Below are 57,671 nucleotides of genomic sequence, written 5' to 3' on the forward strand. Positions count from 1 at the left end.
CGCATACAATGTCTACAGCTTGTTCCGAGGCAGTCTTGAGTACTGCCGTTTACAAAAGACCTTCCTCCTTTTTCGACGGTCACATGGGCATTTTCCGGACAATCTTCATTACAGTGCTTGCAGTGAAGCAAACTACCACAGGAACTTTAGGGATAATTCCTGTATCTTCTACTACCTCTACCGGGGCATTGCCTGACCGCGCTTGCTGAAATTATGGGCTGGAGTAGAATAATGGGCACAAAAGATATCCAACCTTCGGTTTTAACTCACGCCTTCCCAAACCGCTCTGAAAGTCTAAGGATTTCAGAGAACCTGCTCGAAAAGGGAAAAATCCCTGCTTTCTTGAAAGCAACCGAAATCCTGAAAGCCCATGCAGGTAACGGAACCGAGGGTGAAGATCCTCTTATTACAGGCGCGGAGAATCGGCTGAGGAATGATATTTCCTTCAGTGCTGGAAAATGTGTCAAACCCCGATAACAGGTTCTGCAAGAAAGTAAAAGGCCCGAGAATCCTTCATATCTGCGGCGATACTGGAGATTTTCTGAAAATCCGTTCAGAGTACAGTTTCGATGCTATTAGTGTTGAAGAAAAAGTGAGCATAAAAGCTGCAAAAGCATCAATCAAAGAAGGGCAAAGTTCATTGGAGACATTTCTCCCTTACAAACTCTGCTCTTCGGAACTCCCGCTTCCGTAAAAGCCGAAGCAAAACAATGCCTTTCCGAGGGAGTGGAGATTCTTGCTCCGGGCTGCAGGATTGCTCCAAGAACTCCTCTTGCAAATCTAAGAGCGCTGGTGGAAGCCAGGGACGAGAAGTATAGAGTAGAATAATTGATAGATCAGTCAATTGACAGGCGAGTAAATAGAATGTCGGTTAATTGAAGTCCCGGCTAATTAATACGCCAGTTGATTGATATATCTATTACTTGATAAATAGGTTAATTGGAAGACCGATTCATCCCTGCTACTGCAGGGAACTATATTTTTTCAATTACAGATACCCCTTTCCATTAGCTCCTGTTGTCCGATATTGTCTTCTCCCCATTTTTGTTTAACCGCGTCGCTCCACTGGAGTTTACACTCTCCGATCATGGACTTTGGAATTGCAAATACATCTGCTCTCGTGATTCTGGAAACCCCGGTCCTAAATGCGCTCAGTATCTCGGAAAATGTGCAGTCTACCTGGTCCGGTTCTTCATCGGTCTCTTTTCCTCGCCTTCGTTTCCTCTTTTCTATTTCAATTTCCTCTTTTCTTATGTCTTCCAGATACCATAAGCTTCTGTCAACTTCACTTTTAAACACAATCATATGCCATTTAAGGGACAGCGAATACGATTTTCTTAAAAGTTCATGCAATTCGGTAATCAGATCATAATCATCTGTCGTGCTTTCGATCTCTTCCATTACCTTTTTCATTCGGGCCAGATTTGCCTTCTGTCTTTCCTGACTTGTTGCCATAACTACCAACATACTAAGTTTAATTAGACTGTTATATACAAAAAGAATATTTTAAACCTTCGTTAGTAGAGAATACAGAGAAAAACTAGTCTAAAAATAGACGGAGCATTTGACAGATGTTAAAATAAATGTGCATGAATTGATATAATCTACAAAATTACCTAATCCGCAAATTTATATAATATTCAATATATAATGTGGAATAATATATTATTGGCTTGCCTGAGATTGAGAGAGCCAGGATGCCTCATGTGTGGCAGCATATGCATCAGCAGCCAGCAGTTACCTGTCTCTCTTCCGGTCTGCGCCAGACCCAACCCTTAGTACGGTCAAGCCCGTATGTTATTTTCAAACCCTGCTGGCTGCATATACTACTTACTGAATTCAACTGCCAGACGCTAAAAGTTCCGGTTCAGGCATAACAAAGATTTTTTTCAAACGTGTATATATTTTCGGTAATGCCCAATATCGAATCAAGGACTCAGATGTCGCTAAGAAAAGCCCTGGAGGCAAATATATGGAACAGGCAACTGCAAAATCCTATGCTGCGGGGTATGAAGGATTCCCGATTCCCTGGTGGCTGGTCGTACTTGAGGGAATTTTTGACATAATCATAGGCGTATTTCTGTTATCTTCGCCTGTAGAAACCACTATAACGCTTTTACAGATACTGGGAATTTTCTGGCTTTTAGGTGGGATTCTTTCCATTGTTTCGCTACTGGTGGACAGAGAGAACCCGGGATGGAAAATCCTCTCAGGTGTCACGGGTATCCTTATTGGGACACTGGTGTTCGTATATCCGTTCAGCCCTTTTGTAGTACTGACATTTCTTGTAGTAATACTGGGGGTAGGTAGCATTGTTTATGGTGTGATCAGACTTGCCTGGGCGTTTAAGGGAGGGGGTATAGGAATGGCTATTCTAGGGCTCCTGACAATTGCTGTTGGCATACTCCTGTTGATTAATCCGCTTGCCGGTGCCATTATCCTGCCCTGGATATACGGCTTTTCGCTGGTTGCAGGTGGAGTTGCAGCATTAATAGGAGGGCTGAGGATGAGGTCTGGGAAATCTCATTAATATTTGGGATAAAGGTCCAAAAATAAGTCGATAACATTTCAAGCGCTGAAAAACCCGTGCCCTGAAATAGACTTAAAGCCTCATCATACTTTCGATTCTCCACTAGCATACTTTCAGATTTCCGCCATCATACTCTTTCCGACAGCACATTTTCCAGTCTCCCCTTTTTAAATAATTGAAAAGTCTTAACAACTTATATGCGTAAAACTACAGCCGTAATTACAGTACTGATAATCTTTTCTTTTATAGTTTCGATCTATTTTTACCCGAAAGTGCCTGAAACGATGGCAACTCACTGGAACTTCCGGGGAGAAGTAGACGGTTATATGTCGAAGCTCTGGGGACTCTTTTTCATGCCCCTGCTGATCACAGGGCTTGCAATATTCTTCCTGGCAATTCCCGGAATCGATCCGAAGAGAGAAAATATAGCTAAATTCAGGAGTTATTATGACGGATTTGTGATCCTTTTGATTCTTTTTATGCTTGCCGTCCATTTTCAGGTACTGCTCTGGAACACAGGCATCCGAATTAGCCCGAATTCCGTTTTTCCCGTGGGAATAGGGTTTCTGTTCTATTACATAGGAATTCTTATGGAAAATGCTGAGAGAAACTGGTTCATAGGCATAAGGACTCCCTGGACCCTCAGCAGCGACAGGGTCTGGAAGAAAACTAACCGGCTAGGAGGAAAGCTGTTCAGGATTGCAGGGATAGCTGCTGTGCTGGGAGCCTTTTTCCCTGATCTTGCGTTCTTTTTAATTCTGGGGCCCGCACTATTTATTGCGGGGTTTACGGCTGTTTACTCATATCTTGAATATCAAAAAGAACTGAAAGAAACTGAATCCAAAATTAAAACCTGAAAGAGAAAGCTTCAGGAATTCCTGTATTTCCCGCTCCTGAAATTCCTGTTTAACCGATATTTGACTTTTATTTTATCAGCACGTTTATCTAGCATGTTCTCGTTTGTTTTATTGATTCTTATGGCCGAGGATATAACAAAAGATACCAGCAAAAGAGTTGATAACGGGGATACTATCTCAGTTGATTATGTAGGAAGACTTGAAGATGGCACAATTTTCGATACTTCCGTAAAGGAAGCAGCTCTCGAGGCAGGCATATACAATCAAATGAGGGACTATAAACCCCTTACATTTACGGTCGGTGCAGGCCAGATGATAAAAGGGTTTGATGAAGGCGTTGTCGGAATGAGAGCAGGGGAAGAAAAGACCCTTACAATCCCACCGGAAGAAGCATACGGGGAATACAATGAGGAATTAGCCAGAGAACTGCCGATTGACGCTGTTGATTTTACTCCGGAAGTCGGAATGCGGCTTGTTACGGACAATGGTCTTACAGGCACTATCACAGAGGTCAGTGAAAGCAACTTTGTTGTAGACTTCAACCATGAACTTGCAGGAAAGACCCTTATTTTCTTAGTCAGGATAGTTTCTGTGGAGGAACGAAAGGGATGAAGACCGGGAAAGGAGCAGTTTTTTTCATAGCGATACTGCTCCTGGTAAGCACGATTCTTGCCAGCGGATGTACGGATAACGGGACTGGGGGAGGAGACAGCAGAACAGTAAAATCCGGCGATACGGTCCAGGTCGACTATACCGGGAAGCTTGAGGACGGCACGGTTTTTGACACTTCAAGAGAAGACGTTGCAAAACAAGCAGGCTTATACGTTGAAGGGAAGGAATATGCTCCTCTGACCTTTACGGTTGGCTCGGGCCAGCTGATCCCGGGCTTTGATGAAGGCGTGGTCGGAATGAAAGTTGGGGAAGAAAAAACCCTCGAAATTCCTCCGGAAGAAGCTTATGGGGAATATGATGAGGCGAGGGTTCAGGTTATTCCTATTGAAGATTTAAATTTAACAAATCGATCCGAACTTCCTGAGGCCGGACAGACTTATATGGATACGTACGGGAGACCGTTCAAAGTAACGGCTGTAAACGACACGTATATTACTGTTGATACCAATCATGAGCTTGCTGGAAAAACCTTGATTTTTGATATAAAGCTCGTCTCAATAGAATAAATTTAAGTTCCTGGAACTCAAATTGAGAATTATAGTATTTCTTCAAAGTGTGCAACCTTTCGATATCCAGGGAGATTTTGAGATGACAGGATACCGAAAGGAAAATGCACAGGAGAAAGGGATAATGGAAAATTCTCGCACTGTAAAAAGGGGAGATTACCTTCTTATTGATTACACTGGAAAATTTGAGGATGGAACGGTCTTCGATACAACCTTGAAGGAAAAAGCCCTCGAAGCAGGCATTTATGACAAGGAAAAGGAGTACAGGCCTTTATTTTTCAGAGCGGATATAGGCCAGGTTATAAAAGGTATCGATAGGGGCGTGCTTGGAATGAAAGAGGGGGAAGAAAAAACTCTTATAATCCCACCATTGGACGCTTACGGAGAATATAAGGATTACCTTGTCCAAGAGATCCCCCTCTCAAGGCTTGAACTCAAGACTTCTCCTGAGCCGGGAAAGAAAATCATAACACCCGGCGGGAGAGAGGTTAAAGTGCTCAATTCCACGGAAACTTCTGCCACCCTGGACTTTAACGACGAATTTGCAGGCAGAACCCTGATCCTTGAAATAAAAATTGTCTCGATTGTAAAGTGATTCCAGGCTCTGGAAAAGCAGGAGGTAAAGTATGGAAAAAGAAGAAAAAGTCATGGTACTGCTGCTATTTATGACATTAACTTCTCTTATGACAGCTTATCTTTGCTTTGGATCGGAATTTACAGCTTCTGGACAGGAGACAGGAGGAGAAGCCAGGCAGTACACCCGGGAATCCGCTGAAGGGGATAAGGTATTCCTTGAAGCCGAAATTCTGAGCAAACGGTTCACCTATACAGGCGGGCACCTGCTTTTACAGGTAAACTGCAACTCCGAAGTCCTGAGTGTTTTTATTCCAAAAACAGCAGGCTCCGACGCCCTGAATATGTCAATCCGGGAAGGAGATTTTATCGGTTTAACAGGCACCGTCTCGGAGTATGAAGGGAAAAGGGAAATCAAAGTGGAAAGAAAAGAAGATATTCTTTTGAGTAATAATCATTCTTCGGACTGATTATATTTTTTTATGTACTATTATCGTTCTTTTGAGTGATAGTATTCTTTTGAGTGAAAATCATTCTTCAGAGTAATCATTATCAATAACCTTTCATAATCTGTTGCCTGAATAGACGGATATGCTCACTTTTTTGTAGTTCTATACCGATTTCCTGGGCTGCTGTGCTATCTTGGCAGGCAAAAGGGAACAAGACTCAGGCTTTAATCTGGCACTAAGGCAAAAACTTTGCTTGAACTCAAATTTTGTAGATTATTAAACTCTAATTCGTAATCCCCTGTAGCTATATACGTTGTATTAACAATGATCATGTATTTCCCAGAATTACTAACTTCACCAGATAAAATATCATTCTCTTGAATCATTGACTCATTAGGTTTCAGGATTAGAGATGAAACCTCTTTAAATCTTCCAGAATCGTATTTTGAAAGGGTTACAAGCAAACCATTATTTAGTCCTTCAATTTCGACCGGGACATAGAAATTCTTACCTGTTGAGTATTCATCATTCATCTCGGCATTTATATTACCATCTAATGAATAAATATTATATAAACGAGGTGATGAGGAGGACAATATAGAAGGTAAATATAGAACGCTAACGGATAGAAATATCAAGATTAAGAAACCCAAAAAAAGCTTTAAAACGTATATTTCTTCTTCTTCCAGATTCCAACATGTTAACGAACGGTATCGCTCTGGTGAACCATTATCTGTGATGGAACGATGAATTTCTTGAAGGTGTAGTATAAATATTGAATCTCCATCGTAGGTTGATATAGCTATACTTAATTCAATTATTAAAAATAAAAGAAACATCCAACTAATAAAAAGAAGACATGTAGCGAGAAGATATGGAATCGCATCTTCAAACGATAAAGAGAAGCCCAAATACCAGTAGATGCCCGTCAATATCGTATAAATAGAAATAAATATTAAAAAGTTTATGAAAATGGAACTTGTGTATACTCCAAGTATAAAGGAAGTAAATAAAATTACAGAGAATATTACTAATAGCAAGCTTATATTACAAAGATAGAAATATAAATATTCTGAGATTGAATTTTCTCGTATAGAAACTACGATGGTATATATTAGAACCGCACAGAATAAAATTAAGCTTATAGGTCTATTAATGTCAAAATTTGGAAATTCCATTATACTCTTCTGTTATAGAAATTTTTTAGGTAGATAAGTTTTCCGATTTTGTTTGATGAAGTAGTTCTATCGACTTCCGGAAAGACTGCAACGTTTTATAACTTTTCTGCTCTCAGTAACCTGTTTTTGCCATATCTACATCGAATCCCGGAGAAAGTGTGTGACGAGGAAAGCCTCTACCTGGCGATGCAGGATTTCGAAGGTGAAAAATTAGTGGGATTATATCATATTGTTCAGCTAATACTTTGTCAGATACTCCACACTCTATCGATTTCCAGATCTTTTTGTATCGCTTTTTGCTTTCTTTTCTTGAATTAGCTAAATTTCTAAAATTGCAAATACATACGCAATTAAAAATAAATGTTTAAAAACAATTAACAAATTATTAACTTAAAAGAGATTTATTTATATTAATTCAGGAAGAGGTGTGTTCGCATTGAGGAAATTGATTTGTTTAGTTGTCATTATTTTTATTGCTTTGGGAATGGGTTGTATCAGTAGCTCTGAAACAACAGATAAGCCAGCAATATCAGCCGAAATGAGTATCAGTGAAACCCCTGATGAGAAACCTTTGGTTGAATATTCAGTTGCCGCTCCATATTCCGAGGATATGGACGAGTGGATGAAGGAATATGCCCTGGATCACCGGACTGGTGACGGAGAAGAGCTACATCTTTTTACTTTCTCAGATGGGAAGCAATTTGAGTATTGGATGAATGCTGCAAGTGCAAGTGAAAAAGGGTACTTATATCCATCTAGCTGGACAGAAGAACCGGATGAGTCATTAACCCCTATTAAGACAAGTGAAGAACAATGCATAGAAAACCTTGAAGCTTTTTTAAGCAAATGGGATGGTGCATACTTTGAGATGCAGCCTGATGATAATTTTGGTGAAAAATTATATGTGTACACCGGTCAACCTTTATCTGGACTAAGACCCAGTGATGCAGCGGTAATTCTGAAGAATTACATTGATTATAACCCAGACAGGGACACATACTGTGTTGTAATTCAAGCCACTACAGCAAACGGGCGAGGCACTATATTCAATACCTATGGATATGAACCAAAAAAGAAGATATTATTTAAATCTGAAATTATAGAGTCAGTCCCTGCAAGCAATACAATGTGGACTGATGCAACATACACGAGTATTGTAAATGCCATCGAAACAAACACTTTTACAAACCACCCAGGAAAGATGGGATATCCAGAGAGTTAAATGGAAGTGGGAGATAACCCTCCCTTTTTTCTTTAGGCACTTTAACTTTTATCTCTATTTTACTTCCTATTTGTCCGACTCCCCGGAATAAGGGACAAAAACAAGAGTATCTTTTGTTCTATTTATAAACTAATTTTCATCTAGGTTAATTTAGTCCTATATTAGCGTAATGTAGGACAAAGAAAACAAGACGTTCAGATTCACTGAGCAAGGCATGGAAAATAGGACTTATTATACTTGATTTTGTGTTAATGTTCCTGAGTCATATATGAATGCCATACTTTAGTTCCATATATTGTTCTGTATAGATACACAAATTTGTAATGTTGTCTATAGTTTCATCACTGAAACCCAACTTTGATAAAAATTCCTCAAGAGAATTAGTTTGAGTAAACACTGGATAGATATCTCCCTCGTTGAGATTAACCCCATATGCGTTAGCTCGTTCCATTATCAGACCAGGAAAAATATGATTATAAAAGTTTTTCTTTTTGGTGTCCTCAATACTCTTAGATGCAGCCTCAATAATATCATGAAAGCCTTCAGGTTTCAGCTCTTTCATTAATGATTCAGTATAGGTTCTCAAAGCTTCCGAAACCTGTGATAATTCATCAATTTTTGAGGAAATACTTAACAAGATTTTTTGGTCTTGACGTTGTTTAAGATACTCCGCAAATAGTCCAGCCCATTGATCTCTTAACCAGTTAGATATATCTTCAAATTTATCAAATTCATGTATTTGAGTACCTATTTTTTGAGAGTAAATTTGATCAATGAACTCAAAAATTTTTACATTGTTAACATGAACGTAATTAACGTTTCCACCAATATTTGCCTTGTAAGTTTGGTATTCAGAAGATACATTTTTTTCAATAAAAACAAATGTTGGAACATTTTTATCTCTGGCTGTTTTGTACTCCTTTATTGTAATAGATTCTGGATTATAATTATCATTGTCTTCTATACTCTCAGACGAAAGACTGCCATAACATCCACCTATTATTAAAACCAACATATGACATCTTGTAACTTCTAAATAGCAAGATTGATCAAGCGACAGTAAATGATCGTAAGGAATATCTCCATCTTCAAAAAGAACTGCCTCATATCCCAAATCTTCGATGAAGTTTTTAAGACTGTTTCGAATATGTTTTAGATCATAATAAGTAGAACTTACAAAAACTCTTGGTTTTACCATTTGCACCGCCAAGAAATCCGTATTTTAAACTGTTATAGATGAGCCAAATATTGAGAATCACTTAATAAATAACTCTTTAATTAATAACTTTCTACATATGAAATAAATCTTATCTTTTTCTTATACTAATTAACATCTTTGATTTTGGTTATTTAGTATCAGAGGTAGACTCTGAAAAATAACACTTGTTACAGGACTTTTCAGTGAATATCTATTTTGTTTACATTATTGGTTAAAATGTAAGCTTGGTGGCTAATTTTTTAATCTTATCTCAAATGTCTCTAAAAGCACACTGTAAAAGCAGTAGTGTTTTAAATTTTCTCTTCTTGTTTTCCATTCATTTCCATTTTTCTTATTATGGGTTAAAGAACCTAATTGTTCCATTATCAGGTTTTACCTTAAAACCTGATAGCTTTCCGAGATTTTCTCATTTTAGTGCTTATTTTGGCTGCATTCACGACCTAAACACAAGATTTTAATAAAAGCTGATAGTTATACTATGTTCGGTGAGTGGATATGCCATCCAAGAAAAATAGTCATACAAAAACGACAGAGTTGAACAAATATCCCGTTTTACAATTAAGACGAGATCCTGAGTCAATCCACCATTACTTGAATGGAGAAATCAGGGTTTTAACTCCTGGGGAATATCAGCGGATCAAGAATGTAATCCCACAGAAGCGCCACCGAGCCCTTTTTGACACCCTCATAATTACAGGAATGCGGTATGTTGAAGTTCAAAGGCTCTGGGATCATAGAGAGTGGTATCTTAGAAAAGAGAACATGATCCACCTTTCAGCAGAAGCCCAGAAAAAACATAAGAGAAGCCAGCAAGAAAGGACAATTCATCCCTTACCAGGGATGTTTGAGCTTCTATTAGACGACTTTTTTGAAGCTCGTAAACCGCCTGCAGAAAGCAACTGGAATAGGGATCTACGTAAATGGGCAGAGGATGCAGGCATTAATCCCTATGGGATCTCTGCCAAGAGCACGAGGAAAACCATAGAGAGCTGGATGATAAAGGCAGGGATAATGGAATCTACGGTGTGCCTGCGCCAGGGACATGACTCTTTAACATCAATGCGTCATTATCAGGGACTTGCATTCACTGAGGATGAAATAAGAGACATTAAAAAACAGTTAACGGCTTGGGGTATTTTGAAATGAATAAGGAAATTGAAAACTTAATTCAAGAAATTAGAGATACATTCCCACTTACACCCGAAGAAAGAATTAATTACATCTTGAAAAGTGAACAATGTTTTGAGTTAATATATAATCTTGAACCGGAAGAACTTAATAATCTTCTGAAATTTAGCGAGATGGATATAATTAAAGCAATTATAGGTCGTGAATATTGTTCACAAGTCAATAATTCAAAAGTGGAGCATATTAGGAATTTATATCATAACAAATGCGCTGTCTGCAAATTTCCACTAAAGGAAGTTTTAGACGCTCACCATATAATACCTAAACACCTTTGCGGAAAAAATGATACATCTAATTTAATTGCTCTTTGTCCTACATGCCATAGGATATTTCATATTATAGAGAAGTCAGGAGAAGTTAATGAAACTTTGAAAGAATACTTAAGTGAAAAAGGATTTCTTGAAACTGTAAACGAATATACAAAACATTTACTGAAACGACTATAAATTTTTAAGCAGTCCTTTGACTGCCTGATAGAAAATCACGGAGGAATCTATCAAGCAGGAATCCGGAAATAGATCTTTATGGACGGCAGGGTCACGATCCTGTGACATCCCTGAAACACTATCAGAGCCTCTCTTTTACGGACTACGAGCTTAGGGACATAAATAAACGGCTGACTGAATGGGGAATTTTAAGGTAGTAAACACGACTGTACAATATAATTTAAATATTATTAAGACTGATAATCGTGAAGACCCAATCAGCTGGGGTCTGCCTCAAGCCTGGGCGGGTTCGGCTGCCCGCCCTTCGTGTCTTCATAACATTTTCTAACTTTCAACAACGAAAAGCTTAAAACATTTCGTGGCTTGAGTTGCGCTGTTTGAGCGAAATTTTATATTGCTTAGTGTTGTACATTCATTAATGCATAGCGTTTTTGAGCTTCCTATATTTAAAAGAACTATCCAATTATTAGGCTTATTTAGTTATAGAATGGTCTAGAAAATGACATAAGGTTACAGAATAAACTATAACTTTCAGATAAAGATAACAGATCGTTAATAATATATTCATATAAGAACATCTGGGAAAAATATGAAAGCATGTATCATGTGCGGAGGGGCAGGGACAAGACTCAGGCCGCTGACTTTCAAGCACCCTAAACCGAGCATACCGATCCTTAATAAGCCGTCAGTCCGGCACCTGATAGAGCATCTTTCAAGAGAAGGGTTCAATGAAATAGTCATAACCCTCGGGTATATGGGAGAACTCATCGAGGAGCAGCTCGGGGACGGGCATATGTTTGGAGTACATATCGATTATGTGTATGAGAGAGAAAAGCTCGGAACAGCAGGCGGGGTAAAAAATGCAGAGGAGTTCCTGAAAGACGAGCCATTTATCGTGCTTGGGGGAGATCATGTCCTTAACCTTGACCTGAGAGAGATGTACCGTTTCCATGAATCGAATAATGCCCCGATAACGATAGGGCTTCTTTCGATTGACGATCCGAGAGAATTCGGAATTGCGGATATGGATATTAACAACCGGATCCACCGTTTTCTGGAAAAACCAAAAGCGGGGCAGATATTCAGCAACCTTGCAAGCACAGGAATTTACGTTTGCGATCCTTCGATTTTTGAATGGATCCCTAGACATAGAAAATACGACTTTGCAAAAGACCTCTTTCCCTTCATGCTTGAAGCTGACAAAAAAATCAACGGCGTGCTTGTGCGGGGAAAATGGACTGACGTGGGAAGTTCGGCAGCTTACAGACAGGCGCAGCGCTGGATGCTTGATGCCCTTCCCGGAACGACAATCGAAGGGAATTTCACAACCCGGAACGCAAGAATAAAAGGCCCCCTGTCCATAGGAAACAATGTATGCATAGGTTCGAATTCTGCCCTTGTAGGGCCAATAGTTATAGGGGAAAACACAACTATAGGCGATAATGTTCTTATCGGGCCTTACAGCGTGATAGGCTCAAACTGTACTATAGAGGATAATGCAAAGATTCTTTCATCCTACCTTTTCAATGATGTGTCCATAGGAAAGGATTCCAATATCTCAGGCGGGGTAGTATCAGACGAAACCATCATCGGAGAACACTGCTCCCTTGAAAATGGAACCGTTATCGGGCATAGAGTAACTATAGGAAACAATTCAACAATACATTCCGGAGTTAAAATCTGGCCTGAAGTAGTAATAAAGGAAAACTCAAGCATAGGGGAAACAGTGGTCAACTCCGATTATGACGCTGCACACGAAGGCTCGTGAAAGCCGGGTTTCAAAGGACAGAATCCAGTATGAATAAATCAACTGGATTCCTGAATCCAAATTTTTCAGGTAAGATTAACTTACCGAAACCAGGACCTGGAGTTCTCATTTTCCTGCCGTTTTTTTCCTGATCTTTTGCAGCTTATTTTTTTATACGCCTTTTGACAGATATCTGAAATATTCGGAAGAGGCACCAAAAGGATACACAGCAATAAGCATTAACAGAAACAGATATAACTTTATACTACATCCTCACAGAATCTTTTTGCCATGCCGTCCAGAGAGTTTGTCCTGGAAATCCTGAGAAAAAGTGTACATCTGGTCTCAATCCTTATCGTGCTTATCTACGAATTTTTAGGAAAAGAAGCCGTGCTTTGGGTGCTCATGTTGTTTCTTGTAACTGTTCTCGTTCTTGACTACTTCCGGCTTGAGCACGGCATGAAAATACCTTTTTTCTATATCATGTACCGTGAGCATGAAGCCGATCGCCTGGGAGGCCATATATTCTTTGCGCTCGGAGCAATTTCAGTAATAGCCCTGTTCAGCCAAGAAATCGCATACGCAGCCATCCTTATGACCACCTTTGGAGACCTGGCCGCAGCACTTATAGGAAAATTCTACGGAAAGAGGCGGGTTTTCCAAAAAATCTTTAAAAATGATAAATCAATTGAAGGCTCGGCTTCGGAACTTATTGTTGATTTGTTTATCGGGATGCTTATTCTCGGAAATCCTATTGTTTCCCTCGTAATGGCTTTTCTTGCAACGCTTACGGAAACCGCAGTCAATAAAATTGATGATAACCTTATAGTACCGGTTTTCGCAGGTTTTTTCGGGCAGGTAACCCTGATTCTTCTAGCGTATTTATAACAATTTTCAAAAAACGGTTTTTCAAAAAATATTTTTAAAGATTTTCCTCTGATTTAAAGGATCTTCAAAGATTAATGTGTGACCGGAAGGATTTTTAATAGAGTGCTATGTGACCTGAGGATTTTTCAAGGGGTACTCTGTGAAGGAATTTCCTGAATGTTTAAAAGAGCCCTTAAGGGCTCTTTATGCTCCGGCTTCTACCTCAACCTGCGCATTTTTGAGCTTTCTCATCTCCTTTATGCGCCTGGCAATGATTTCACTCAGATAAAGCACAAGCGCTGCAAGAAGCACGTATACTTTCAGGCTCACGTGCTCGTCAGATTGCCTTTCCGAGTTCTGCCGCGCATCTTTAAGGAGAAGGGCTCTGGCATCCTTCTCGGTATAAATATTCCCTCCGGTTGCAAGGATAAGAGACTCTATATCCTCATTGAGCCCCACATCCCGGTACTCAAGCTGGTAATTTACCGCAAGCGGGTAACCTGAGAGGTCATGAATTCCGATGGTTTCGGGATTTACGCTTGCCTCGTAGGTGTTCCTTCCGGTAAGGGCAAGATCGATGGGGCTTCCGTCCAGTTTCAGCTGCGGAATTCCCTCATCGTACATTGTAAGAGCCAGATCTGAAGGCGTGCCGAGCCAGGTGTCCGGGCCGTCCAGGACAGCCCCTTCTTCAGCTCTCGGGTTGCCTATTGCCCAGTTCGTAGTGCCTGAAATAAGCCTTGCACTTGAGCCGTTATAAAGGTTAGTCGCCCAGCGAGAGCCTTCTCCCTCTCCGTTATCCGTGGTAAAGGCTGCAACCCTACCAAGCCCGAAACGCCACGTGGTAAGTACAGGCTTTCCCGTAACAGTAATAACCAGGCGCTCAGCCCCGGCTTTTGGAGTCACATCATTATATCCTGTAATACTGGAATTTGTAAGGTTCACATTTTTCGTAATGAAATGGTCAGGGGAATATTCAAGCAGAGGGTAAGCATCAAGTTCGACTTCCTCTTCTTCTCCCTCTTCAGCAGGTTCTTTCGGCGGCTCAAAGCCTATGTTTGCCCTTTCACTCGTATTAATATGGAAATAGTTATTTTCAAGCCCAAGTTCTCTCATCAGGTTCTCAGCGTAATAATTTCGGGTTTTATCAGTCTGAGAAGGGGCTACCGAGCGAATATGGATGAAATACAGATTTACACCGAGTTCCTGAAGTTCTTTTGCAGCCTGAAGGCTTGGCTCGTAGGAATCCTCGATTGCTCCGTCTGAGATAATAATAGCATCAAGTTCGCCGTCGCTACCTGCAAGCATATCTTTTGCGGTTTTGAGCCCCTCATTTAAGGAAGTCTCGCTTTTCTCGTCAGGGGTTAGCCGCGAAATTTTATCTTTCAGGATCTCCTGGTTCTGGGCAAGTCCCAGGAACACAAACCCTCCGGAAACGTCATATCCCTCGCTTCCGAATGCGATAACCCCGGCATTCGCATCTCTAAGGTTTTCGTTCTGGATAATATAGATAGCATTTGCCAGGATATCCCCCTGGGTTTTGTGGGCAGCAGTGCTCGGAGAGACGTCAAGTATCAGGACAATGTTCCTCCCCCCCTTATATTCGGAAGGCTTCGAAAGTACAGGCAGGATCTCTTCAAGTGAGGAATTAAGGTAGTTTCCGTAATTGTAAGCCTCTTCTCCCCCCAGGACAAACAGCCCTCCTCCGTTGCTGACATAATTTTTGATTTCTTTCATCTGGGCTTCGGAAAAGGAACCCATGAGCTGGTTGTCAAGCACGAGAACCTTGCTATCCTCGAGAGCCGCGGCTCCGGGATATGAGCTGACAGCCGAAACATTGTAAAGATTGCCCAGAATCCTGCCGAGAGGAGCATCGGGCTCACTCGTAACAAGGGTAAGCTTCGGTTTTGGAATTACATACACGGACTTGAAGAATTCATTGTTAGCCTCATTGAGATCCTCCCCCTGCGGAGTGATCTTTACCCTGAGATTATGGGCGCCGAGCGTGGTAAAAGCCTGATTAATCGGAATGGGATTCTCGCTATTGTTCCTACCCTCCAGAATAAAGTCCCTGCTCTGCGAAAGCTGCCCATCCACAAATACCTCAAGGAAATAGCTCACACTTTGGTTTGAAGCCTGGCGGACAACTATCCCGAATTCATTCTGGTTATCCACAACAACGGTCTTATCCCCAACCATCTCGACACTGAGGTCATTCGCCTGCAGTTCAGGCTGGACAAAATAGACGGGTGTATCGGTTTCTTTTGCAAACTCCAGAGCCTCGGAAAGATCCTTGCCTGCATTACTGTTCCCGTCGCTGACCAGGACTATCTGGTTGCCGCTTCCCGCAGATTGCGTAACGGCATCTCCAAGCGAGGTTTTATCCCCGGTTAGCTGGACTAAGGTTGTCGGGGTACTGGCTACAAGGGCTTTGTACAGTTCGGTCCCTGCTTCTTCAGGAAAGACACCCATGCTTGAAGTCTGATCCTGAACCAGCACAAGCGAAGGGTCTTCTTCGCTAATGGTCTGTGTAACCGTAGTAAAGGGAGAAGCCAGAGCAAGCACAAGCAGGAAAGCGACAAGCATTCTCCATTCTACAAGCTTGGTTTTTGTCTTCCGCAGGAGATAAAATCCCACAATAAGCACCGGGATTACCAGGAAGAGCATTTCGGGATGTTCAAGCGAGATCATAATTCACCCCGCTGGCGTACTATAAGGATTTCAAGCAGTATGAGCAGGAACAAAACTCCTATCAGGTAATTAGTAATGTCGTTTTTGGCGGTGTAGGTATCAGCCCTCACCAGTCTGGGCTCATCTTCCGAAACCGCCCTCTCGATTAATTCCGAAGCATCGACTGTAGTATTCGATTCCCTGTCATCGTAGAGATTGACTGCGATTCTCTTCCCTGCAAGCTCGTATATCCCGGCCTCGTCAAAGAGAATACGGTTTGAGGTAAAAGTTTTTGAGGGCGTACGGATTTCCTCGGTTTTCGAAAGGGAAGTCAATGCACCGGTTTCCAGGTTGTATTCCGAGATATCGCCTGCCCCTCCGAGCCACTGGACAAGTTTTATCCAGAAAACCGGATACTCGGGCAGATTGTGGAAGTTATTCCAGGAATTTTCCCCGAGCTCATCGCTCAGCCCCATATAGAAAACCGTTCCCCTGCCTACCTGCCAGTAACTCAGTACAGGGACACCGTTTTCAAGCGTCACGAGGGTTGTCGAGCCGGTCCTTTCAGTTGCATTCAGGTATCTTCGGACCGAGATTTCGTCGCTTCTTATATCCTTCGTAATACTGCTCTTCAGGACTTCTTCGACCCCAAGCCCGTTTTCTGCGTCCTCAAGCCTCAACGGTTTCACAGGCAGGATCTTGATAAGGTCAACCCCGGTTTTTTCGGGAATCAGGGCTCCGCTTACAATAAAGACCGCATTGCCTCCGTTCCTGACATAGCTTTCGATTCTTTCGACCGAACTGTTCCCTATAGGGGTCTCCTTCTGTGCAAGCACGACAAGAGTGTAATTGTCAAGCTCGGAAGGTACGGATTTTGAGACCGTCAGCTCACTGTTCGGAAGCAGGGAGAGCGCCGTTTTCGAAGGCAGCTTCCCATTATCAGTAACATAAAGTATACGCTGGTTTGAGGTATCCGGAATGGAAATGTAGGCCTTATTGTCAACAGGCAGGCTATCTTCCACATTGAGCCGGACTGTTGTTATGCCTGGCCCAAGGTTTCCGAGAGTGAACTGGTTTGTCTCGCCTGCAGGAACATCAAGGGTAAAAGACGTTGAGGCATTTCCTGAAGTTCCTCTACCAGTCTCGATTTCAACGCTCTGGTTCTGATTCCTGTAGTTCTTGATTACACCTGTATAGCCATAATTTCCATCCGTGGCTTCGATCCAGCCGTTGATAATTCCCAGATTATCGGCAGGCTTTCCTACTTTTACGAAATTCACCTCAATCCCGTAAGATTCAGCCAGGTTCTTGGAAGCAACGGGATCATCGCCTTTAGAATTCGTGAAATCCGAAATGACGATAATTCTTCCCCCTTCCGTTGAAAGAGACCGCATGCCTGTGGTAATTGCTGCAGACAGGTCGGCAGTGCCTGCGCCTGGCCTGACCTTGCTGAAAATATCGTGGGCAGCCGAGGCACCTCCTCCTTCAAGCGCAAGCAAAGGCATATCCGAAGCCAGGATTATGCTGTTTTTCTTACTCACATAGCCGTCAGCAATCCCAACCGCATCCTCAAAACGGGAATCAACCTGCATGCTTGCAGAGGTATCAAGGATAAGCACGGTATGCTCTCCGCTCAGGGGCTCTTCTGAGTTGTAATAATAGCCTGCTGCCGCAATGGAAAGAAGGATCAGCATCAGGAGCTGGATCAGGAAAAGCGGGTCCTGCACGATTTTGGTGATCGAGGCATAAACCCGCTTTCTTTCCCTCTCAAGCTTAAGAACAAACATAAGTGAGGGAATTGAAAGTACCGCCGGCTTCGGGCGGAGCATGTAAAGAATGATAAGCGGAATGACACTCAGGAGAGCGGCAAGAGCAAGGGGATTTTCAAAAGGCATTTTTAGCGTCTCCTTCTCCTGATGGTATGGTAAAAAGCGTCAAAGATAGGGGTGTCGGTTGTAAAGCTATAGAATTCGGCGCCTGCCTTCATACAGGCTTTTTTAATCCTTGCGCCGTGGTCGTCAAGCTTTTCGAGGTATCGTTCTTTGAACCTTTCACTGACATAAGTCCTGATCTCCTCTCCGGTTTCAAGGTCTACGAGTTTGCTGTTACCCTGGATAGGGAGCACTTTTTCCCTGGGGTCGAGCACCTGGATAAGGATCAGGTCGTGGTCAGATAGCCTGGAAACTGCGGTTTCTATTGCCTCGGGTTCCTGAAGAAAGTCCGAGATAAGGATTACAAGGGATCTGGACTTGATTTCCCGGCTGTACTTTGTAATAGCTTCCCCGATTGAAGTCCCTCCGGACAGCTCAAGCTCTGCCAGTCTGTCAATTGTCCGAAGAAGATTTTTTCGTCCACGTCTGGGTTTGCTTATATCGATTTCCCGTGTAAAGGTTGAGATCGCAAACCTATCATTATATTTTGTTACCATGTAGGCATAGCCTGCAGCGAGCATGGAAGCATATTCGAATTTTGAAGTCCCTTTTTCAGGGAAATCCATACTTTTGCTGGCGTCCAGAAGGATATGGGTCGTAAGAGTCTTCTCTTCCTCAAACTGTCGCACATAAAGTTTTTCAGTCCTCGCATAGGCTTTCCAGTCGATATCTTTCAGGCTGTCGTTAAAGTCGTATTCCCTGAACCCTATGGTATCGATGCCCCGTCCGCTTCGGGTAGACGGGCGGTTTCCTGCATAAACGGTCGATACCCTTTTCCGGACAGAGAAGGTAAAGCGGTCAAGCTGCCTGAAAAAGTCCGTTTCGATGTTTTGTTTTGTGCGAGTCATTCTGGATCGTCAATAAAAAAGCCCGGTTTATTCCGGACTCGGGAAAACCCTTCAGGGGTTATTCAAACTTATTCAACTTATTTTGCAGTCCTTTTCCTGCCTGGAAATCGGCCAGGGGTCAGGCTTTACTTCTTAACTTTACTTTATTTTCCGGATAATATCCTCAATAGCCTGATCAGGGGTTATCCCGCTTCTTTCGGCTTCAAAGGTCAGGATGAGCCTGTGGCGGAGGACAGGGTACGCCATGTAATCAATATCCTCTTTACTTACGAAGTTCCTGCCCTCTATAAAGGCCCTGGCTTTTGCGGCAAGGATAAGGCCGATGGATGCCCTCGGAGAAGCCCCGTACTCGATATGTTCTTTGTCTTTTCTTGTCATGCCCACGATAGAAAGAACGCGCTGCTTGAGTTCCTCTGAAATCGGAACCTGCCTGCTGAGTTTCTGCAAATCAAGGAGTGTCGATTTATCCAGGCCTCTGGAAATCTTCGGAACTTCGGATTTCGTATACCGGTTTATTATTTCCATCTCCTCTTCATAGGAGGGATAATCTACAAGGACCTTTAAGAGAAAACGGTCGAGCTGGGCCTCAGGCAGGGGATATGTGCCTTCCATCTCTATGGGGTTCTGGGTGGCAAGAATGAAAAAGGGGCGGTCCAGCAGGAAGGTATCATTTCCGACGGTTACCTGTTTTTCCTGCATAGCTTCCAGCAGGGCTGACTGGGTCTTCGGGGACGCCCTGTTAATCTCATCCGCAAGCACAACGTTTGCAAAAACCGGCCCAGGCTGGAACCTGAACTCTTTTTTGTTGTCTTTCTCTTCAATAACATTTGTTCCTGTAATGTCAGAAGGCATGAGGTCAGGAGTACACTGAATCCTGCTGAATTTCAGGTTCATTGCCTGTGACACTGTAGAAATCATAAGTGTTTTTCCAAGCCCTGGATTACTCTCAACAAGGGCATGCCCTTCACAGAGTATTGCAATTATGATCTGCTCCACTACTCTATTCTGGCCTACGACAACGTTTCCGATCTCTTCAAAAAAACTTTTAAAAATTCGGCCTGCGTTCTGATAGGTCGTGGCAGCCTGCCCGGAATCGGTATTATTCTCACTCATATCTGCTTCACCCGTTATGTTTCTGTTTTTGCAGGCTTAAAGCCCGCCTTTTTCGGACGTTACCTGCTCCTGTGACAGTGAACCTCCAGAACACTGCCTGTTATTCAAAAACTGCTTTCAGACAACCTTCGATAAAACTGAGTGCAGGTAAATCCGGCTTTAGACAAATTCTCCAAATTATTCTTCTGCAAGTCCTTCGAAATAACTCTGGATAACGTTCCTGTATCCTTCAGGTAAATTCTCATAATAAGCCTGGGAAGCAGCTGCTTCAGGGTTTACCAGGCCTGACTGGATAAACGATTCGTTCATAGGTTCCCCTGCTTCCTGGCTTGTAAAGCCCTGCCCTGCGCCCGGAGGAATCTTCAGATCAACTTCTTTGCCTTCCACCACAATAACCGCAGGCTCCCCGAAGAGATTTTCCTGGCTCTCGTTATTCGAGGTTCCGCCATTTTCCTCCACAGGGAAAAGCTCACTATCCGAATCCGAAACAAAAGGAATGTTTTCGATTACTCCGCTAAGGTCGGTGGGACTGAGCGTTGTCTGGTATCCGGTTCCGGCAACGTACGCGAGAATGGAGACCGCAAACACTATTACGAACAGATCTTTTGCAAGCTTTCTCCTGTTAAAGAAGGACGAGGACTTTACGGGTTTTGAGTCGATTATAACCCCGCCTATAAGGTCCCGGACAATAATGTTGTCCGTGTTGCGGTTATCGTATGCAGTCCTCAATCTCTCCTTAAGTACAGGGTATGTCTCTTCTATAAGGGAAATCGCATCTTTCTTTTCAGCCCTGTAATGCCTGACGGCTGCTGTGAGGATAAGGGAGAGAGCAAAAGCCAGGAAAATAAGCCCCAGAGTTTCAAAAATAACCCCGAAGCCCAGAATATTGTACTTTGCACCGGTGTAAGGTTCGAAGGTGCTAAACATTAGAAATAAATCTCGCATATTGAAAAGCACGAAAAGGAGATAAAGGACAAGAAAAGTTGCAAACAGGTCTGCAAAGGCATAGAGTCCTCTATATTTTTTCAGGACCGATTCGTGTTTGTTTACTATTTCTTCAATACTCAGAGCCATCTCGCTCCTTTTTGCAGCCTGGAAAACCGGCTGTGATCATGAATACTCATAAGTAAAGATTGTGCACGAAACATGCAAATATACTGTAAGAAGATTTTCTAGAAAGATAGTATAGAAAGATAGTATATAAAAGTACACGTTCCGGAATATGCATTTTTCAGATTCGCATATCAATCCGATTTTTACCGGATTCTGTCGTTAAATTCACATATTTGAACATTGGGTCTTATCATTGATTTCTGCCATTGTTCGCAGGATTCGGCCCTGGCCTTTTACGGTCTTATAAAAAGGTAATTACAGACTTTTAAAACTGAATAACTGCGAATTTTTAAAGCTGAATAATTAAAGTATTTTAAAAGCGGGGTAGGAACCCAGTACTTTTAGGGTATCGGTTTTATCCCTTATGTCTTTTAAAGCTTGTTTTATAAGTGCATCGCTGGCGTGCCCTTCAAAATCGATATAGAAGTAATAGTCCCCAAGTTCCTTTTTAGAAGGCCTGGACTCAATCCTTGTAAGGTTAATCTTATTTTTTGCAAAAGCCCCGAGGATTTCGTATAATGCCCCTGGCCTGTCTTTTTCCAGATATACTATAATGGAGGTCTTGCAGGCTGAAAGGCTGGAATTCAGAGGCCCGATTTCACCTTCAGGCAGGAATTCATACCCTGATTCCTTTTCCGGGCCGGATTGTGATTTTGTTTTATCCGGTTTATTTTCTGCGGCACAAAGGATCTGCTCAGACTGGGGGTTTTCTGCAGCCCGCAAAGCAATAAAGCGGGTGTAGTTTTCCTTCCGGTCCTGGACGTTTGAGAGAAGGACTTTTAACCCATAGCATTCTGCAGCCTCGGGGGAAGCTATTGCTGCCATTTCTTCAAATTCTCCTGCAAGCCTTGCTGCATGGGAAGTGCTGCCCGTACTCCTCAGTTCAGCCTCAGGGAAATTCTCTTTCAGGAAATGCCTGCACTGGGCAAGCCCCTGAGGATGCGAAAGTATGACTTTGATCTTCTCAGGCCCGCCTTTCGAAAGCAGGCAATGCTCGACTTTGACAACAATCTCCCCGATTATTTCAGCCCCGTTCTCAAGAAGCAGATCAAGAGTAACCCCTACCGAGCCCTCAATAGAGTTTTCTATCGGAATAACCGAAAAATCGGATTTCCCCTGCACCACCGCCAGAAACGCATCCTCTATGTCTGCAAAATACCGGATTTCCGCACCTTCCAGCCCTTGTTTGAGAATCCATAATTTTGCAGCCTTTTCCGAGTACGAGCCTTCGGGCCCCATTGCACCTATAATCATCTGAGGAGATAATTGCAGACATGGTAATAATATTTTTTGCCCAGCAGAGTTGCGGCTCTGCAGTGCGCTGCCCTTTTCGCACCCGAATTGCGCCTCGGGAGTACGCTGCCCTTTTCGCTCCGCTCAAGAGGGCTAATTTATGACACAGAAATTCTACGTATTTTTGCCAGAGTCCCGCAAACTTTTTAGAAAAAAGTTTGATCAAAAACGCAAACCTTTTCAGAAAAGGCTTGAGCAAAAACGACGTAATGGCGTGACGGCGTGATCAAGCAAAATAAGCGAAAAGATTTATTTACGAATTAGCATTTATGAATTAGCGTTTTTCCGTTTTTTTCCGTTTTTCCATGGTTATAGGCTCTTGATTAGATTTTCTGTGGGCATAGGGAGTTATAGAGTTCTGGCTGAGAGTTTATTGCGGTTTCCGAGTTAGTAACCGCGTTCTACAGTGTAAGATACCTTTTTTGAACCGTCAGCTGGCACGGTTATTTCCCATTCGGCGGTAAAGGCGTCTTTTTTCTCGTATGGGTCAGAGGTGGTTGTTATTTCCCAGTCGCCGTAGAAGTGTTCTACAATTTTTACTTTCTGGGGCTGAGATTTGTGGTTTTTGATTTCGGTCTCATAGCTCTCCTTCCAGATATACGAGCTTATCCTGTTGTAGCTGGTCTGGGTTCTTGTGCCTGTTACATCAAAGGCATTTCCGATAGTGACCTTTACCTCTTCATCTTTTGGGGTGTGCTCTATGCTGTCTTCCCCGAGGAACTGGAGCTGGCCCTGGGAATCGGCTTTGTAGACTCTTAGGGTTCCGGCAGGAAGAGGCATTCCAAGACCTTTTTCTTTTGAATTGTTCAGGCTCAGGGCGACCTGCACATCACTGCTTTTTGAGGCATCGAAAACGAGTTCCTTTTCTACAGGCACGGAATCGGCAGACAGGAGGGATAGCTGTTTTACCTGGTTATTCTTTAGCGTAGCCGGCCTTTCAAGGGTATAAAGGTGATATTCAAAGAGGGATTCCTCAACAAAGCTGTCTTTTGCCCCTGAATACCCTCCTTCTGCGTCTTCCGCAACTTCTTCTTCATACCGGGGAGGGCTGGGCGCGACTACGCGGTGGACTTCCCCTGCGACCAGCTTCAGCCTGGCATCCTCATAAGTTGTTCCTGCGGCGTTATCGACGCTGACCCAGCCCTGGATATCGGCTTTTTTATCATCTGCACTTGCTTTCACGATATAGTCGGCCTTCCAGCTCATGCCTGCCGTAAGGTAGGAAGTAAGGACATCACGCTTGCCTGCCGCAGGCGAGTAGACCTGCCAGACCAGGGTAGGTTTTGTAAGCAGGTCTGCGGAATCAGGGAATTCGACCTTCGAGACTTCGGAAATCGTTACGACTTTGCCGTCACCCAGCCTGAGCACTACCCCACCGTCGTGGCTCAATAGAGTGCCTGTGTATGTGTCCCCCTCTTTTTCGGTTACGGTGATTTCCTTGTCCAGGAATTTCTCCAGCAGTTTCTTGCCGCTTACAAGATCGTATTCGTAATTCTGCTCCAGCACGGCAGTATCTTTACTCTTTGTGTCTTCAAACATTACCGATGTCGGGTCAATAAGGGCAGCAACATCAGTATATTCGACCCTGTTGACACCGGAATCGAACTCAAGTGCCCTTCTTTCCTTTACAAGGGCAAGATTATTGTTATAAACCGTAACCTCAGTACTCGAATCAGTTGCTGCGGCATTTGCCTTAAGAATCTCCAGAGGGTTCGAATATTGTACCTTAGTAACAATGCTCGAACTGGATTCGATCCCGTTAACTGCAGTTTCATACCTATCTGCCTGAGCAGTGTTTTCCCTGGAATCAGGGTGCAGGGTAAAACCCGGATACACGAAAGCTGCAGATGCGGTTAAAATCAAGCTTGACGCCAGAATAATCCAGACGTAACTTTTCTTTAATTTCATAGAAGAAGAATAGGCAACTGTTTTATTTATATTTGGCTTTAGCTGCAAATATAGTTGAAGTTATCTATTCAATTTTCTATACGGACTCTTATAAGATTTAGTACATGTTTCCTGTTTTAGCCCTTAATCTAATTTACTATCCGGTCTTCTATCAGGTTTTTTATCTGACTTTCAATCTGGACTCCTATCGGGTTTTCTATTGGAGTTCCTATTTCTTTGAAGTCAACAGGCGTTGAAGATTCATTTTTGAGGATCAGAATACCAGGGCAGGATACAGTTATAATAATATACACGAAGACATAATTAATAATTTTAAGTAGTGTTCGAAAAAATCTGAAATATCGTTAAAATAACAGGAAATGAGCTGGAAAAAGATAACAGGAAATGAGCCGGAAAAAAATAGATGAACAGAATAGCTAAAAATGAATCCGGTAACAGAAAAATATCTGGAAAATAATTAAGGAACCACTCTTATGAATTTTATCAAGGCCTTCAGGACTAAAAGCCGGATTAAGCTCTCAGGCTTTATTTCAAGTTTCGTTCTTATTTTTCTACTGGCCTGGACAACCCTTCCTGCCTCAGCCGCAGGGATAGAAGCAAGCAGGGAGGTCTCTGCCGAAACGGTTTATCCGGGAGAAAGTTTTACAGTAGCCGTACATATAAAGGCAGACCAGAATGTTGAAGCCCTGATGCTCGATGAAAATCTCCCTGGCGGGTGGCAGGTAAGTCAGTCGGAAAATAACGGGGCTGCGTTCCAGGAAATCAGTATATTCAAAGCGTCCACTCTGGAGTGGATCTGGGTTGAAAACCTCTCAGCAGGGGAAGAAAAGACAGTAGTGTACAATGTGACCGTGCCTTCGAATTTCGAGCCTGGAAATTTTACAATCTCGGGCACGATTTCCGGCTATTCTGTTCCTCCTGCCCCTGTGGGAGGTTTTTCAAAAGTAATACTTGCTTATCCACCTCCTGAAGTTGATTTTTCTGCAAATCCTCTCCTCGGGATTGCACCCCTTGTTATCCAGTTCACGGATTTATCCTCCTCCAATCTTGACTCCTGGGAATGGGACTTTGACGGAAACGGGAACATTGAATCAAAAGAAAAGAATCCGGTTTACACATATGAAAACCCTGGAACCTACACTGTCACCCTAAAGGCGACTAACAATACTTACGGAAATAACACCCGGATAAAAACAGGATATATAACCGTGACCGAAAAGCCTTCCATTTCAGGAGGAAGTGGAGGAAGTGGAGGCGGGGGAGGTGCAGGCTCTCCAGAGTCAACCAGGAATATTGAACTGAAGGAAATTTCAAATGAGCAGGTTTTCAAAGGCACTCACACGTGTTTTACATTTAAAGGCGGGAAGAATGAAATCATGACTGTGGAGTTCGACCCCAAAAAGAACTTCGGAAAAACAACCGCTATTGTAGAGATGCTGAAAAACACATCTTCAATTGTTAAGGATCCTGCTCCCGGAACGGTTTACAGGAACGTAAATGTCTGGGTAGGGAACAGCGGCATTTCAAGCCCTCAGAACCTTGAAAATGCCAGGATAAATTTCAGGGTGAAAAGGACCTGGGTTACCGAAGAGGAAGTCAGTAAAGATACGGTGACCCTGTACCGGTACAGTGAAGGTTCATGGAATCCACTGCCTACAGCCCTCAGTAGAGAAGATGAAATTTACTTATATTTTACCGCAGAAACTCCGGGCTTTTCTCCCTTTGCAATATCAGGCACTAAAAAGGAAATTCAATCGGTTGATATTTCTCCAGTCAGGACAGGAGAGAACCTGACCCTTAACGAGGAGAAAACTTCTGGAGAGGAAAAACAGGAAATTCCTGCTTCAAACGTTGAGAAAGAAGAAAAGAGAAGTTCTCCAGGGCTTGAAGCAGCCTTTGCAGCGGCTGAACTACTGGTTTTGTATGGTGTATTAAATAAAAAAAGATAATTCGAGGAGAAGAGAGATAACTTGGCCAGAGATTGGGCTAACAGGGCTTTTTGGTAAAAGCCTTCTTTTCCAGATTTTGGTTCTCTCTCAACCTTCTTTCTCAACCTTCTTTCTCAACCTTTTCTCTCAACCTTTTTTCTCAGCCCGTACTGCCTGAAGCAAAAGTTTACATTCCTTTAATTTGCCTTTTGCTCTCAAACATATCCACACTGCTCAAGCCAGGTAAGAGACCTTATCCATTCCCCTTTTGGCTCCCTTGAAGTACCCACGACAAGCCGCTTGATATCTCCGACCTCTTCGACAATACCCCGAGCTTCTATAAGCTCTCCGGGAAGCGCCTGGCCTGCGTAGGTATGTGTATAAGAGAGCACATGATCTATTTCGTCGTGATCGACCTTGTAATAAGCAGGGCTGTCAAAAGCGAAGTCGGCATTTTCTACCCGGGCTTCGATTTTCATCTTAACGGTATCTTTTCCACGCAGAAGAGGCTCTTTTATCTGGTCCCATTCCCTTACGAAAAGAAGGTCAAAATAAGTGCCCTCGACCATCCCCCGGTTGCCTTTCCTGGATTCGTGCAGCATGAATTCGTCAAATGAAATATCGGGAATTCTCTTCCTGTAGATTCTCTGCCACATCTCCTCATCGATTTCTTCAATTGGGCCTTCCTGCTGTTTTGCGGCGGTTATGGCATCTCTTGCCCTGAACCACAGAGGGCCGTACACAACAAAGTCAATATCCGAGCTCTCGTTCTGGATGCCTGCGAGCATCGAGCCCGTAACTCCCATGCTTGTCCTCGGAATTCCTGCCAGATCAAGCGTCTTTACGATTGCCCTTACTCGGTTGTCAGAGTTTACAAGCTCAGGAATCACGTCGGAGGGGCGAAGCACCTCTTTTACCTCGGCTTCGGGAACCACATGAACATCCTGCACCCATTCAGGCCTGTGTTTTCTCATGAACTCGAAAGCCGGGCCGAAATCGTATTTTCTATACCGTAACCCGTTTAACTCCCTCTCCCCGTTTTCATCGGGCACATAGCGGAGCGTGGCCCGGATTCCATCACTGCGGAAGTAGTCAGAAACTGCAAAAAGCCAGTTATCTTTCGTAACAAGGAAATCCCTCAGGCGTGTTTTGAGCATTTATACCATCCCTGGAATATATAAGAGGACCTAAGAGTACCCGGATTTTAAGGAACCTTAACGGCCGGGCTTTATAATAATTTATGATAAATAGCAGGAAATGTATTGTACCAATCATGTATATAATTATCAGGTATTTTAGCTCAAAGCCTTTTGAAAAAACGCTTTAGTGGAAAGTTCTGAGCAAATGACAAAAATGGAATAATATACCTGGAGTTACAGATACTTAAATGAAATATACTAAAGGAATATATAAAACACAAATAAAGTATATTAAAATAGAACATCCTAAGATAAAAAATAATTAATATTACTATGAGTAAATATTACAGACAATAAATATTACGGGCAGTAACTGTTACAGATCAATGGATATTACGGGCAGTAAATGTAATAGATAGTAAACGTTGCAGACCAGTAGACGGAATAGACTGCAGATGCAGAACATCCGAGGTAATGCTTTTGAGAGAGAATCCGAGTACAGAAGCGCTTGAGAACTGGATTATACAGCTCAGGCGTGAATTTCACAGATACCCCGAACTCAGTTTTGAAGAATATGAGACCCAGAAGAAAATCCTGAAAATACTTGGAGAACTGGGGATAGAAGCCAGAAAAATTGCAGATACCGGCGTACTTGCAAGTATCCGGGGAACACTACCAGGCCCCTGCATTGCCCTTCGATCAGACACGGATGGACTGCAGGTACAGGAAGAATTAACTGAAAGAAATAGCGACTACATTTCCAGACACGAGGGAGTAATGCATGCCTGCGGGCACGACGGGCACATGGCAATGCTGCTTGGGGCTGCCAGGCTGTTTCAGGAAAATCGGAATTTTCCAGGCGAAGTCCGCCTTATCTTCCAGCCTGCAGAAGAGATCCCTCCGGGAGGCTCGGAAAGGGTAATTGCAGAAGGAGGGCTTAAGGGTGTGGATGCGGTCATGGGCATGCATGTCTTTACCAGTCACGAATCCGGAAGCGTGGGTTTCCGTCCCGGGCCTTTCATGGCAAGCACCAACCGGTTTGAAGTGACCTTTAAAGGAAAAGGGGGCCATATATCACTGCCTGAAAAATGCATTGATCCGGTCAGAATGACAGTGAACTTCATAAACAGCCTTTATTCTGCTCTGGAAAAACAGCTTGAACCGGACAAATACGTCATTGGGGTGGGAAGGATTCGAGGAGGAGCCCAGTTTAATAGAATTCCTGACACTGTAGAGATTCTCGGAAGCTACCGGACCTTTGACCGGGAGACTACAGACATTATTGACAGGATAATAGAGGAATCCCTCGACGAAATTGTAAAAAGATACGCAAAGCCAGGAGATGAATTTTCAGGTTTTCCTGACTACGAGCTTGACGTACTTCACGGTTATCCTGTCCTTGTGAATGACCCTGTATTTACGGATGCTGTAAACTCAAAACTGCAGGAGAGTTTTCCGGAACTTACAGTCTATCCTGAGATGGGAAAAACCTTTGCCGCCGAAGATTTTGCAAGTTACCTGCAGAAAGTTCCGGGGATTTTCATTTCCCTGGGCACCCGGAACCCGGAAAAAAAGATTGTAGAAATTAATCACTCGTGCACGTTCGATATCGATGAAGCGATCCTGATTACTGGCACGGAGATATTTTATACCGTTTCGCTGGACTTCCTCAAAAACCCGGAAAAATATCTCAATTCCCAGAACTATTTCAACCCCGAACCATTAAGAAAAAGCCTTAAAACCGACAGGTGAACGAAAAACCGACAGGTGAACGAAAAAGGGACTGCCAGGTTTACGGAGTGGAATAGATGATAATCCAGAGATATGACGATTCCAGAAAGGAAGAAGTTCGCGATGTTGTCCTTGAAGTTTTGATGGAGCACGGCTTTGAACCCGACAGGCTAAAAGATGCCGACCTCAAGGACATAAATGGTTATTACTCGGGAAGTGGAGGCGCGTTTTTCGTAGGAATTGTCGACGGCAAAGTCGTAGGCACGTCAGGAGTCCGAAAACTTGATGAGAATCTGTGCGAAATCCGGCGTATCTACCTTAAAAAAGCCTTCAGGAACAAAGGAAATGGAAAATTACTCTTCAGGACCGCTCTCGAATTTGCTGAAAAAAATTGCTCGGGTGTGGTTCTTAAAACCGATTCAACTCTCACGAAAGCAATAGACATGTACCTCAAACACGGATTCACCTTCCAGAAAGAAGAAACCGGGTACCTTTATTTCGAGAAAATGTTTAGCAAACCTTTTTAAAAACGGCTTGATCGCAAACTTTTTCAAAAAAAGTTTGATCAAAAACGCAAGCCTTTTCAAAAAAGGCTTGAGCGCAAACTTTTAGAAAAAGTTTGATCAAAACCGGAAGACGACGTAACGGCGTGGTCAAGCGGCTTCCGATTTTTGTTGCTATTTAATAGCTTTTATTTCTCCGGATAATTGCAGGAGCCGCCTTCCTTTTTCTCAAGGGCTTGAAGGTATTCGAGGACTGCAAGGATGTAGGCGGAGTGGGACCAGGCCAGGGGGAGAACGGAGAGGGGGATGCCGTTGTCATCTATTTGTTCGGACAGAAGGCCTGCAGGATGGGCGTGAGCTGCACACCAGTCCAGGAGTTCGAGAGCTCTATCCAGGTTGCCAACTGCGGAATGCCATTGGGACAGCCAGAGAGTACAGATAATCCAGCTGTTCATGTAGCCAAAGTAAGTGTCATGAAGATACCTGGCAATTCCGCCTGAGGGGCGCTCAAGTTCGCGTTCGATAGCTTCCATTGTCCGGACAACCCTGGGGTCATCGGGAGGGAGAATTCTAAAGTACCAGACCGCAAAAACCGAAGAATCAAGAGTGGGATCATCAAGCGCACGGCGGAAGCGCCTTAGTCTTTCATCGTAAAGTTTCTCCAGAATAGACTTTCGGATTCGGTCTGCAGCTTCCTTCCAGATGTCTGCGTTGTCGTAATCGCCAAGAGAGCGGGAGAGTTCGTAGGCTCCATTGAGGCCGGCATAGACCGTACATGCGCTGTAGGTATGCATGCCTTTTCGCTCTTCCCATAGGTCAAAACTCGAAATCGGAAGGTCTGTTTCCCTGTCAATCGCTTTTACAAGATAGTTAGCCGTGGGAATTACAAGCGTTCTGTAGTACCTGCCTGTGGTCCAGACACTCTTTGCAATTTCCCAGTTGTTGTAGAGGGCATAAAGAGGAAGCCCTGTCTCATCGATCTGAATCATAGGCACGGGATGCCATGTGCTCCCGAAATCTCCGGCAGGCGTGTACTTGTGAAGGAAATTGCCTCTGGAAGTGATGATTTTTGAGAAAAACTCAAAAGTTTCGGCGGTCAGATGATGATACCGCGCCCTGTCGAGCGCAAGACAGACCCAGGCTGCATCTCTTGGCCAGCAATAGGTGTAAAGGTCTGCTCCGAATTGCTTTATATCCGAATCGCAGGAGGCAATTATCGAGCCCGTGATATCCATGTGGGCGACAACTGCAAGAAGGCTTCGGTAAAAACACTTTGAAACGCTCTGCGGCAGCTGAGACACCCGGGAAAATTCCGGAAGGACAGCTACTCTCTCAATAAATGAGTTCCAGAAATTGAAGCTATGATGGAAAAGGGCTTTTCTTCCGGATTCCTTTACCCGTTTATGGATTTGAAGCACGCTGCAGTACTTTTTTCCAAGAACTATCCAGTAGTGCAGCCTTGTAGATTCTCCTGGCTTCAGTTCGGGAAGGGTCCAGCCAAGGGTAGAATCTACCGAGCCGTGGGCTACAGGATTTCCACTCAGGGAAGCATCACTTTCCATATCTCTCCAGGTACCTTCAAGCCCTTTCCATTCTGCAGTCCCAACTGCATGCTGGTCAAATGCAGGGTCACTCGCGTGCAGGAAATAGCGATCTCGCTTGTAATGGATGAGCGTATGTTTATCAATTACAGCAGTTTCTCCGATTTTGGTCTCGAGAATCCGGTAGTTCTGGTTAGAGAAAAGCCGCAGGTGCTTAATTGAATTTGAAGTATTCGTGACCTCAAAGGTCCTGTAAAAAATGTTTACCGAGGGATGGACAGCTTCCCAGACCGTGATTTTGAGTCCTATTTCGGGGCTCTCGAACACTGTTTCCCCTATATTTGAGATGATTTCCCTGCAGGCCTCGGGGACTTCCTGCTTGCCTTCCTGAGTATCAGCTTTCCCTCTTAGGACTTCCCTGTTCTCTCCTGAGATTTCAAGAATACGCTCACAAAAGTTCTCCTTAAACTCAGATTTATATCTCTGTTGAATTTTCCAGTTTTCAAGCCAGCTGCAATAAAGGGAATCGAGATCGCATATGCCAACCTTTATCGAGTTCCCATGATTCTCAAGTCCTACATATGGGAAATAAACGTCCCTTATCGTCCCTTTTTCGTCCTCGCAGATCAAAATTCTCCCATTTCCGAAAATTAGCGGCCTAATCCCGCATACCTCCTATTTTCTTTTAAATTTTCATAACCCCACATTTAATAGTCTATCAGGCATGTAGGTTTTGCAACCCGGATTCTCAGAATATGATTATTCCATCAGTTGAATCGTCTTTCTTGAATATGACCTACCGAGAATTGAATGTATTACCTCAAATAGTTTAGTACGGAGAATTCTATGAGCGCTGGAGTTTAGCTTAAATAATACTTCCTCAAAACTTCCTCAAAACTGCCTGTAAAAATAATATTAACTGTTAATATAACTGTTAATATGTTTTAACAGTTGGGTTACACCTAGTTGGGAATGTGTTTCTATGTATAACGTTTTTATTAAATGCAATTAAACTCGTTCAGGAAAATAACTTTAATTTCTTATTAAGGATATATATAAATTAAATAAGAATGTTTATATTTTATTGCGATATCTTAGTAAATGCCTTATAAAAACGAATATTAAAAAAATCACTCACATACAGAGAATGCGTGTTTACAATGTCTTACGTGAAAAAAGCATGTCCCGTTTGTGGGAAAGAATTCTTTGTCCTTAAAAAGGCTGAGGAAAAGGCAATTTACTGTACTCTGGCATGTCTGACAAAAGCTCAGGATAAATTTGAATCCAGAGGTGTATCCTTCCCGAGCCTTGGTTAAGCATTTGTAAGGTAAAAAATTAAAAATAAGGAGAACACCCCCATAAAGGGAAACGTTTTCCAATCTTTTTATTTTTAAAATTTTTTTATTTTCCAGCGAGTTTTTTTGCAATCTGAGTCACATGCCTGCCCTGATAACGGGCCATCGCAAGCTCGTTTTCTGAAGGCTGGCGGCTGTTATTCTCTCCTGCAATCGTTGAAGCTCCGTATGGGCTGCCGCCTGTAATTTCATCCATTCTCATCTGCCGGGTTTCGGAATAAGGAAGCCCGACAATAATCATTCCGAGATGAAGCAAGGTAACATGCGTTGTTAGGATTGTAGATTCCTGACCTCCATGCTGTGTCTGACTGGAAGTAAAGACGCTACCTACCTTTCCAACAAGAGCATTTTTGACCCATAACCCTCCAAGGCCGTCAAAAACCGTACGCATCTGGGCAGTCATATTTCCGTAACGTGTAGGCGTCCCGAAAATAATGGCGTCCGCACCTGCAAGTATATCTTCGTACATGCTTCTGGTCAGAACAGGAATATGGGAAAAAAGGTCTTTTGTTTCAATTGCCCCCATCTTTTCCAGAACCTCGTAAGGCAAAGTCTCAGGCACCTGATAAATCTCTACTTCAGCTCCTTCGACTTCTCTTGCTCCTTCAGCTATAGCTTCTGCCATCTTGTAAATGTGACCATAAATACTGTGGAATATCACGTTTGTCTTAACCATTCAAATCCTCCATTTAAATCCCCCATTGAAACCAATTGAAATGTAGATAAAGCGGTTCCAAACATACTGAAATAAGTTGATAATCCGTGAAAAAAAACCCAGATCCCTTCTTAAAAATAGTTTTCTGATGCCTTATATAGCTTGTTAGCAAAAGTTAATTTCCCTTTCCTGATCTGTGTTCCTTATTTTCGGGTTCTATACTCCTGGTCTCCTGATTTTATATCCCTGACTTCCCGGTCCTGTGTTCCTGCTCTACTTTCTTTGCCCTGCCGGATAGTACTTTGAAAAATAAATTTCAGGAATACCAGTTCCTGATAAATTATACGTATCAAAATAGTTATTAGGCTATATGGTGTATAAGCTGGACATGCCCTCTCTTTCTATCGTAATGCCTTCCATGAATGAAGAAGAAACCATCCGAATTTGCATAGAGAAAGCTCAGTCTGTATTTAAAAAATATGGTATAGAAGGGGAGATAATAGTTGCTGACAACTCATCAGATCGGACCGCAGAGATTGCAGCATCAATGGGTGCAAAGGTAATCGGCCCGATAAAAGGGTATGGAAACGCTTACCTCAAAGGGCTGGCCGAAGCAAAAGGAGACTATATTGCTATTGCGGATGCCGATAATACCTATGACCTGCTCGAGCTTGACAAGTTCCTTGATCCTCTTATAGCAGGAGAAGCGGATTTTATAATGGGCACCAGGCTTAAAGGCGATATCAAAAAAGGAGCTATGCCCTGGCTGCACCAGTATATAGGCAATCCTTTCCTGACAGCAACGCTGAACTTCCTTTTCAAGACGAAGATTTCAGATGCTCACTGTGGGATGCGAGCTTTTACAAAAGAAGCGTTTGAAAAAATGAATCTTAAAACACACGGCATGGAACTTGCATCCGAGATGGTGATTGAAGCTGCAAAATGCGGGCTGAGGATTAAAGAAGTCCCCATAACCTATTACTCACGCCGAGCTCCTTCGAAGCTGCGCTCTTTTCAGGACGGCTGGCGGCATATGAGGTTTATGATGTTATACCGTCCTCTGCCTTTTCTCTTCCTGCCGGGAGCGGTGGTTTTTGTTCTTGGAGCCCTGATAACCGGTTCTCTCCTGCTTAGCGGAGATGCGGCAGAAAGCAGGCTGCATTCCTTCATATTAGGCTGTATGCTCCTGGTTCTCGGCGGACAGACGCTCTCTACCGGTAGCTATATGAAAACATACGGTATTATCCGCGGCGTATATCCAAAGAATAAGGGCGGTACTGCAAAATGGCTGAACTACCATTCCCTTGAAAAAGAACTGCTTGCAGGTTCACTCATATTGATTGCAGGCCTTCTGCTCGGACTAAAAGTAGTATACACCTGGATCAGCTCAGGGTACGGCTCTCTCTCGGAAGTGAGAAGTGCAGCTATTTCAATGGTTTTTGCTTTTATCGGTTTGCAGATGATTTTCTCAGCAATTGTCCTGAGCGTAATGCTCCTTGAAGTGGATACGGACTGGTAAGTGATTCAATGAAGATCGCCTTTGTGTACGATGCTGTCTATCCGTGGGTCAAAGGCGGCGCAGAAATGCGCATCCATGAGCTGGGAAAGCGGCTCTCGGTCAGGGGGCATGAAGTACATATTTTCGGAATCAAATGGTGGGAAGGCGAAGATATCTTTGAGTATGAAGGCATGATCCTTCACGGTGTCTGCAAAGCTCGAAACCTGTATGTAAACGGCAGGCGTTCGATTTCCGAAGCAATAATCTTCGCTGTAAAACTGTTCCCGGAGCTCAGGAAAGAAAACTTTGATCTTATAGATGTGAGCGTCTTTCCCTATTTTTCCTGTTTTACCGTAAAAGCGGTCTCAATCCTGAACAAAGCCCGGTTAGTGTTTACCTGGCATGAAGTATGGAATGATTACTGGTATGAATACTTAGGAAGAGCAGGGCTTTTTGGGCAGCTGGTTGAGAAAGCGGTCTCGAAGTTATCGGGGAATAATATCGCAGTTTCAGGCTGGACAAAGGAAAGGCTTGAGGCGCTTGGGGTTCCCGGAGCAAGGATTACGGTTATCCCTAACGGGATCGACCTTAAAAGGATTTCAGGGATCAAGCCCGACAGCGGAAAAGCTCCTGCAGGTACTGAAAATAAAACATATGAGATCATTTTTGCAGGCCGGCTTATAAAGGAAAAAAATGTTGACCTGCTGATTAAAGCTGTAGACTTTCTTAAAGCCGATTTTCCGAATCTCAGGTGTTGCATTGTTGGGGACGGGCCTGAGAAGGCAGGACTGGTGGAGCTTGCAAAGAAAACCGGGGTTTACGGGAATGTCGAGTTTGCGGGCTTTCAGGAGTACGGGGCACTGATCGGGAAAATTAAAGCTTCAAAGGTGCTTGTGCTGCCTTCGGGCCGGGAAGGGTTCGGGATGGTTGTTATCGAGGCTTTTGCTTGCGGTGTACCTGTTGTAACTGTAAGAGCAAAGTACAATGCTGCACAGGGACTGATTGAAAATGGAGTGGACGGGCTTGTTGTAGAAAAGGAATATAGAGAAATTGCGAAAGCCCTACAAAAAATAATTGAAAAAAACTCAAACTATAGAGGGATTTCAGAAGCCGCATTCCGGAAAGCTAAAAATTATGATTGGGAGGAAATCATTGAGAAAGTTTGTTTAGTTTATGAAGATTATATGAAAAAATCTTAAAGTCAGAACCGTTTTCCCATCTCAAATAAATAAAAAATATCAGGAAAGCCTCAGGAATTCAGTATTATTCACAAAAATGATTGGTACGGGCTATTTTAATAAAATTCAGTAGTCTCTTTTAATAAAATTAATTAATCTTAATTTGTTTAGTAAAATAAATTACTCTAAGCTTCGCAATAAAGCCAGTTATCCTCATCTGAAAGCCAATTATCCTCATCTTAAAGCCAGTTATCCTCATCTTTTGTAATGAAGCTAGCTAATTTTAACTTATATGATAAAATATAATTTATCTTAACTTTAATAATAAAATTAGTTAAATACTAACTTTTATAAGAAAAGTAATTAAATTACTATTGCGTTATTCAGTGGGGAATATGGAAAAAAGGGTTAAATTAATAATCCAATATCAGTAACCTGATATATTGTATGGGTTATTCTCGGTATCCTGGACTATTGAAATCTATCCTATTTCAGATGCAACTCGGGGGAGGCAATCATATTAGTGCATCGATTCAAAATAAATCCCTTATTTAATGGGGAATTCGGTAATCAATAGACAATTCAAAATCCATGATTGTAAGCATACTTTGGAATCGCAGCAGCTATAGTTATTCTCGCAAAGAATCGCATTTAAAAAGAGAGGATCTCTTCAACATCTTCTAAGATATTATGATATTAAGATATTATGATTTCGATCCGTTCTAAAAATTAAGTGTGAATCTTTGCGGTTGATACTATAGTTGTGCAAAATTTTGTTGTGCAAAGTTTTATCATCCAAAAAACATTCATGTAGTAATAAATAATTCCACAAAATTTTAGTGAATATTTACATGTGTTAGGATATATAAGGTATAAAATTTGCGTAAAATGGATTGCCTATGATTAGTATAACGGTTGTCAGGATTGATATACAAGCTCCAAGAGGATTTTCTTCCATGAGGCACTTCAAATTACTCCAGGGAAGAATGCAAAAAATTGAATAATATCTTGAAAAATTTTTATACTGAATAGGATAAACTTTTGGATAAATCGAATTTAACTCAGGTATGAGAGGTAATGACGCGTTGAAATTATCAATCAAGATTGTGAAGAAACTGAATAAATCAATAAAGCATTGTGAAGAAACTGAATAAATTGATGAGGCATTGTAAAGAAACTGAATGAACAAAGAACATGATCCAATTCCAAACTCTAGTTGTATCGATTCCAAAATGAATCCGTCATTGAAGGAAGAATTCATTGATCAAGGGGTAAATTTAAAAACTCAGGTTTGTGAACGTATTTTGGATCGAAACATTAGTTATACTTTTCAAGTGCTAGGGGGAGATGCTACGTACGGTTCAAAAGGTCAATTAAAAAATCGAGAGATCTATACGATAGGGTCTCCAACCTATTTTCCAGAGGATTATTCCATCCAGAATAATTACATCTCAGGTAAGCCTGATCTCTCAATCATAATTCCGGTTTATAACGAAGAGGGAAACATAGCTGAACTCTACGAGAAATTGTGCAGTATTCTTTCGGTACTTAACGAAACGTATGAGATAATTTTCGTTGACGATGGGTCAATTGACAATACTTTCCGGGAAATAAAAGCAATTCAGGATAATAACATAAGAATTGTAAGGTTTCAGAGAAATTACGGAAAGGCTGCAGCCCTCTCCTGCGGGTTTAAGAAATCGAGGGGAGACTTTGTCATTACCCTGGACGGAGACCTGCAGGATGACCCCAAAGAAATTCCAAGGTTCCTCGATAAATTAAAAGATTTTGATATGGTTTCCGGCTGGAAGGTCAAAAGGCAGGACCCTATTTCAAAAACCTTTCCTTCCAAATGCTTCAATAAATTAACCCGATTCATTACAGGAGTCAAAATTAATGATTTTAACTGCGGGTACAAAGGATACCGAAAAGAGGTTGTAAAGAATATAAACTTATATGGAGAGTTTCATCGCTATATTCCGGCTCTGGCTCACTGGAAAGGTTATACGGTTGGGGAGATAGAGGTCGAGCACCATCCGAGAATCCACGGAAAGTCAAAATATGGAGTCGAAAGACTTTTGAAAGGTTGTCTTGACCTGATAACAGTTACTTTTTTAATGCTATATAAGAAAAGGCCTCTGCATATGTTCGGAGGCATAGGCTTCGTATTAGGTTTTTCAGGAATCGCGATTTCCATGTACCTTCTCATGTTATGGGCTACAGGTACAAAGATTGGAGACAGGCCTCTTCTTATGCTGGGGATACTGCTTACAGTTATAGGAGCCCAATTTGTCTCCCTGGGACTGATAGGAGAACTGATCACAAACTCCAGAAACAATGACGATTATATTATAAAGTTTGATAGTTATGAACTGGAAAACGGCAGGTAAATTTGCAGTTAGTCTGGGGCTTTTATCGTATCTATTAAGTAAGCTCGATGTAAAAGCTATTTACGAAGTGTTTACTGAAGTGAATATAGTGCTGCTCTCCTTTTCCCTGCCTTTTATTATTCTGATGTATTTAATAAAAGCAAAAAAATGGCAGACTTTACTTAACTGCATCGATATCAGGATTCCAATTCTCAGGTCGCTGGAAATCATTCTGATGGGCACCTTTTACGGGGCGCTTACTCCGGGCAGAACAGGGGAAGTCTCAAGAGCTTTTTATCTGGATTCGGAGAAATCAAGAAGTATACCAACCGTGATAATGGACCGAATTGTAGACGTTATCTGCCTGATGATCTTAAGTGTACTGGCAATAGCGCTCTTTTTTAAAGATAGGAATTTAATCTATCTGATGACCTTTGTAATGTCACTTTCCATTGTCGGAATAGTCGTTATTACAAACGAAAAAGCCGTGTCTGTTTTTTTTAAGATGTTTTTTCAGAATAAAGAACATAAGGAAAACTATATCAAAACTATGAGGGAAATCACTAAAAATAAAAAAGTTCTTTTCACGGTTTTTTCATTAACTTTAGGATACTATTTATTAAACTTGATTGTGTACTGGATAGTAATAAAATCATTAAGCCCGGCTTTAAATAATATTCTTACTTTCTCGCTGCCAATAATCGTAGTTTTGGGCAATTTCCCTATATCAATCTCAGGTTTTGGAATCCGGGAATTCGTCAGCGTCACGATCTTCAGTCTGCTGGATGAAAACTCAGCTTACGGATTTTCCTGTCCTGTAATTCTTTATCTTTTGACATCTCTATCTCCGGCACTCTTCGGATTCCTGCTCACTCTAAGAAAGCGGCCCTGATATACCATATTCAATCGGGGATTATAAATTAACAGGGAATGGAATATAAAGTCAAGAACTTAAGAGGAATCTCTATCTTCAGTTTATAAATCATTTGGAGAAAATATAAATAAAGGGCTTGAAGCTATACATATAGGTGGGCTAAAAGGTGGCGCTAAAATGAACTCAATGGGGAACAAAATGAATCAGGTGGAAACTCCGATGGATCAGGGTTTTCAAAGTGGAAATTATAAAAAATACAACTCCAGTAATCCGCTTATGGGTATGGTCATATCTAATTTCATTGAAAACTTAAAGGATACCGTAGCCCCATTGGGAAATATAAACAAAGTCATCGATATTGGTTGCGGGGAAGGGTTTGTTATTAATTCACTTGATCTGCCGGATGTAACAGGTATTGATATTTCAAAAAATGCACTTAAGCTTGCAAAGGATCGAAACCGGAACTGTAATTTGTGTGCAGGAAGCGTGTACGAACTTTCGTTCAAGAAAGATAGTTTTGACCTTGCTATTGCAACCGAAGTCCTGGAGCACCTTGAAAACCCGGAACGAGCTCTTGAGGAAATTAAAAGGGTCTCCAGGAATTATTGCTTGCTCAGTGTACCTAACGAACCTTATTTTCGTACCATGAACTTCCTGAGAGGTAAAAACCTGAAGCGCTTTGGAAATGATATTGAACATGTACAGAACTGGAGTTCAGAGGAATTCGTGAAATTGGTAGGAAAATACTTTAAGGTATTAGAAATCCGAAAACCATTCCCCTGGACAATGGTATTGTGCAGGAAATAAGACTGGTGCTAAGAAAATAAAACTGGTGCTAAGAAAATAAAACTGGTAGCATGTGAGAAATAAATTTTTAAAATATACTGCTCAAACTTTTATTTCTGAAACAAAGGTATTTGCAGCTTTATTCTAAGCTTCGGGTGCTGCAGTTTTGCCCTGAAAGGAAGTCGAAAGGGGGATTTCAGATGGAAGAGTTAAGAATTCAGAAGATTAGCTTTAATCAAAGACATCGTAATCAAAATGATCAAGTAAAGAATCAAGCAAATAATCAAGTAGAGAATCAAGCAAATAATCAAGCAAATAATCAAGTACGTAGTAACCAAAAATATAAAAAAGTAAATTACATACTATCTGAAAACCCTTATTTTGATATAATCCTTGCAATTATATGTTCAGGTTTTTTTATAGCGTTATTTGCAGGACATTATTTTAAAAGCTACCAGTTGCTCCATGCGTTGAATTTTTTAAAATTCCTGGTAATCCCACTACTTTCCCTCTGTATATACAGATATTACAAAACAAGATCAAAAGTTACTTTTTTTATTCTTTTATTCTCGCTTGCACTTACCTGGTTCTGGGGCTTTGACTTTGCGTACCGCTGGGACGCTGTCCAGCATGTCGTACGCTCCAAATATTATCTTTCCCACTCTTATTTTGGCAGCACGGAAGAAAGGCATTCTTTCTTATATCTTATATGGGGAGGGTTTTATAGCCTGTTTGGAGAATCCGAGATCTTAACCAATTTAATAAATATGTTTCTGGGCATCTGCGGGATCTTTGGAATATATGCTATCTCTAAAGAGTTATATGATGATTTTACGGCATTTATAGCCCTGTTAGTCTCCTTTACGTTTCCGGTGTTTTTTCTGGTTAATAAATGGGCCTATCTTGATATGCCTTTTACCTCTTTCGTAATAATAACATTCTTCTTTTTATTTAAGTACCTGAATACCGGATCGGACCGATTCTTTTATTTATCCCTGGCTTTTGCCTTTATCTCCTTCGGAACAAAAGTGCCTGGTCTTGTTCTATTTCCCGCAATTTTTCTCGGTCTCATAATTTACCGTCAGATGAATAGAAAAACATTTATACTAACTTCCTTAATGTTTTTGTTTTCCGTATTTTTTTATTTGAAAGTAATGTATTACTCAAAAATAATGGATGACTTTTCAATAATTACGCCATTAACTTTCGGAACCGATGTAATAATGATATGGGCAGGCTTTCTAAAACAGGAGATCTCACAGTATATATATTCTGGAATATTTTTTCTCTCCATATTTGCTTTTCTAAAATCCGAAGGTAAAAATAAGCCTCTCCTTTACTTTTTATTGGCAGTCCAGATCTTATTGCTCATAATATCTGAAATTTATCCGAGTAAGTCACTTTTCTGGTTCCCTCTTTTACCTTTAGATAACTATTCCCCATATTATATTTTACTGGGATTATTAATATTAAGCCTGTTAATATCAATAGGTGTATGTAAAACGAGAGCAGAGGTTAGCAAAAGCGAAGCAGTTATGTTAATCTGGATTGCTTCTTTTACAGCATTTTTTATAATTAATGGCAAAATATACGATTATGGCTTGAAGCCCCTTATTGATATTGGTTCTTTAGATTACCGATATTTAATGCCTGCATTTCCGGCTCTGATAATTCTGTTTTCCTTAAGTATATCAAAAATGCTCAGGTCCGATTACTCTGAAAAAACCAGGTTTATTATTATTCTCGTACTTGCACTTACTCTGGTTTTCAATTTCATAACTGCAACGAATTTAACATTTTATTATGCTAACTCGGGAAATGCCCGTCTGGAAGGATACCAGTGCCTCAGTGAACAAAGCCCTGAGGTTGTATATACGCACTGGCCCTTCCACTATGGAGACGGTTATGATATAGGTGGACTCACCTGGGAAAAAGATAACATAACAGTTAGAAACATAGAGTCGGATCACTTTGATACATCAGGAGATAGAGTCTTTCTTTTGTTTGACACTCATTTCTACTCCCCGGAAAAACTAATAAATTCCAATACCGAAAAAATCGAAGCTAAAACCTTCTTACTGAATCCGTTCTCTACTTCAGTTTCTGGAGAAACTGTTAATTCGGTTTATGTAGTGGAAGTTGAAAAAAGTTCGGTTGTATTTGCTGATGGATTTTACAATGTCGAATACTGGGATGACAAACCTATAAGGTGGATGGAGAGCAATTCTACTTTCTATTTATATTCAGAGAAAGATATGAATACGACACTGATTATGCAGGTTGAAAGCTTTTATCGTGAAAAGACTCTGAAAACTTATGTTAACGGGAAATGTGTTTCAAGACATAATGTACCGGTGGGGTATTTTTCAAATTTAGCATCAGATGTAAGTGTGAAAAAAGGAATGAATACAATAAACCTGATAGTACCTGAAGGGAGCGATAAACCCTGTGACGTGTTCGAAATGGACAAAGAAGACACTAGAAACTTAAGTATTGCAGTTCAGGATATCAGACTTTATTAAAGATGGAGATGCCCAAAAAATAAAAGTTTAAAGAACCGAAGTCAGTTTCTTATCAACCACTTTGTCCAGAGTCCTGCACATATTCAGTGCAATTATTCTCCAATTATACTCACCTTCAACTACTCTGCGCCCACTTGCGCTAATACTTGCGTACAATTCTTTATTCAGGAGAATTTCCCGGATCTTTTCGGGCATTTCAGGAATCTCACAGACCAGTACATGTTCATAGTTTACCAGATTCAGTCCTCTCGCCCCTACAGGTGTGGAGATGACCGGCAGGGAAGCCGACATATAGTCCAGCATCTTGATATTCGTTCCCGAACCGCTAACCATCGGGTTTATGGCAATATCCGAAACCCTGTATAATTCAAGCTTTTCGTCCTCAGTAACCTCAAAAGTCAGGCCTACGTTTTTTCCCCTGCTTTCGTCTCTTACTCCCCAGCAAACACTTCCGCAAATTAAGAAATAGACATCTTTCATCTTCGGGGCAATTTCTTTAATAATGATTTTCGCAGCCTGCACATTGGGCGGGTGGCCGCTTCCCAGGAAAATAACGAGAGGCTGGTCAACGATTCTCTCTTTTACGAGCTGTCCTTTCTCATAAATCGAGTCAAAGGTATCAGTATCAACCCCGTTTGGGGATACATGAACTTTATTTTCGTCAAGTCGATAGATTTTTTTAATGCTACTCCGGTCTTCTTCGGACGTAACAAATAATAAATCCGACCTGATAGAAAGCTCGCTTTCAACTTTTTCGACTTTGCTACAAATATAATCTTTTAAAAAACCCTTTCCCAGCAAAGATTTCTTTAAGGAGGATTCGACGTTATGGGCTTCATAAATAAAGAGCTTATCTTTTGCATAGTTCCGGACAAGCGGGAACATATACGGGTGAGACAAAATTACAATATCGGATATCTCAATGTAATCCTTTGCAACCGAATCGATTTTCCGGTTATGCCTGCACAGGAACATCGCAGCTATATCATCGACGGATACACCTAATAATTTCCCTGCTACCGCATTTACGTTTTTGTGGAACAAACTTTTCGGAACTCTTACCTCCATGAAATTATCGCAGATTTGAGTTTCCTCAACAGCTTTTGATTCTCCGAAGCAAATATAGGTCACATTGTATTTTTTGGATAAGTTTTTATAAATATTATAAATCCTGACCTGCCCCCCAAACCGCGGAGGAAATATTGGAAAATCATTAAATACGACTATCTTTTTCATGTCTGACCCAGTACCCTAACCATTTCGGATGCTATTTTGCTCCAGTCAAAATTGTCTTTAACGGTTCTACGCCCGTTAGAGCTAATTTTAGAATACAGTTTACTATCACTTAGAATTTGATTAATTTTTACAGGGAAATCCGGAATATCACAGATTATTGCATTTTCATAATTTTCCAGGTTCAGGCCTCTTGCCCCTACAGGTGTTGAGATGACTGGCAGGCCGGCTGCCATATAGTCCAGCATTTTTATATTCGTACCCGAACCGCTGGTCATCGGGTTTAAGGCTATGTCTGCAGCTCTATATAATGCCTGTTTTTCTTCGTCACTCACCCGGCCCAGAAATATGACATTTTTCGCTTTTTTAAGAGCGTATAACTGGTTTGAGCCCTGGCTCAAATCAAACTTGAAGGTATTTCCGTTTTCAGAGTAAGTGATCTCCTGTATGGCAATTCCGAGAGGCCGCGTATCATTTTTAAAAGGCTCGCACTCAAATAAGAGATCAAGACTTTTATTTTTTAAGTCTTCGATTCTAACCGGATTCCAGCCAGCTTTCAAGCTGAACGAAATTGACCTGTCCCCTGTCCCTGCTTTAAGGGCTTTATCCTCAGGGGAATAAGCTTTCAGTTCTAAGGACTCAACTGCTTCTGAAACCTTTATCCTGAACTCGGGCCTGCACCAGACTGTCGGAACCGAGTCCCAGTATTCCACACCGTAAAAGCCGTCTGCTAAAGTTATTTTCTGGCGGCTGAAAATGTTATGGACTTCCAGATCGGTTTTCTCAACGAGATCGGAATTAATAAAATACTGCGAAACGTTCCCGGCCACGTAAAAAAGATTATTCGGCATCTGGAGTGCAACTTTTTTTATATTCTCTATTGCTTCGATATTAGGAGGATGGTAACTTCCTATAAAAACGCAAATTCCAGACCCGCTCAAAGCCGAGTTTTCCTTAAAAAAACCGTTATATACGTCAGGGTTTACTCCGTTGGGCGAGACATAAACCTTATTCTTTCCGATCCCGTAAAGGCTGGAAAATTTAGCCTTATTTTCTTCCGAAACCGCAAATATAAAGCTGCTTTTTGTAGACAGGGATTTTTCCAGATAAAACACATAAGCCAGTAAAAATTTACCAAGGAACGAATTTGAGAAGGCTTCTTTCATTAATTCGTATTCAAGGTTATGTGATTCGTAAATAATTTTTTTGCCATTTAAAAGTCGGCCCGGAACGGTATATAGAAAAGGGTATACAAAAATTACAGTATCAGCGTTCCCGATTTCAGCCTCAAGAACTTTTTTAAAATTCCTGTTGAATCGGCTTTCAATAGATGTAACAACGGCCGAACACTCTTTAATATCGGAACATCTGTTGATAAAATGGTGAAAAATTGCACTTACTTTAGTTTTCGGAATTCTTATTTCAGTAAAGTTCTCATTATGATTGACTCTTTCCACGGAATTTTCAGCATTAGGATAGGTGAATGTAACAAGTTTAACCTTAAAGTGCCTGGAAAGGTTATTATAAATATTGTATAAGCGCTCTTCTCCTCCGCTCTTCGGAGGATAAAACGCAGGATGAAAACTTAAAGCAAGCACACATGACATAAGTTTAAAAGTAAAGTCTCATGTAATATAAAGACTGCTATGAGAATCTTAGGTGTTACATTCAGATACGGGAAGGATGTATACGGTGGAGCCGAAATCCATATGAGGGAATTAGCCGAAGGGCTCCGAAAGCTTGGTGCCGAAGTTGACATCTGTACAACCAGGTCGCAGGGAATAAATCACTTGATAAAATCGGGAGAACTCTGGGATAATTCCCTTGAAAACGAGGAAATTGACGGCGTCAGGGTGATCAGATTTCCTGTAAAAAATCCTAACCGATACATTTCGCTTATTTTAGAGAAACTTATACAGGCTGAACTTGATGAAGAGGAAAGCACGGCCGAGAGCAAAATAACCGGGATCTGTCAGAAACACCTGAAAGAGGAGAATGGGGTATTATTGACCGGCTGGAATCAACTGGAAAGATATGGCAGCTTTTCAATGCGGTGGACAAAGAAGAATCCCATCATTTTAATTAAAGACAGACGGATTACGAGAGTAAGCCTGACAATTCAGAATAAGAAGAAAATTGGAGGAGAGATCCTTTTTCTCTCTTCAAACAGGGAATTACGCCATCCTTTACCCGTAACAAAGGACTGGGAACAGGTAAGTTTCGATCTTCCGGAAATCTCAGGAAAACTTCTTATATGTATAAAACTGAACCGGGGCTGGAAACCCCTGAAAGATTTCAGGACTCTCGGGATAGGGGTTTCTCAAATTCGTTACCTTGCAGACGGCGCAGAAAAGCAGGTTGATTTAGAGAATGACTACAGAAAAGCCCTGATTAAAAGCGGACTATTTATCGAGCATTTTACAGGCAACGCAGAGAAAAGAGCGGACAGGTACGGGAAATTTTTTGACTATATGAGAGGTCCAAGGTCGCCTGAGATGCTTAAATGGCTTGATGGTAATGTCGGTAAATATGATATTGTAATCTCGCAAATGCTCCCGTTTAACACGCTTCAAGCTTCATTAATTGCTAAAAAACATAATGTTCCCCTACTATTGCTGCCTTTGATGCATATAGATGATGAGTTCTATCACTGGAAACACTATTACAGAACCATAAAAACGGGAGATCTGGTGCTTGCAAACTCCGGCTATTCAAAACAGGCTTTTTACGATAAAATCGGAGCTAAAAGCATATTTATCGGGCCCGGCATAAGCAGGGAAGACTTTTTCCATGAAAACATAAACGGAGAAGCTTTTCGAACTAAATATAGACTTGAAGGCAAAAGGATAATATTAACCGTCTCTCGCAAAAACCCGAGCAAAAGGTACGACCTGCTGGTTAAAGCTATGGAAAAGATAAATCCGGATTTCAAGAATGCTCACCTTGTTATGATAGGGCCTGATGATGACAAACAGCCTGTCAATTCCGAATTTGTTTCATATCTTGGGAAAGTCTCGCAGGAGGATCTGGTAAATGCCTATGATGCCTGTGAAATTTTTGCAATGATGTCTGAGAGTGAAAGTTTCGGAATGGTATTTTGTGAAGCATGGGCCCGAAAAAAGCCGGTTATCGGAAATCTCTACTGCGGAGCGGTTTCGAACCTTATAGAAGACGGAAAAGACGGATTCCTGTGCGGGAATGAGGATGAAATCGTGGAGAAAATTGAAACGCTGTTGAAAGACAGAGAATCAGCTTTAGAGTTTGGTGAGAACGGGCTAAAAAAGGTAATGGAAAACCATACCTGGGATATAGTCACAAACAAACTTATGAGTGTTTGTAAGGAGATCTCAAAGGAAGATCTCAAAGGCTGAAAAGTAACTCAAGAAAAAGTAGAATCCATGCAGGGTTCAGGGCTTAAGCCTTCAAGAAAATTTTATACTATTGAAGTAGACTGTCAGATTCCTTGAATCTTCGGATTCTCCTATATACAATGGGGAAACTGGCATATCATGGATGAATTCCAGGATTAACTTGTTTTCGGGCATGGGAATGGAAGATAGATCGAATTTTTTTTCAATGTAATTCTTTTTCGTGAAATCAAGCGTTCCTGCGTATTCCCCGTTTACATATACAAAAGAGTATTTGCTTTTATAAGTGCTGCATTTCACAAGCATGCTGGAAACCGTATGGCGAACTTTTACACCAATCCGTGTCTTATTTCCCGTAGCCCACCTTCCATTGCTTTCATACTGGGCCAGCCCGGTATAGATAAACTGATCCGTGTTTTTGAAGTCCAGACGCTTATTTTCAAGGTATGCAAGCTTTGCAAGCTCGATTGTTCCGGGAGAGAAATTAATCGAAAAATGCCGTAAAATATGCCTCCAGAAAGGATCGGAATCAGTCCAGTTGCTTTCATTGTGGTATACATAAGCTATGTATGCATTATCCATGACTTTCAAAATCCTGGCTTCTTTCTTATCCGATAAAAAAACAATTAGCAGGTCAAAATCCAGATGAGGAAAAGCCTCCTTTAAAATAAGCTCCAGCGCTTTGATCCGATGTAAATAGTTATCAGATTCCGGAAAATACATAACAAAAAGAGCGCTTTCAGCTTCGGAACACCACCTGTAAAAGTTAAGGATTCGTCGGCTGAATTTCTTCCTGAGATCGGAATACTGGTGGCTCAAAGGAATGTCTTTCAGGAAATCGTGAACAAACAGTAAATCATACTTTGTATCCTGAACCAGGTAGGTGGTATTATTGTCGTGGATGGCCTTTATCTTCAAATTGTCCAGATTAAGAAAATCCATAAAGTTTGATTTTATAAACTGAGCAGTACTATCCGGGTTACTTACTATCCAGTCAACAGGGCCTGAAAATAGCCTTAAGTTATTTTTCTGGATTTTGTCTGCAACAATACACGCAGACCCCAAACTTACGATAAAATCATAAGATTTTACTTCTGGATACTGTATCATAAGCATCATTACTTCAGGTGATATCAGGAAAGTGCTGAGAGAACGGCACAAAGTTTACTTTTTTCCGGGTTTACTTTTTTCGGTTTACTTTTTCGGAATTACTTTTCGGAATTATTTTTTGGATTTACTTTTTCTGGATTACTTTTCTGGATTTACTTTCTTAATTTACCTTTTTGGATTCATTTTTTTGGAGTTATGTTTTCCGGACTCACTTTTTTCCTACTACGGCATAATCCTGAGCTCCGTAAAGCCTGCTGTTCAGCAAATCGATATTACGATTATAGATCTCCGTTATGGCTTTTTCTCTATCACTTACTCCCTCGAATACAGGAAATTTTTCAAGCCTTGTATCCTCGGAAACCGGGGAAATAAAGAAAGTCTCAAGCTCGGTGAAGCCTGTCGATTCAAGCAAAAATTTCAGGGTTTCAGGATGTACGGGCTTGACATGTGTGAGATCAATGTAAAAGTTCGCAAAGGAGAAAAGTGAAAGCGGGTTTACGGTTTCAACAAGAATATAGTGCCCGAAACTCAGTTTTCGGTAGCACAGCCTTAATAGCTTTGTCAAATACTCGGGTTTCAGATGCTCAACTACCTGGTCAATAAAAATCCCGTCAAGGGATTCATCCGGGAGCTGTTCAAGGTACGAGACTGCATCATTCAGCTCTACGCAGAGCCCTCTGGACCTGCACTGTTCTATCATATCTTCATCAAGGTCCACGCCTTTTGCACTTACACCCCTTTCCTTTAAAAGTTCTAAAAATTCTCCCCTTCCGCATCCGATATCGAGAACATTTAAGCACCCCTCAAAGTATTTAAAAAATTTACTCTGTCTTCCCTTTATATCTTCGCACGAGCCTCTGAATTTCTCTTCAAATTTAAAATAGTTTATACCCAATTCCTCGGGCTCGGACAGCTTGATTTCTTGCAATTTATAGGATTCTTCAATCTTTTTATCCAGTACGCTGCGCAGCCACACCCTGTTTTCGATTTCCGTATTTAGAGAGGAAATGAAGGAGTTGAGCACCTTATCCGCTTCTTTATAAACCTCAGGTTTTAAGCTCGCGACACCATTATCTATTTCTTTATGGATTTCAAACTTTAAGCTGTTCATTTCACTATTTATTTCCGTATTCACTTCAGCTTTAAAGTTCTCAATTCCGCTATCTATCTCGCTACGAATTTCAGGCTTCATGCCTTCAATTTTGCAGGTTACTTCCCTGTTAACCTCTGACCTGAGCCTTGTGAAGAGTTTATTCAAAACCGATGCTACAGTCCTGTTGAACTCGTTTTGTTTCCAGACAAGAGGGCCGATATATCTTTTTACTTCCCCATGGACAAGTTCTCTACCCTTAACCAGAACTGCTCCTGCGAGCGGCCGATGCGAGCTGATAGAATAACTATCGTTATCCATTTTCCAGTTTGAAGCCAAGTAGTCAAGCTCATTCTGAGGGGTATACTCTTCCAGGGACTCTTCAGGAAAATCCACAGGATTTCCCGCAGATCCCTTACAACCTGTACTCATACGCTTGCGTTTATTTATGTTCTCTCGGACTTTTTCCATTATTTCCTCGACCTTAATTTCCTTATCCTCAGATTCAAACGTGTCCATCTCGACCCACCTCAGACTACAGCTTCCAGCTACAGGGAATTTCGAAAAGTCCGGCATCTCTGGAGGTCGGCATTACATCAAAAGAGTAGAGTTTGTCATGCCAGTCATATGGTTTATGATCGTGTGAGTGTACCGCAACCGTTAGTGAAAATCTCCCGGTAAGTATAGGAAGCCTATCAATTACCAGGTCAAGGTACCCGTTTCCTTCAATCGAATCAATGGTCAGGTTTTTCAGTTCGGTATTGGTTCCGAACAGGTTATCTCCTTTTTCCGAGTAAAAAGCAATCCCGAAAACAGGGTCCAGGACTTTTTTGTGAGCCTGGTAAAAAATCCTGATTTTTACCGGATCAAAGGAATTAAATCGGGAGCCGGAATTGCCAAATTTATCATAGAACTCGACATTGGTTATCTCTACCTCCTTATCGCCCCAGCGATTTTTCGGTTCTGGTTCCCCATCGGCTTCAACCAGCTCGGTTTCAGAAACTTCCTGCTCTGGAGTCTCGTTTCCACCGTATACGTATCTGTCAATAACATCTCCTGTGTTTCCGAGCGCTACCTGCACGCCCTTATGAAGCAGCAGAGTCTTGTCACAGAATCTCCTTACAGCCCCCAGATCATGGGAAACGAAAACTATTGTCACTCCCTCCTTTCGATACTGGTTAAGGACATCAAGGCATTTCTGCTGGAACTCCATGTCGCCTACAGCCAGCACCTCGTCCATCAAAAGAATCTCAGGGTCAGTCTGAATTGCCGTTGAAAAGGCTAATCTTACCTGCATGCCTGAAGAAAAATTCTTCAATTTAGTATCCCTGAACTTTTCAAGCCCTGCAAACTCAAGCACGTCATCGAGCTTACTTTCAATTTCCCTTTTTGAAATCCCCATAATGGTTGCATAAGTCTTTACATTCTCAGACGCCGTAAAGTTCGGCTGGAAACCTACCCCGAGCTCAAGGAAAGGAGTGATTTTCTTATGCACGTTTACGGTCCCGCTGGTAGGACGCAGGATATTTGCTATGATTTTCAGCAGGGTACTTTTACCACTACCGTTTTCTCCGATGATCCCAATGGCTTCCCCTTCTTCTACCGTAAAATTGATGTCGTTTAAAGCCGGAAAAGTTTCGTACTGCGGAGGTCTCAAAGATCCTGCCAGGGACTCAAAAATGGTATTTCTTTTTTCGTGGGGTATCCTGAAGATTTTGTGAAGGTGTTCAACTTCAATCGTAGGCATTAAATTTCCTCCGCAAAGCCGGGTTCAAATCTTGAAAAGATAGCGTAGCCTATTACCAGGAAAAACACTGATGAGGCGAACATGAACAGGAGGTCTTCAGGGCGTGCCGGTGTAGAATAAATTACAGTATCCCGTGCAGAAATTATTATCCTTGCCATGGGGTTGAGAAGGACGATTTTCTGCAAAGTCTCAGGCAGGATATCCATACTGTAGAGGATCGGGGTTGCAAAAAAACCTGCCTGCATGAGCACATCCCAGATAAACTGGACGTCCCTGTAGTAAACGTTCAGTGCTGAGAGCGCCATGGAAATGCCCAGAGCCAGTGTGAAAAGAAAAATCAGGATCAAAGGCGCATACACTAAATTAAAGGATATGGGAACCCTGAAAACAGCCATGAATATGAAAAATACTATGGATTCGAAGAGGCTCATAAGCAGGGCTGTGACGCAGGACGAAATAACAAAAATGTCTCTTGGGAAATAGATTTTTTTAATCATATCCGGCCTTCCCACTATAGAAAACATCCCGATAGTTGTGGATCTGCTCAGGAAGTTCCATAAGATTATGCCCATTAGCAGAAACAACTGGTAATGCTCTACCTGCACCCTCATGAGATTGGAGAATACAAAGTACAGGACTGTCAGCATTAAAAGGGGTTCAAGGAGGGACCAGAAATACCCAAGTATGGAGTTTTTATACCGGAGCTTGAACTCTCCCCAGGACAATTTCCAGATCAAGTCCCGATAATTATATAACTCGTTTAAATGTTTGAGAATCATCATAAATCACATTTTTTATTTTTTCAGTAAAAATGGAAATGTCAAAGTCTTTAGCCCTATCGAAACATGCATCCCTGTAAGTTTCTGACCTGCAGGATATGGATTTTACAGCTTCGATTATGCTCTGGCAGTCAGCATCAACAAGCACGCCTGTGCGCCCGTCAACTACCGATTCTTTAAATCCTCCTTCGTTTACGGCTATTACGGGTTTTCCACTTGCCATAGCTTCAACAGGTGTCATCCCGAAATCTTCATCCATGGCAGTGCAGATAAAGCCTTTACAGCGGGAGTAAGTATCAAGCAATTCAGCTTCAGAAATTTCACCCAGCACTTTTACATTTTGCGGTAAATTATTAACTATATTTTCCGCATAACTTTTCGCATGATCTCCTTTTGAGTAGCCGCCAACAATAACAAGCCTCTCCTCAGGCATTTTCTTAAATGCGTCAATCTGAATTTCCACTCTTTTTTCAGGATAGAGGCGGTTTACTGAGAGCCAGAATTCTCCATACTCTTTATAGGTGAATTTTGAAGTTTCTACAGGGGGATAGATAACTTCAGCATCCCTGCGGAAATACTTTTTGATTCTTTTTGAGGTATTTTTGGAGTTAGTTACGATTTTACCTGTGTGAGAAAGATAATATTCGGAAACCGGCCTGTGAAGTCGGACCCATATCCGGAAGAAGATAGAAACCAGAAGAGATTGTCTCTGGAGAAAAGTATCGTAAAGGTCATAGAAAGCTCTTGTGGGAGTATGGCAGTAATACAGGTTGGGCTTATGTTTCTTTGCCGCGAAATGAGCCCAGTTGCCGGAAAATATAAAGAAATCGTATTCCTCTGAAAAATTACAGGCTGCAAAGTGAACAGATGCGGAGATCTGCTTCAGAGGAGGTATTTTTGGGGTTTTTCCCAGGCTGATTATACGGACATCGGAGTAGCCCATCTTTTTTACGGATTCCATGTTTAAGTCAGTAGTGATAACATCGGCATTGAGGTATTTTGCCAGCATAAGCACCAGCTTTTCTCCGCCGCCAATGGCTCCGAAATAATCGTGAAATATGGCTATTCTCATCGGTTTCTCACTTGTTTCAGGGGGTTTAAACGGATTTAAGAGGCTACTGAAGCTTGAATTCAGATATAAGTCAGGAGTTCTAAGTAGTATCGGACATTTTATTAGTAGTACCGGATCGTATTAGTGGTACCGGATCACATAGATATTTTCATCAGTAGTACAGAATATTTGATTAGTAGAACAAATATTTTATTTGATTAGTAGAACAAACATTTTATTTGATAGTATAAGATCTTTTTATTGGCGGGATTAGATATTTCCATTAATAGTATCAAATCTTTTCATTAGTAACATATAGCTTTTTATTGGTAATACCAGATCGGCTATTGGTAGCATCGGCCGCTTACAGTACTCGCAGACCTTCCATAAGTAATAACAGATCTTCTTTACGGTTTCAACAATTCATTAAGCTCAACGATTATAAGTATATTGAAGAATTCATACCAACATTAAGAGAGGTATATATAATACTTGCCAGATGAGGTTACGAATCAGGAGTTCTCACCTTCTCATCCGGGTTAAGAGACCTTAAAGTTATTATATTAATTCGAATACTATCAAAGATTACTTTACTTAAAAGTACAATAAAGCAAACAGCTAAAAATTAAAAGAGATGGTTACAACGAATAAAGGTATGGGATGCCCGGTGGCAAAACGGCCAGCTAATAATTTAAAATTCGGTATTATTGCTCTGACCGCAGTTCTAATAGTTGCTTTTCTCATGCGCATGCTGTCATATGCCTCGGTTACTGCAAACGGAAGCATAACCTTCAATGGATATGATGACTTCTACCATATGCGGCGCATTTTATATACAGCTTCCAATTTCCCCCAACCCCTTAATTTCGATTCTTACATCAATTATCCTTACGGTTTTGAAGTCGGGTGGCCGCCTCTTTTTGACCTGTTAGGCGGGCTGCTTGCAAAAATCCTGGGAGGAGGGCAGCCGGATTTGCACACCATCGAGTTTGCAGGAGCCCTGCTGCCAGTACTTCTTGGGGTTCTGACAATAATTCCGTTGTATGTTGCAGCCGCCTCGGTATTTGACAGAAAAACCGCGTTTCTTGGGGCCTTCATTTTTGCAGTGCTTCCGGCACATGTATATATATCACGGTTTGGGGCAGTTGACCATCACGTAGCAGAGACTCTCCTCTCAACTTCAGCTTATGCATTCTTCATATTTGCCTTAAAATGGGCAGGCGAAGGATCTCTTTCCCTGACTTCTCTTAGAAACATCTCCTCTGAAAAGAAACTTATAAAATCGCTAGCTTCCGCAGTAGCATCCGGATTTTTCTTCGCACTCCTGATTTTCACATGGATAGGAGCTCCGGTTTTTGTGAGTTTTATTGTACTTTATGCATTCATACAGACCGCACTTGACCTCAGGGCCGGAAAAAATTCCGACTATCTACTCATCTGTACTGTTACAACTCTGCTTGCAACACTCCTTTTCACTATCCCTCTCTCAGCCGGGTCCGTCCGCCAGGGCCTGGAAATGAGCGCAATGTATCTCTCATGGTTCCAGGTATTCTATGTGCTCAGCCTGCTGGCCGGAACCTTAATCCTCTGGGGCTTTTCCTCATATATCTCGAAAAAAGGCCTGGACTGGAAGTACTATCCAGCGATCTTAATACTGGTTTCCATAGCAGGGCTTCTGTCCCTCAGGATTTTTTCCGCCGGATCCTACGCTTTCGTAATTGAGGGAATGAGGTTCTTCCTCGGGAAAGGCGAATACATAGGCACGATTTCCGAAGCAGTGCCGTTGTTTTTAACCGCACAGGGAAAACTTACCTTTTCGGCAGTACTGGGAAGCCTGGGGCTTTGCTTCCCTGCAGCTGTGGGAGGACTTTTCCTTCTAGGCCTTGAGTGGAAAGGAGAAAAATCAAAGCCCGAAGGGATATTTTTCCTTTTGTGGTCAATCTTTTTCGCATATTTAGCGATCTCTCAGAGACGTTTTTCATATCTGTTCGCAGTAAACGTCGCAATCCTTACCTCATATCTGCTCTGGGTTCTTCTTGAGTCGTTTAACTTTGAGGCTGAAATAAGAAAACTGTTAAAAACCGGACCGATGACCGGGAAAAATACAATGCCTGTACTTAAGGCGGAAAAGGAAACAAAATCAAAAACAAAATCAAAATCGAAAGTAAACAATCCATCAAGCTCGAAAAAGGGCCTGCTGGAACCCGATTACTTCAAAATTGTCTCATCCGTGGTATTGATAGGGCTTATATTTGTACCCTGTGTATGGGCCGGATTTGCTTTTGCAAAAGAAGGAGGCTCGGTTGATCCCGAATGGGAGGAGTCTCTGAGGTGGCTTGAAGCCTCGAGCCCTGAAACTTCTTATCACCTTGAACCTTCCGAAACTCCCGAATATGGGGTTTTGAGCTGGTGGGACTACGGAAACTGGATCATTTACCTGGCAAAAAGGCCTGTCGTTTCAAACAACTTCCAGACCGGCATACAGGATTCTGCACTTTTCTTCACAACCGATTCCGAGGAGGAAGCAAAGGCCGTCATGGAAAAGCTCAAAGTAAAATATGTAATAACCGACGATCAGATGGCAGGTGGCAAGTTTGGGGCTATTGTTGAGCTTGCAGGCAAGGATATCGGGAATTACCTCAAAATAGAAACCGTAAATGGGAAAAATGGCCTTGAGACCGTTGCAACTGCTAAAAAGGAATTCATGAGTACCGAAATATATAAACTTCATGAACTTGACGGAACAAATCTCGGAAATCTGAGGCTTGTCCATGAAAGTACTCTTCCTGAAGATAAGAATGAAAAGAAAAATGACGTAAAGGTATTCGAATTTGTCCCCGGAGCCAGGCTATCAGGTACTGCAAGCCCGGGACAAAACATTAATGCCACCCTTGAGCTCAACTCGAACATAGGCCGAAAATTCACATATAATAATGAAGCAATGTCGGATGAAAACGGTTCATTTGAAATAACCGTACCTTACTCGACCGAAAATTCGGCAGGTGGGGTCAACGCTGTATCGGCTTATTCCCTGAGTGCAGGAGAAAATGTTATAATCTCAGGAGTCAAGGTAACGGAAAGTGATATCCTGAACGGGAGCCGGGTAGAGGTGAAAATTCCGGAAGCGAGCTGAGCATTTTCGGAACCGGACTTTAAAAATGAAAACCGGATATTAGAAGATTCAAAAAAACTAAGAGCTTTAAAAGTTAGAAATTTCAGAAAATTGGAAGGTTTAAAGAAATTAGAAGCCTTCGAAAAATTAGAAGACTCAAAGAAATTAGAACTCTTAGGAGAATTAGAATATTAAAAGACTGAGTAGAGGAAGAAAAAAAATCTTTTTCCTCTTTCTTCTCTCTACTTTTCTCTCATTTTTTTCTATATTTTCTCTTTTTCGTATCATTTCTTGATTTCTTTAAAAGAATTTACTCAAGATTTTGAGGGAATAAGTTCACTCTTTTGAGAGAACGATTCCAGCCACGGGGCTACCGCAGAGAATCCCGGAAATTTCATTCTCCCGCACTTTCAACTCCGACTGCGCTCAGGAACCTTTTGACCACGGCTTCATTAACCAGCCTCAGTAGTGTCTGCCGGTCTTTTGTAGCGCTGAAAACCCCAAGGGGAATCTGGGCTCCCGCTGCGTTTGCATGCCCGCCTGCGTCTTCGCCGAAAGCCTGGCGCATAATTTCACCGAGATTAATCCTGATATCGTTGCTGCGCCCGGAGATATAGATGCGGTCTTCAGTGACCCCAAAAACCACGGTTGTAGAGATTCCTTCAAGACTCAAGAGATAATCCGCAGCTTGGGGGAGCGTATCCCTATCCCTTATGTTCCCGACATTTGAGAGAAGATAACTTCCCAGCACCTGCCGGTTCCTGATGGCTTCTCCGAGCACTTCAAGGGTTTCGATGGCCATTGAAGGCTGCTCAAGCTGATCCAGGATCCCGTGGTTCGACAGGGGATAAAGGTATGAAGCAGCTGAGAGGTCTGCAGGATCAGTCTTCCGCTTGAAATCCTGGGTGTCAGTCCGAATCCCATAGAGCAGGGCCGTTGCCAGGGTTTTTGAGATATTGATATTGAGTTGCTGCAGGTACTTTGTCATTATAGTAGCCGTTGCCCCGAAATTAGGCCGGATGTCTATGTACTCAGCCTTTATCTCGGTTTCTCCGGGTGGGTGATGGTCAATTACAATGCCCACATAAGAGTTAGGGGGAACCATGTTGTTAACGCCGGGAATCGAGCAGTCTATCAGGGCAATTTCATCGAAGCCTTTAAGGTCGTGCTCTTCCATCTTGCCCAGGTCAATCCCGAGCAGATTTACAAAGGCTTTATTTTCCTGATGCCCGATCCTGCCGTGGTAGAGGATGTTTGCTTCGACCCCTAGGCTCTTAGCAATCTCTTTCAGGGCAAGCCCGCTCGAAATCGCATCGGGATCAGGGTTATCGTGAATAACAATAGCAAGTCTTTTATCCCTTATTCCTTTCAGCCACCGGGCAAGCCTGTTGCCCCTGTGAACCGACTCGGCTCTCTCAAGGGAACGGGAGAGAGAGCTTGCAACAAGCTTGGAAGGCATAAAAACATAATCTGCCCCAAGATCTTCCATTTTTTCCTTATTGATAATGTCTGAGGCCCTGGAAAAGAGCTGAACATCAGGGTTAATTGCCCTTTTGAAATTCTCAATGCCCTTTCTGTTCGCCTCGTTATTGGAAGTCAGGAAAAGTATAACAACAACGTTTTTAAGGTCAATCTTATCGACAAGCTCAGGATCGGCGATATCGCCTACAATCGCTTCAAAGCCTTCCTCCCTGAGAGTCTCAACCTTAGCTTCGTCTTTATCTACAATAATTACGAGCTTATTGCTTTCCCTGAGCTCTTTTGCAAGCGCAAAA

At 42.0% G+C, this 57,671-nt stretch carries 49 protein-coding genes (1 of these 49 only partly in view); 27 read left to right on the plus strand and 22 right to left on the minus strand.

The genetic code is table 11. The features are described 5' to 3' along the window. Positions 1 to 8 precede the first annotated feature (8 nt). From ACPK8D_RS02520 to ACPK8D_RS02535, 4 genes are read left to right on the plus strand one after another with little or no spacing between them, the layout of a single operon-like run. The gene (locus ACPK8D_RS02520; protein ID WP_424716266.1) at positions 9 to 209 is read left to right on the plus strand and encodes a hypothetical protein; all 201 of its coding nucleotides are present in this window, start codon (positions 9 to 11) and stop codon (positions 207 to 209) included. A 22-nt stretch (positions 210 to 231) separates the two neighbouring features. Further along, positions 232 to 477, plus strand: a complete 246-nt coding sequence (locus ACPK8D_RS02525) for a hypothetical protein (protein ID WP_424716267.1) — start codon at positions 232 to 234, stop codon at positions 475 to 477. Beyond that, complete coding sequence (locus ACPK8D_RS02530; protein WP_424716268.1) at positions 434 to 694, plus strand: uroporphyrinogen decarboxylase family protein; 261 nt, start codon at positions 434 to 436, stop codon at positions 692 to 694. The genes ACPK8D_RS02525 and ACPK8D_RS02530 overlap by 44 nt, the downstream gene beginning before the upstream one ends. Next, positions 667 to 828: a uroporphyrinogen decarboxylase family protein gene (locus tag ACPK8D_RS02535; RefSeq protein WP_424716339.1), complete on the plus strand. Its 162-nt coding sequence runs from the start codon at positions 667 to 669 to the stop codon at positions 826 to 828. Before ACPK8D_RS02530 ends, ACPK8D_RS02535 begins: the two co-directional genes overlap by 28 nt. A 156-nt stretch (positions 829 to 984) precedes the next feature. Here the strand turns inward: ACPK8D_RS02535 and ACPK8D_RS02540 are convergent, their stop codons facing one another. Next, positions 985 to 1,455 carry a hypothetical protein gene (locus tag ACPK8D_RS02540; RefSeq protein WP_424716269.1) on the minus strand — a complete coding sequence of 157 codons (471 nt, stop codon included), beginning with the start codon at positions 1,453 to 1,455 and terminating at the stop codon, positions 985 to 987. A 517-nt stretch (positions 1,456 to 1,972) separates the two neighbouring features. Here ACPK8D_RS02540 and ACPK8D_RS02545 point away from each other — a divergent pair. From ACPK8D_RS02545 to ACPK8D_RS02570, 6 genes are all read left to right on the plus strand, one after another. Continuing rightward, positions 1,973 to 2,530, plus strand: coding sequence for an HdeD family acid-resistance protein (locus ACPK8D_RS02545; RefSeq protein ID WP_424716270.1), 558 nt, complete (start codon positions 1,973 to 1,975; stop codon positions 2,528 to 2,530). A 197-nt stretch (positions 2,531 to 2,727) separates the two neighbouring features. Continuing rightward, positions 2,728 to 3,387 carry an SdpI family protein gene (locus ACPK8D_RS02550; RefSeq protein ID WP_424716271.1) on the plus strand — a complete coding sequence of 220 codons (660 nt, stop codon included), beginning with the start codon at positions 2,728 to 2,730 and terminating at the stop codon, positions 3,385 to 3,387. 93 nt (positions 3,388 to 3,480) lie between these two features. Beyond that, complete coding sequence (locus ACPK8D_RS02555) at positions 3,481 to 3,999, plus strand: FKBP-type peptidyl-prolyl cis-trans isomerase (RefSeq protein ID WP_424716272.1); 519 nt, start codon at positions 3,481 to 3,483, stop codon at positions 3,997 to 3,999. Further along, complete coding sequence (locus ACPK8D_RS02560) at positions 3,996 to 4,565, plus strand: FKBP-type peptidyl-prolyl cis-trans isomerase (protein ID WP_424716273.1); 570 nt, start codon at positions 3,996 to 3,998, stop codon at positions 4,563 to 4,565. Before ACPK8D_RS02555 ends, ACPK8D_RS02560 begins: the two co-directional genes overlap by 4 nt. A gap of 82 nt (positions 4,566 to 4,647) precedes the next feature. After that, the gene (locus ACPK8D_RS02565; RefSeq protein WP_424716274.1) at positions 4,648 to 5,160 is read left to right on the plus strand and encodes an FKBP-type peptidyl-prolyl cis-trans isomerase; all 513 of its coding nucleotides are present in this window, start codon (positions 4,648 to 4,650) and stop codon (positions 5,158 to 5,160) included. Positions 5,161 to 5,191: 31 nt separating this feature from the next. Continuing rightward, positions 5,192 to 5,608 (plus strand): hypothetical protein, encoded by a 417-nt coding sequence (locus ACPK8D_RS02570; RefSeq protein WP_424716275.1) that lies wholly within the window; start codon positions 5,192 to 5,194, stop codon positions 5,606 to 5,608. 203 nt (positions 5,609 to 5,811) lie between these two features. On the opposite strand, the gene ACPK8D_RS02575 is transcribed toward ACPK8D_RS02570, so the two are convergent. Next, positions 5,812 to 6,519 carry a hypothetical protein gene (locus ACPK8D_RS02575; protein ID WP_424716276.1) on the minus strand — a complete coding sequence of 236 codons (708 nt, stop codon included), beginning with the start codon at positions 6,517 to 6,519 and terminating at the stop codon, positions 5,812 to 5,814. 682 nt (positions 6,520 to 7,201) lie between these two features. Between ACPK8D_RS02575 and ACPK8D_RS02580 the strand changes: the two genes are divergently transcribed. Then, positions 7,202 to 7,987, plus strand: a complete 786-nt coding sequence (locus ACPK8D_RS02580) for a hypothetical protein (protein ID WP_424716277.1) — start codon at positions 7,202 to 7,204, stop codon at positions 7,985 to 7,987. Positions 7,988 to 8,249: 262 nt separating this feature from the next. Here ACPK8D_RS02580 and ACPK8D_RS02585 read toward each other — a convergent pair whose 3' ends face one another. After that, entirely contained in the window at positions 8,250 to 9,185 is a 936-nt protein-coding gene (locus ACPK8D_RS02585; RefSeq protein ID WP_424716278.1) for a DUF4062 domain-containing protein, read from the minus strand. 516 nt (positions 9,186 to 9,701) lie between these two features. On the opposite strand from ACPK8D_RS02585, the gene ACPK8D_RS02590 reads away from it, so the two are divergent. From ACPK8D_RS02590 to ACPK8D_RS02605, 4 genes are all read left to right on the plus strand, one after another. After that, positions 9,702 to 10,352, plus strand: a complete 651-nt coding sequence (locus ACPK8D_RS02590; protein ID WP_424716279.1) for a tyrosine-type recombinase/integrase — start codon at positions 9,702 to 9,704, stop codon at positions 10,350 to 10,352. Further along, entirely contained in the window at positions 10,349 to 10,840 is a 492-nt protein-coding gene (locus ACPK8D_RS02595; protein WP_424716280.1) for an HNH endonuclease, read from the plus strand. The genes ACPK8D_RS02590 and ACPK8D_RS02595 overlap by 4 nt, the downstream gene beginning before the upstream one ends. A gap of 589 nt (positions 10,841 to 11,429) precedes the next feature. After that, positions 11,430 to 12,608 carry a sugar phosphate nucleotidyltransferase gene (locus ACPK8D_RS02600; protein ID WP_424716281.1) on the plus strand — a complete coding sequence of 393 codons (1,179 nt, stop codon included), beginning with the start codon at positions 11,430 to 11,432 and terminating at the stop codon, positions 12,606 to 12,608. Positions 12,609 to 12,878: 270 nt separating this feature from the next. After that, positions 12,879 to 13,475: a diacylglycerol/polyprenol kinase family protein gene (locus tag ACPK8D_RS02605; RefSeq protein ID WP_424716282.1), complete on the plus strand. Its 597-nt coding sequence runs from the start codon at positions 12,879 to 12,881 to the stop codon at positions 13,473 to 13,475. A 183-nt stretch (positions 13,476 to 13,658) separates the two neighbouring features. On the opposite strand, the gene ACPK8D_RS02610 is transcribed toward ACPK8D_RS02605, so the two are convergent. The 8 genes from ACPK8D_RS02610 to ACPK8D_RS02645 form a co-directional block, all read right to left on the minus strand. After that, the gene (locus tag ACPK8D_RS02610; protein ID WP_424716283.1) at positions 13,659 to 16,142 is read right to left on the minus strand and encodes a VWA domain-containing protein; all 2,484 of its coding nucleotides are present in this window, start codon (positions 16,140 to 16,142) and stop codon (positions 13,659 to 13,661) included. Continuing rightward, positions 16,139 to 18,016 (minus strand): DUF7408 domain-containing protein, encoded by a 1,878-nt coding sequence (locus tag ACPK8D_RS02615; RefSeq protein ID WP_424716284.1) that lies wholly within the window; start codon positions 18,014 to 18,016, stop codon positions 16,139 to 16,141. Before ACPK8D_RS02615 ends, ACPK8D_RS02610 begins: the two co-directional genes overlap by 4 nt. A gap of 2 nt (positions 18,017 to 18,018) precedes the next feature. Beyond that, complete coding sequence (locus ACPK8D_RS02620; RefSeq protein WP_424716285.1) at positions 18,019 to 18,900, minus strand: DUF58 domain-containing protein; 882 nt, start codon at positions 18,898 to 18,900, stop codon at positions 18,019 to 18,021. 138 nt (positions 18,901 to 19,038) lie between these two features. Next, positions 19,039 to 20,013 (minus strand): AAA family ATPase, encoded by a 975-nt coding sequence (locus ACPK8D_RS02625; protein ID WP_424716286.1) that lies wholly within the window; start codon positions 20,011 to 20,013, stop codon positions 19,039 to 19,041. 177 nt (positions 20,014 to 20,190) lie between these two features. After that, positions 20,191 to 21,087 carry a DUF7502 family protein gene (locus ACPK8D_RS02630; protein WP_424716287.1) on the minus strand — a complete coding sequence of 299 codons (897 nt, stop codon included), beginning with the start codon at positions 21,085 to 21,087 and terminating at the stop codon, positions 20,191 to 20,193. A gap of 342 nt (positions 21,088 to 21,429) precedes the next feature. Next, entirely contained in the window at positions 21,430 to 22,380 is a 951-nt protein-coding gene (gene pheA / locus ACPK8D_RS02635) for a prephenate dehydratase (RefSeq protein WP_424716288.1), read from the minus strand. A 426-nt stretch (positions 22,381 to 22,806) separates the two neighbouring features. Further along, positions 22,807 to 24,327: a DUF4139 domain-containing protein gene (locus ACPK8D_RS02640; RefSeq protein WP_424716289.1), complete on the minus strand. Its 1,521-nt coding sequence runs from the start codon at positions 24,325 to 24,327 to the stop codon at positions 22,807 to 22,809. 128 nt (positions 24,328 to 24,455) lie between these two features. Next, a complete protein-coding gene (locus ACPK8D_RS02645; RefSeq protein ID WP_424716290.1) occupies positions 24,456 to 24,620 on the minus strand; it encodes a hypothetical protein in 165 nt (54 codons plus the stop codon). Between the two features lie 180 nt (positions 24,621 to 24,800). On the opposite strand from ACPK8D_RS02645, the gene ACPK8D_RS02650 reads away from it, so the two are divergent. Further along, on the plus strand, positions 24,801 to 26,276 hold the full coding sequence (locus ACPK8D_RS02650; protein WP_424716291.1) for a PGF-pre-PGF domain-containing protein: 1,476 nt from the start codon (positions 24,801 to 24,803) through the stop codon (positions 26,274 to 26,276). A 194-nt stretch (positions 26,277 to 26,470) separates the two neighbouring features. On the opposite strand, the gene ACPK8D_RS02655 is transcribed toward ACPK8D_RS02650, so the two are convergent. Continuing rightward, the gene (locus ACPK8D_RS02655) at positions 26,471 to 27,412 is read right to left on the minus strand and encodes a nucleotidyltransferase domain-containing protein (RefSeq protein WP_424716292.1); all 942 of its coding nucleotides are present in this window, start codon (positions 27,410 to 27,412) and stop codon (positions 26,471 to 26,473) included. Positions 27,413 to 27,868: 456 nt separating this feature from the next. Here ACPK8D_RS02655 and ACPK8D_RS02660 point away from each other — a divergent pair, with 456 nt between their 5' ends. Further along, entirely contained in the window at positions 27,869 to 29,146 is a 1,278-nt protein-coding gene (locus ACPK8D_RS02660) for a M20 metallopeptidase family protein (RefSeq protein ID WP_424716293.1), read from the plus strand. A gap of 56 nt (positions 29,147 to 29,202) precedes the next feature. Then, positions 29,203 to 29,652: a GNAT family N-acetyltransferase gene (locus ACPK8D_RS02665; RefSeq protein ID WP_424716294.1), complete on the plus strand. Its 450-nt coding sequence runs from the start codon at positions 29,203 to 29,205 to the stop codon at positions 29,650 to 29,652. Between the two features lie 164 nt (positions 29,653 to 29,816). Here the strand turns inward: ACPK8D_RS02665 and ACPK8D_RS02670 are convergent, their stop codons facing one another. After that, positions 29,817 to 31,799: a glycoside hydrolase family 15 protein gene (locus tag ACPK8D_RS02670; RefSeq protein ID WP_424716295.1), complete on the minus strand. Its 1,983-nt coding sequence runs from the start codon at positions 31,797 to 31,799 to the stop codon at positions 29,817 to 29,819. Between the two features lie 521 nt (positions 31,800 to 32,320). Here ACPK8D_RS02670 and ACPK8D_RS02675 point away from each other — a divergent pair. Then, positions 32,321 to 32,485: a hypothetical protein gene (locus ACPK8D_RS02675; RefSeq protein WP_424716342.1), complete on the plus strand. Its 165-nt coding sequence runs from the start codon at positions 32,321 to 32,323 to the stop codon at positions 32,483 to 32,485. An 85-nt stretch (positions 32,486 to 32,570) separates the two neighbouring features. On the opposite strand, the gene wrbA is transcribed toward ACPK8D_RS02675, so the two are convergent. Continuing rightward, a complete protein-coding gene (wrbA, locus tag ACPK8D_RS02680) occupies positions 32,571 to 33,200 on the minus strand; it encodes an NAD(P)H:quinone oxidoreductase type IV (protein ID WP_424716296.1) in 630 nt (209 codons plus the stop codon). Between the two features lie 367 nt (positions 33,201 to 33,567). Between wrbA and ACPK8D_RS02685 the strand changes: the two genes are divergently transcribed. The 6 genes from ACPK8D_RS02685 (at position 33,568) to ACPK8D_RS02710 (ending at position 42,406) form a co-directional block, all read left to right on the plus strand. Next, the gene (locus ACPK8D_RS02685; RefSeq protein WP_424716297.1) at positions 33,568 to 34,698 is read left to right on the plus strand and encodes a glycosyltransferase family 2 protein; all 1,131 of its coding nucleotides are present in this window, start codon (positions 33,568 to 33,570) and stop codon (positions 34,696 to 34,698) included. 8 nt (positions 34,699 to 34,706) lie between these two features. Next, entirely contained in the window at positions 34,707 to 35,876 is a 1,170-nt protein-coding gene (locus ACPK8D_RS02690) for a glycosyltransferase family 4 protein (protein WP_424716298.1), read from the plus strand. Between the two features lie 1,283 nt (positions 35,877 to 37,159). Continuing rightward, positions 37,160 to 38,245, plus strand: a complete 1,086-nt coding sequence (locus tag ACPK8D_RS02695) for a glycosyltransferase family 2 protein (protein ID WP_424716299.1) — start codon at positions 37,160 to 37,162, stop codon at positions 38,243 to 38,245. After that, a complete protein-coding gene (locus ACPK8D_RS02700; RefSeq protein WP_424716300.1) occupies positions 38,223 to 39,116 on the plus strand; it encodes a lysylphosphatidylglycerol synthase transmembrane domain-containing protein in 894 nt (297 codons plus the stop codon). The genes ACPK8D_RS02695 and ACPK8D_RS02700 overlap by 23 nt, the downstream gene beginning before the upstream one ends. A 159-nt stretch (positions 39,117 to 39,275) precedes the next feature. Continuing rightward, complete coding sequence (locus tag ACPK8D_RS02705; protein ID WP_424716301.1) at positions 39,276 to 39,905, plus strand: class I SAM-dependent methyltransferase; 630 nt, start codon at positions 39,276 to 39,278, stop codon at positions 39,903 to 39,905. Between the two features lie 179 nt (positions 39,906 to 40,084). Further along, positions 40,085 to 42,406, plus strand: a complete 2,322-nt coding sequence (locus ACPK8D_RS02710) for an ArnT family glycosyltransferase (protein WP_424716302.1) — start codon at positions 40,085 to 40,087, stop codon at positions 42,404 to 42,406. Positions 42,407 to 42,433: 27 nt separating this feature from the next. Here ACPK8D_RS02710 and ACPK8D_RS02715 read toward each other — a convergent pair whose 3' ends face one another. Then, positions 42,434 to 43,642, minus strand: a complete 1,209-nt coding sequence (locus ACPK8D_RS02715) for a glycosyltransferase family 4 protein (protein ID WP_424716303.1) — start codon at positions 43,640 to 43,642, stop codon at positions 42,434 to 42,436. Further along, entirely contained in the window at positions 43,639 to 45,246 is a 1,608-nt protein-coding gene (locus ACPK8D_RS02720; RefSeq protein WP_424716304.1) for a glycosyltransferase, read from the minus strand. The genes ACPK8D_RS02715 and ACPK8D_RS02720 overlap by 4 nt, the downstream gene beginning before the upstream one ends. 39 nt (positions 45,247 to 45,285) lie before the next feature. On the opposite strand from ACPK8D_RS02720, the gene ACPK8D_RS02725 reads away from it, so the two are divergent. Then, a complete protein-coding gene (locus ACPK8D_RS02725; RefSeq protein ID WP_424716305.1) occupies positions 45,286 to 47,010 on the plus strand; it encodes a glycosyltransferase in 1,725 nt (574 codons plus the stop codon). 51 nt (positions 47,011 to 47,061) lie between these two features. On the opposite strand, the gene ACPK8D_RS02730 is transcribed toward ACPK8D_RS02725, so the two are convergent. The 5 genes from ACPK8D_RS02730 to ACPK8D_RS02750 form a co-directional block, all read right to left on the minus strand. Then, complete coding sequence (locus ACPK8D_RS02730; RefSeq protein WP_424716306.1) at positions 47,062 to 48,117, minus strand: DUF1796 family putative cysteine peptidase; 1,056 nt, start codon at positions 48,115 to 48,117, stop codon at positions 47,062 to 47,064. Positions 48,118 to 48,325: 208 nt separating this feature from the next. Continuing rightward, a complete protein-coding gene (locus ACPK8D_RS02735; RefSeq protein WP_424716307.1) occupies positions 48,326 to 49,726 on the minus strand; it encodes a class I SAM-dependent methyltransferase in 1,401 nt (466 codons plus the stop codon). A gap of 16 nt (positions 49,727 to 49,742) precedes the next feature. Beyond that, complete coding sequence (locus ACPK8D_RS02740; protein ID WP_424716308.1) at positions 49,743 to 50,954, minus strand: ABC transporter ATP-binding protein; 1,212 nt, start codon at positions 50,952 to 50,954, stop codon at positions 49,743 to 49,745. Beyond that, the gene (locus ACPK8D_RS02745; RefSeq protein WP_424716309.1) at positions 50,954 to 51,679 is read right to left on the minus strand and encodes an ABC transporter permease; all 726 of its coding nucleotides are present in this window, start codon (positions 51,677 to 51,679) and stop codon (positions 50,954 to 50,956) included. Before ACPK8D_RS02745 ends, ACPK8D_RS02740 begins: the two co-directional genes overlap by 1 nt. A gap of 22 nt (positions 51,680 to 51,701) precedes the next feature. After that, the gene (locus tag ACPK8D_RS02750; protein WP_424716310.1) at positions 51,702 to 52,805 is read right to left on the minus strand and encodes a glycosyltransferase; all 1,104 of its coding nucleotides are present in this window, start codon (positions 52,803 to 52,805) and stop codon (positions 51,702 to 51,704) included. A gap of 613 nt (positions 52,806 to 53,418) precedes the next feature. On the opposite strand from ACPK8D_RS02750, the gene ACPK8D_RS02755 reads away from it, so the two are divergent. After that, positions 53,419 to 55,917 carry an oligosaccharyl transferase, archaeosortase A system-associated gene (locus tag ACPK8D_RS02755; RefSeq protein ID WP_424716311.1) on the plus strand — a complete coding sequence of 833 codons (2,499 nt, stop codon included), beginning with the start codon at positions 53,419 to 53,421 and terminating at the stop codon, positions 55,915 to 55,917. A 373-nt stretch (positions 55,918 to 56,290) separates the two neighbouring features. Here ACPK8D_RS02755 and ACPK8D_RS02760 read toward each other — a convergent pair whose 3' ends face one another. Beyond that, a protein-coding gene (locus ACPK8D_RS02760) for a DHH family phosphoesterase (RefSeq protein ID WP_424716312.1) crosses the window boundary here: on the minus strand, positions 56,291 to 57,671 show its 3' portion. It continues 86 nt past the right edge of the window; the window shows 1,381 of its 1,467 coding nt (coding positions 87-1,467); its start codon lies off the right edge, out of view; its stop codon occupies positions 56,291 to 56,293.

The sequence above is a fragment of the Methanosarcina sp. genome (assembly GCF_049706645.1).
Lineage (GTDB): Archaea > Halobacteriota > Methanosarcinia > Methanosarcinales > Methanosarcinaceae > Methanosarcina.

Excerpts from the sequence above, each read along its gene's own strand:
- ACPK8D_RS02520 (WP_424716266.1), top strand. The coding sequence starts at position 9 with ATGTCTACAGCTTGTTCCGAGGCAGTCTTGAGTACTGCCGTTTACAAA.
- ACPK8D_RS02525 (WP_424716267.1), top strand. The coding sequence starts at position 232 with ATGGGCACAAAAGATATCCAACCTTCGGTTTTAACTCACGCCTTCCCA.
- ACPK8D_RS02530 (WP_424716268.1), top strand. The coding sequence starts at position 434 with ATGATATTTCCTTCAGTGCTGGAAAATGTGTCAAACCCCGATAACAGG.
- ACPK8D_RS02540 (WP_424716269.1), bottom strand. The coding sequence starts at position 1,455 with ATGGCAACAAGTCAGGAAAGACAGAAGGCAAATCTGGCCCGAATGAAA.
- ACPK8D_RS02545 (WP_424716270.1), top strand. The coding sequence starts at position 1,973 with ATGGAACAGGCAACTGCAAAATCCTATGCTGCGGGGTATGAAGGATTC.
- ACPK8D_RS02550 (WP_424716271.1), top strand. The coding sequence starts at position 2,728 with ATGCGTAAAACTACAGCCGTAATTACAGTACTGATAATCTTTTCTTTT.
- ACPK8D_RS02555 (WP_424716272.1), top strand. The coding sequence starts at position 3,481 with ATGTTCTCGTTTGTTTTATTGATTCTTATGGCCGAGGATATAACAAAA.
- ACPK8D_RS02560 (WP_424716273.1), top strand. The coding sequence starts at position 3,996 with ATGAAGACCGGGAAAGGAGCAGTTTTTTTCATAGCGATACTGCTCCTG.
- ACPK8D_RS02565 (WP_424716274.1), top strand. The coding sequence starts at position 4,648 with ATGACAGGATACCGAAAGGAAAATGCACAGGAGAAAGGGATAATGGAA.
- ACPK8D_RS02570 (WP_424716275.1), top strand. The coding sequence starts at position 5,192 with ATGGAAAAAGAAGAAAAAGTCATGGTACTGCTGCTATTTATGACATTA.
- ACPK8D_RS02585 (WP_424716278.1), bottom strand. The coding sequence starts at position 9,185 with ATGGTAAAACCAAGAGTTTTTGTAAGTTCTACTTATTATGATCTAAAA.
- ACPK8D_RS02590 (WP_424716279.1), top strand. The coding sequence starts at position 9,702 with ATGCCATCCAAGAAAAATAGTCATACAAAAACGACAGAGTTGAACAAA.
- ACPK8D_RS02595 (WP_424716280.1), top strand. The coding sequence starts at position 10,349 with ATGAATAAGGAAATTGAAAACTTAATTCAAGAAATTAGAGATACATTC.
- ACPK8D_RS02600 (WP_424716281.1), top strand. The coding sequence starts at position 11,430 with ATGAAAGCATGTATCATGTGCGGAGGGGCAGGGACAAGACTCAGGCCG.
- ACPK8D_RS02605 (WP_424716282.1), top strand. The coding sequence starts at position 12,879 with ATGCCGTCCAGAGAGTTTGTCCTGGAAATCCTGAGAAAAAGTGTACAT.
- ACPK8D_RS02610 (WP_424716283.1), bottom strand. The coding sequence starts at position 16,142 with ATGATCTCGCTTGAACATCCCGAAATGCTCTTCCTGGTAATCCCGGTG.
- ACPK8D_RS02615 (WP_424716284.1), bottom strand. The coding sequence starts at position 18,016 with ATGCCTTTTGAAAATCCCCTTGCTCTTGCCGCTCTCCTGAGTGTCATT.
- ACPK8D_RS02620 (WP_424716285.1), bottom strand. The coding sequence starts at position 18,900 with ATGACTCGCACAAAACAAAACATCGAAACGGACTTTTTCAGGCAGCTT.
- ACPK8D_RS02625 (WP_424716286.1), bottom strand. The coding sequence starts at position 20,013 with ATGAGTGAGAATAATACCGATTCCGGGCAGGCTGCCACGACCTATCAG.
- ACPK8D_RS02630 (WP_424716287.1), bottom strand. The coding sequence starts at position 21,087 with ATGGCTCTGAGTATTGAAGAAATAGTAAACAAACACGAATCGGTCCTG.
- pheA (WP_424716288.1), bottom strand. The coding sequence starts at position 22,380 with ATGATTATAGGTGCAATGGGGCCCGAAGGCTCGTACTCGGAAAAGGCT.
- ACPK8D_RS02640 (WP_424716289.1), bottom strand. The coding sequence starts at position 24,327 with ATGAAATTAAAGAAAAGTTACGTCTGGATTATTCTGGCGTCAAGCTTG.
- ACPK8D_RS02650 (WP_424716291.1), top strand. The coding sequence starts at position 24,801 with ATGAATTTTATCAAGGCCTTCAGGACTAAAAGCCGGATTAAGCTCTCA.
- ACPK8D_RS02655 (WP_424716292.1), bottom strand. The coding sequence starts at position 27,412 with ATGCTCAAAACACGCCTGAGGGATTTCCTTGTTACGAAAGATAACTGG.
- ACPK8D_RS02660 (WP_424716293.1), top strand. The coding sequence starts at position 27,869 with ATGCTTTTGAGAGAGAATCCGAGTACAGAAGCGCTTGAGAACTGGATT.
- ACPK8D_RS02665 (WP_424716294.1), top strand. The coding sequence starts at position 29,203 with ATGATAATCCAGAGATATGACGATTCCAGAAAGGAAGAAGTTCGCGAT.
- wrbA (WP_424716296.1), bottom strand. The coding sequence starts at position 33,200 with ATGGTTAAGACAAACGTGATATTCCACAGTATTTATGGTCACATTTAC.
- ACPK8D_RS02685 (WP_424716297.1), top strand. The coding sequence starts at position 33,568 with ATGCCCTCTCTTTCTATCGTAATGCCTTCCATGAATGAAGAAGAAACC.
- ACPK8D_RS02690 (WP_424716298.1), top strand. The coding sequence starts at position 34,707 with ATGAAGATCGCCTTTGTGTACGATGCTGTCTATCCGTGGGTCAAAGGC.
- ACPK8D_RS02700 (WP_424716300.1), top strand. The coding sequence starts at position 38,223 with ATGAACTGGAAAACGGCAGGTAAATTTGCAGTTAGTCTGGGGCTTTTA.
- ACPK8D_RS02705 (WP_424716301.1), top strand. The coding sequence starts at position 39,276 with ATGAACTCAATGGGGAACAAAATGAATCAGGTGGAAACTCCGATGGAT.
- ACPK8D_RS02710 (WP_424716302.1), top strand. The coding sequence starts at position 40,085 with ATGGAAGAGTTAAGAATTCAGAAGATTAGCTTTAATCAAAGACATCGT.
- ACPK8D_RS02715 (WP_424716303.1), bottom strand. The coding sequence starts at position 43,642 with ATGAAAAAGATAGTCGTATTTAATGATTTTCCAATATTTCCTCCGCGG.
- ACPK8D_RS02720 (WP_424716304.1), bottom strand. The coding sequence starts at position 45,246 with ATGTCATGTGTGCTTGCTTTAAGTTTTCATCCTGCGTTTTATCCTCCG.
- ACPK8D_RS02725 (WP_424716305.1), top strand. The coding sequence starts at position 45,286 with ATGAGAATCTTAGGTGTTACATTCAGATACGGGAAGGATGTATACGGT.
- ACPK8D_RS02730 (WP_424716306.1), bottom strand. The coding sequence starts at position 48,117 with ATGATACAGTATCCAGAAGTAAAATCTTATGATTTTATCGTAAGTTTG.
- ACPK8D_RS02735 (WP_424716307.1), bottom strand. The coding sequence starts at position 49,726 with ATGGACACGTTTGAATCTGAGGATAAGGAAATTAAGGTCGAGGAAATA.
- ACPK8D_RS02740 (WP_424716308.1), bottom strand. The coding sequence starts at position 50,954 with ATGCCTACGATTGAAGTTGAACACCTTCACAAAATCTTCAGGATACCC.
- ACPK8D_RS02750 (WP_424716310.1), bottom strand. The coding sequence starts at position 52,805 with ATGAGAATAGCCATATTTCACGATTATTTCGGAGCCATTGGCGGCGGA.
- ACPK8D_RS02755 (WP_424716311.1), top strand. The coding sequence starts at position 53,419 with ATGGTTACAACGAATAAAGGTATGGGATGCCCGGTGGCAAAACGGCCA.